Source organism: Paenarthrobacter aurescens (assembly GCF_025421775.1).
GTDB classification, from domain to species: Bacteria; Actinomycetota; Actinomycetes; order Actinomycetales; family Micrococcaceae; genus Arthrobacter; species Arthrobacter aurescens_B.
This window is the reverse complement of the sequence record NZ_JAOEFX010000008.1, coordinates 230,687-277,698: the sequence shown is the minus strand read 5'-3', so window position 1 is coordinate 277,698 and position 47,012 is coordinate 230,687. Positions and strand designations below refer to the sequence as shown.

Annotated in this window: 42 protein-coding genes (1 of these 42 cut by a window edge); 12 read left to right on the top strand and 30 right to left on the bottom strand. The window is 62.9% G+C overall.

Annotated elements, in window-relative coordinates:
- Nucleotides 1–578 precede the first annotated feature (578 nt).
- From tyrS to N7568_RS17835, 3 genes are all read right to left on the bottom strand, one after another.
- On the bottom strand, nt 579–1,901 hold the full coding sequence (gene tyrS, locus N7568_RS17845; RefSeq protein WP_261611113.1) for a tyrosine--tRNA ligase: 1,323 nt from the start codon (nt 1,899–1,901) through the stop codon (nt 579–581).
- A gap of 37 nt (nt 1,902–1,938) precedes the next feature.
- Nucleotides 1,939–4,167, bottom strand: coding sequence for an ATP-binding domain-containing protein (locus tag N7568_RS17840; RefSeq protein WP_261611112.1), 2,229 nt, complete (start codon nt 4,165–4,167; stop codon nt 1,939–1,941).
- Between the two features lie 121 nt (nt 4,168–4,288).
- On the bottom strand, nt 4,289–4,957 hold the full coding sequence (locus N7568_RS17835; protein ID WP_261611111.1) for a DNA-3-methyladenine glycosylase: 669 nt from the start codon (nt 4,955–4,957) through the stop codon (nt 4,289–4,291).
- Between the two features lie 82 nt (nt 4,958–5,039).
- Between N7568_RS17835 and N7568_RS17830 the strand changes: the two genes are divergently transcribed.
- Nucleotides 5,040–6,530: an AlkA N-terminal domain-containing protein gene (locus tag N7568_RS17830; RefSeq protein WP_261611110.1), complete on the top strand. Its 1,491-nt coding sequence runs from the start codon at nt 5,040–5,042 to the stop codon at nt 6,528–6,530.
- A 139-nt stretch (nt 6,531–6,669) separates the two neighbouring features.
- On the opposite strand, the gene N7568_RS17825 is transcribed toward N7568_RS17830, so the two are convergent.
- The 9 genes from N7568_RS17825 to argC form a co-directional block, all read right to left on the bottom strand.
- A complete protein-coding gene (locus tag N7568_RS17825) occupies nt 6,670–7,407 on the bottom strand; it encodes a maleylpyruvate isomerase family mycothiol-dependent enzyme (RefSeq protein WP_261611109.1) in 738 nt (245 codons plus the stop codon).
- 83 nt (nt 7,408–7,490) lie between these two features.
- Entirely contained in the window at nt 7,491–8,966 is a 1,476-nt protein-coding gene (gene argH / locus N7568_RS17820) for an argininosuccinate lyase (protein ID WP_261611108.1), read from the bottom strand.
- On the bottom strand, nt 8,963–10,168 hold the full coding sequence (locus N7568_RS17815; protein ID WP_261611107.1) for an argininosuccinate synthase: 1,206 nt from the start codon (nt 10,166–10,168) through the stop codon (nt 8,963–8,965). The genes argH and N7568_RS17815 overlap by 4 nt, the downstream gene beginning before the upstream one ends.
- Before the next feature lie 70 nt (nt 10,169–10,238).
- On the bottom strand, nt 10,239–10,775 hold the full coding sequence (locus N7568_RS17810) for an arginine repressor (protein ID WP_261611106.1): 537 nt from the start codon (nt 10,773–10,775) through the stop codon (nt 10,239–10,241).
- On the bottom strand, nt 10,775–11,779 hold the full coding sequence (gene argF / locus N7568_RS17805) for an ornithine carbamoyltransferase (RefSeq protein ID WP_261611105.1): 1,005 nt from the start codon (nt 11,777–11,779) through the stop codon (nt 10,775–10,777). Before argF ends, N7568_RS17810 begins: the two co-directional genes overlap by 1 nt.
- Nucleotides 11,776–13,110: an acetylornithine transaminase gene (locus N7568_RS17800; protein ID WP_261611104.1), complete on the bottom strand. Its 1,335-nt coding sequence runs from the start codon at nt 13,108–13,110 to the stop codon at nt 11,776–11,778. Before N7568_RS17800 ends, argF begins: the two co-directional genes overlap by 4 nt.
- Nucleotides 13,107–14,048: an acetylglutamate kinase gene (argB, locus tag N7568_RS17795; protein WP_261611103.1), complete on the bottom strand. Its 942-nt coding sequence runs from the start codon at nt 14,046–14,048 to the stop codon at nt 13,107–13,109. The genes N7568_RS17800 and argB overlap by 4 nt, the downstream gene beginning before the upstream one ends.
- A gap of 11 nt (nt 14,049–14,059) precedes the next feature.
- Nucleotides 14,060–15,226 carry a bifunctional glutamate N-acetyltransferase/amino-acid acetyltransferase ArgJ gene (gene argJ / locus N7568_RS17790; RefSeq protein WP_261611102.1) on the bottom strand — a complete coding sequence of 389 codons (1,167 nt, stop codon included), beginning with the start codon at nt 15,224–15,226 and terminating at the stop codon, nt 14,060–14,062.
- Nucleotides 15,223–16,254: an N-acetyl-gamma-glutamyl-phosphate reductase gene (gene argC / locus N7568_RS17785; RefSeq protein WP_261611101.1), complete on the bottom strand. Its 1,032-nt coding sequence runs from the start codon at nt 16,252–16,254 to the stop codon at nt 15,223–15,225. The genes argJ and argC overlap by 4 nt, the downstream gene beginning before the upstream one ends.
- Before the next feature lie 167 nt (nt 16,255–16,421).
- Here argC and N7568_RS17780 point away from each other — a divergent pair, with 167 nt between their 5' ends.
- From N7568_RS17780 to N7568_RS17765, 4 genes are all read left to right on the top strand, one after another.
- Nucleotides 16,422–17,510, top strand: coding sequence for a fatty acid desaturase family protein (locus N7568_RS17780; protein WP_261611100.1), 1,089 nt, complete (start codon nt 16,422–16,424; stop codon nt 17,508–17,510).
- 84 nt (nt 17,511–17,594) lie between these two features.
- The gene (locus N7568_RS17775) at nt 17,595–18,560 is read left to right on the top strand and encodes a quinone oxidoreductase family protein (protein ID WP_261611099.1); all 966 of its coding nucleotides are present in this window, start codon (nt 17,595–17,597) and stop codon (nt 18,558–18,560) included.
- A 119-nt stretch (nt 18,561–18,679) separates the two neighbouring features.
- Nucleotides 18,680–22,636 carry a Pls/PosA family non-ribosomal peptide synthetase gene (locus N7568_RS17770; RefSeq protein ID WP_261611098.1) on the top strand — a complete coding sequence of 1,319 codons (3,957 nt, stop codon included), beginning with the start codon at nt 18,680–18,682 and terminating at the stop codon, nt 22,634–22,636.
- A 12-nt stretch (nt 22,637–22,648) separates the two neighbouring features.
- Nucleotides 22,649–23,992, top strand: a complete 1,344-nt coding sequence (locus tag N7568_RS17765) for a M1 family metallopeptidase (protein WP_261611097.1) — start codon at nt 22,649–22,651, stop codon at nt 23,990–23,992.
- Here the strand turns inward: N7568_RS17765 and N7568_RS17760 are convergent.
- Nucleotides 23,989–24,642, bottom strand: a complete 654-nt coding sequence (locus tag N7568_RS17760; protein ID WP_261611096.1) for a 4'-phosphopantetheinyl transferase family protein — start codon at nt 24,640–24,642, stop codon at nt 23,989–23,991. The genes N7568_RS17765 and N7568_RS17760 overlap by 4 nt on opposite strands.
- Nucleotides 24,643–25,303: 661 nt before the next feature.
- Between N7568_RS17760 and N7568_RS17755 the strand changes: the two genes are divergently transcribed.
- Both N7568_RS17755 and N7568_RS17750 read left to right on the top strand, forming a co-directional pair.
- Nucleotides 25,304–26,044 carry a matrixin family metalloprotease gene (locus N7568_RS17755; protein ID WP_261611095.1) on the top strand — a complete coding sequence of 247 codons (741 nt, stop codon included), beginning with the start codon at nt 25,304–25,306 and terminating at the stop codon, nt 26,042–26,044.
- A gap of 87 nt (nt 26,045–26,131) precedes the next feature.
- Nucleotides 26,132–26,863 carry a hypothetical protein gene (locus N7568_RS17750; protein ID WP_261611094.1) on the top strand — a complete coding sequence of 244 codons (732 nt, stop codon included), beginning with the start codon at nt 26,132–26,134 and terminating at the stop codon, nt 26,861–26,863.
- Between the two features lie 411 nt (nt 26,864–27,274).
- Here the strand turns inward: N7568_RS17750 and N7568_RS17745 are convergent, their stop codons facing one another.
- The 4 genes from N7568_RS17745 to N7568_RS17730 form a co-directional block, all read right to left on the bottom strand.
- Nucleotides 27,275–28,141, bottom strand: a complete 867-nt coding sequence (locus N7568_RS17745; RefSeq protein WP_261611093.1) for a trypsin-like serine peptidase — start codon at nt 28,139–28,141, stop codon at nt 27,275–27,277.
- 183 nt (nt 28,142–28,324) lie between these two features.
- Entirely contained in the window at nt 28,325–30,868 is a 2,544-nt protein-coding gene (pheT, locus tag N7568_RS17740) for a phenylalanine--tRNA ligase subunit beta (RefSeq protein ID WP_261611092.1), read from the bottom strand.
- A 2-nt stretch (nt 30,869–30,870) separates the two neighbouring features.
- A complete protein-coding gene (pheS, locus tag N7568_RS17735) occupies nt 30,871–31,932 on the bottom strand; it encodes a phenylalanine--tRNA ligase subunit alpha (RefSeq protein ID WP_261611091.1) in 1,062 nt (353 codons plus the stop codon).
- Nucleotides 31,933–32,112: 180 nt separating this feature from the next.
- Nucleotides 32,113–33,057, bottom strand: coding sequence for an LppM family (lipo)protein (locus N7568_RS17730; RefSeq protein ID WP_261611090.1), 945 nt, complete (start codon nt 33,055–33,057; stop codon nt 32,113–32,115).
- 101 nt (nt 33,058–33,158) lie between these two features.
- On the opposite strand from N7568_RS17730, the gene N7568_RS17725 reads away from it, so the two are divergent.
- Both N7568_RS17725 and N7568_RS17720 read left to right on the top strand, forming a co-directional pair.
- Complete coding sequence (locus N7568_RS17725; protein ID WP_261611089.1) at nt 33,159–33,602, top strand: hypothetical protein; 444 nt, start codon at nt 33,159–33,161, stop codon at nt 33,600–33,602.
- A 2-nt stretch (nt 33,603–33,604) separates the two neighbouring features.
- Complete coding sequence (locus N7568_RS17720) at nt 33,605–34,234, top strand: SIMPL domain-containing protein (protein ID WP_261611088.1); 630 nt, start codon at nt 33,605–33,607, stop codon at nt 34,232–34,234.
- On the opposite strand, the gene pcp is transcribed toward N7568_RS17720, so the two are convergent.
- Complete coding sequence (gene pcp, locus N7568_RS17715; RefSeq protein ID WP_261611087.1) at nt 34,231–34,872, bottom strand: pyroglutamyl-peptidase I; 642 nt, start codon at nt 34,870–34,872, stop codon at nt 34,231–34,233. The two genes, N7568_RS17720 and pcp, sit on opposite strands and share 4 nt — an antisense overlap.
- Nucleotides 34,873–34,963: 91 nt before the next feature.
- Between pcp and N7568_RS17710 the strand changes: the two genes are divergently transcribed.
- The gene (locus N7568_RS17710) at nt 34,964–36,058 is read left to right on the top strand and encodes an Rv2578c family radical SAM protein (protein WP_261611086.1); all 1,095 of its coding nucleotides are present in this window, start codon (nt 34,964–34,966) and stop codon (nt 36,056–36,058) included.
- 92 nt (nt 36,059–36,150) lie between these two features.
- Here the strand turns inward: N7568_RS17710 and N7568_RS17705 are convergent, their stop codons facing one another.
- Together N7568_RS17705 and N7568_RS17700 are read right to left on the bottom strand one after the other, a co-directional pair.
- Nucleotides 36,151–36,501 (bottom strand): ATP-binding cassette domain-containing protein, encoded by a 351-nt coding sequence (locus N7568_RS17705; RefSeq protein ID WP_261611085.1) that lies wholly within the window; start codon nt 36,499–36,501, stop codon nt 36,151–36,153.
- A 39-nt stretch (nt 36,502–36,540) separates the two neighbouring features.
- The gene (locus tag N7568_RS17700) at nt 36,541–36,975 is read right to left on the bottom strand and encodes an NUDIX domain-containing protein (RefSeq protein WP_368736525.1); all 435 of its coding nucleotides are present in this window, start codon (nt 36,973–36,975) and stop codon (nt 36,541–36,543) included.
- A 133-nt stretch (nt 36,976–37,108) separates the two neighbouring features.
- Here N7568_RS17700 and N7568_RS17695 point away from each other — a divergent pair, with 133 nt between their 5' ends.
- On the top strand, nt 37,109–38,317 hold the full coding sequence (locus tag N7568_RS17695) for an MFS transporter (RefSeq protein WP_261611084.1): 1,209 nt from the start codon (nt 37,109–37,111) through the stop codon (nt 38,315–38,317).
- A gap of 93 nt (nt 38,318–38,410) precedes the next feature.
- Here the strand turns inward: N7568_RS17695 and N7568_RS17690 are convergent, their stop codons facing one another.
- The 5 genes from N7568_RS17690 to infC form a co-directional block, all read right to left on the bottom strand.
- On the bottom strand, nt 38,411–39,337 hold the full coding sequence (locus N7568_RS17690; protein ID WP_261611083.1) for a cation diffusion facilitator family transporter: 927 nt from the start codon (nt 39,335–39,337) through the stop codon (nt 38,411–38,413).
- A gap of 101 nt (nt 39,338–39,438) precedes the next feature.
- Entirely contained in the window at nt 39,439–40,350 is a 912-nt protein-coding gene (locus N7568_RS17685) for a TrmH family RNA methyltransferase (protein WP_261611082.1), read from the bottom strand.
- Between the two features lie 26 nt (nt 40,351–40,376).
- Nucleotides 40,377–41,048, bottom strand: a complete 672-nt coding sequence (gene rplT / locus N7568_RS25975; RefSeq protein ID WP_261611081.1) for a 50S ribosomal protein L20, sunset domain variant — start codon at nt 41,046–41,048, stop codon at nt 40,377–40,379.
- A gap of 119 nt (nt 41,049–41,167) precedes the next feature.
- Entirely contained in the window at nt 41,168–41,362 is a 195-nt protein-coding gene (gene rpmI, locus N7568_RS17675; protein WP_011774324.1) for a 50S ribosomal protein L35, read from the bottom strand.
- A 117-nt stretch (nt 41,363–41,479) separates the two neighbouring features.
- Nucleotides 41,480–42,538 carry a translation initiation factor IF-3 gene (infC, locus tag N7568_RS17670; RefSeq protein WP_439898994.1) on the bottom strand — a complete coding sequence of 353 codons (1,059 nt, stop codon included), beginning with the start codon at nt 42,536–42,538 and terminating at the stop codon, nt 41,480–41,482.
- A 421-nt stretch (nt 42,539–42,959) separates the two neighbouring features.
- Between infC and N7568_RS17665 the strand changes: the two genes are divergently transcribed.
- Nucleotides 42,960–43,358 (top strand): DUF1844 domain-containing protein, encoded by a 399-nt coding sequence (locus tag N7568_RS17665; RefSeq protein WP_261611080.1) that lies wholly within the window; start codon nt 42,960–42,962, stop codon nt 43,356–43,358.
- A gap of 85 nt (nt 43,359–43,443) precedes the next feature.
- Here the strand turns inward: N7568_RS17665 and N7568_RS17660 are convergent, their stop codons facing one another.
- The 5 genes in view from N7568_RS17660 to hisH are tightly spaced (at most 52 nt apart) and all read right to left on the bottom strand, a layout consistent with a single transcriptional unit that may run on beyond the window.
- Nucleotides 43,444–44,748 (bottom strand): MFS transporter, encoded by a 1,305-nt coding sequence (locus N7568_RS17660; protein ID WP_261611079.1) that lies wholly within the window; start codon nt 44,746–44,748, stop codon nt 43,444–43,446.
- 52 nt (nt 44,749–44,800) lie between these two features.
- On the bottom strand, nt 44,801–45,712 hold the full coding sequence (locus tag N7568_RS17655) for an SseB family protein (protein WP_261611078.1): 912 nt from the start codon (nt 45,710–45,712) through the stop codon (nt 44,801–44,803).
- Nucleotides 45,712–46,455: a bifunctional 1-(5-phosphoribosyl)-5-((5-phosphoribosylamino)methylideneamino)imidazole-4-carboxamide isomerase/phosphoribosylanthranilate isomerase PriA gene (priA, locus tag N7568_RS17650; RefSeq protein ID WP_261611077.1), complete on the bottom strand. Its 744-nt coding sequence runs from the start codon at nt 46,453–46,455 to the stop codon at nt 45,712–45,714. Before priA ends, N7568_RS17655 begins: the two co-directional genes overlap by 1 nt.
- Before the next feature lie 47 nt (nt 46,456–46,502).
- Nucleotides 46,503–46,661 carry a hypothetical protein gene (locus N7568_RS17645; protein ID WP_200846897.1) on the bottom strand — a complete coding sequence of 53 codons (159 nt, stop codon included), beginning with the start codon at nt 46,659–46,661 and terminating at the stop codon, nt 46,503–46,505.
- Nucleotides 46,662–47,012, bottom strand: partial view of an imidazole glycerol phosphate synthase subunit HisH gene (gene hisH, locus N7568_RS17640; protein ID WP_261611076.1) — the final stretch only. 402 nt of this gene lie beyond the right edge of the window; the window shows 351 of its 753 coding nt (coding positions 403–753); its start codon lies beyond the right edge, outside the window; the stop codon is at nt 46,662–46,664.

The window sequence follows — 47,012 nt, the reverse complement described above, 5'->3', positions numbered from 1 at the left end:
CAAAATTCGAAACCAGCTGAAAACCAGCCCACCACACACGGGGGTGCATGACAGAACTGGCATAAATTTCAACCAATTGTAAAACAATCGGTATCAACAAACTTGGCACACTATTGAGTTCTCAAACAACAGACACTAACCGGCACCACCCACACCCCAACAGGGTCCAGGATCGCTCCGGAGCAACTTTTCAAACTTACCCGAACCAGCCGCACAAAGCAAACCAGCCACCAGGCCTCCCACACCCACCAGAAGCACACAAAAGCACTACCGGAACCGGTGATTTGAAGGGAGATTGTCGCTAACTTTCCGCATCAGCGGCGGCGACTCGAATAACTTTACACGCGCCCCACCCCCACACCAAATCCACCCCAACACCACCCAAAAACCCCGCAAACACTGAACAAACAAGCCCACCAACACCCCCCAACCCGCCAAACACACCAACAACAACCCCAGTGAAGCCCATCACACCACCCCACCCAGCCACCCCACCGCCTGCTCTGCCAGGGCACCAACAGGCTTAAACAGAAAAAGGGCCGGCAACCACTGGGGCTGCCGGCCCTTTTAGAGCTGGATTATGAGGAAACCTGGGCCGAAACCTCAATAGTGGCCAAGTTCCTCTTGCCCCGGCGAAGGAGCAAATAGCGGCCGTGCAGAAGCTCGTCCTGTGCAATGACGGCGTCGGGATCGGACACCTTCGTGTTGTTGACGTATGCCCCACCCTCGCCCACGGTCCTGCGAGCAGCTGATTTGCTGTCCGAAAGACCTGAGGCCACCAGGAGGTCGATGATCCCCAAACCGTCGGTGCCGATTTTCGCAGAGGGAAGTTCGGCGGTGGCGGCTTCGAGGGTGCGCTCATCCAGGACGGTGAGGTCGCCGTTTCCGAAAAGCGCGGCCGAAGCGGCGATGACCTTCTCGGTTGCGTCGACGCCGTGTACGAGAGAAGTCACTTCGAACGCGAGCTTTTTCTGGCCTTCACGGGCAAACGGACGTTCCGCCACGGCCTGCCCGAGCTCTTCAATCTCAGCACGGGAAAGGAACGTGAAGACCTTAAGGCGATCCACCACATCCGCGTCCGCCGTGTTGAGCCAGAACTGGTAGAACGTGTACGGGCTGCACATATCCGGATCCAGCCAAATGGCATTGCCCTCGCTCTTGCCGAACTTGGTGCCATCCGAGTTGGTGATGAGCGGGGTGCCCAAGGCATGCACGCTCTTGCCCTCCACCTTGCGGATGAGTTCCGTACCGCTGGTGAGGTTGCCCCACTGATCCGAGCCACCGGTCTGCAGCGCGCAACCGTAGTCGCGGAAGAGCTGGAGGTAATCCATGCCCTGCAGGATCTGGTAGCTGAACTCTGTGTAGCTGATGCCTTCATCCGAGCTCAGGCGGGACGCCACGGCATCCTTGCGGAGCATGGTGCCCACACGGAAGTGCTTGCCGATCTCACGCAGGAAATCGATGGCGCTCAGGGGCGCGGTCCAGTCGAGGTTGTTAACCATGCGGGCTGGGTTTTCGCCCTCGAAGCTGAGGAAACGGCGCACCTGGCCCTGAAGGTAGCCCACCCACTCCGCGACGGTGTCCTTGGTGTTCAAGGTGCGTTCCGCCGTCGGACGCGGGTCACCGATCAGGCCGGTGGAACCGCCCACCAAGCCCAGCGGCTTGTGGCCGGCCAGCTGAAGGCGGCGCATCACCAGCAACTGCACCAGGTTGCCCAAGTGCAGGGACGGCGCAGTGGGATCGAAGCCACAGTAATACGTGATCGGGTCCCCGGCGAGCAGCTTTTCCAGTTCCGTTTCATCAGTGGAAACGTGGACCAGGCCGCGCCATTTGAGCTCCTGCCATACGTTGGCAAAGGCGGGATCGTTGTGTTGGGACTCGAGGTTGTTTACGTGTGACACGAGATCTAAGTTAGCAGGATTGCAGGGTCCGTTTTTCCTAGCGCTCGATGCCGGCAGGAACCGGTGCGGCCGCGATGAGGCGCAGACGCTGCGTGGCTCGTGTCATCGCGACATAAAGGTCGCCCACTTTGCCATGCTCGTGGTTCAGCATGGCAGCCGGTTCAAGGACCACGACGCCGTCGAATTCCAGTCCCTTGGCTTCCTTGGGACTGATGACCACGATGTCTTGCTCGTAGCTGCCGGCGCCCGCTCCGATGCGGCGGCCGTAGACCGCCCGCAGGGCAGCAGTTGCCTGCGGGAGCAAAGGTCCGTCGGCAATGACAGCCAGCAGGCCCCCGTCGATGGCCTCGACTTCCTCCGGCAGGACCTCAACCAAGCGCTTCACAATGCCGTCTGCCTCGACGTGGTCCACGATGGGTGACCATTTGCCTTCGCGGACGGCCTTGGGTGCTGAGACGACGAGGCCTGCGCGGTTGGCCATGCGGACTGCGGCTTCTGCGATCTGCGACGGTGTGCGGTAGTTGACGGTAAGTTCTTCCAACGTCCAGCGATCACCGAACGACGGCGCCAAAGCGCTCTGCCACGAATTGGCGCCGGCCGCGGCACTCGTCTGGGCGATGTCGCCCACGATGGTGAAGGACTTCAACGGGCAGCGACGCACCAGGAGCCGCCACTGCATGGGCGAGAGTTCCTGCGCCTCGTCAACCACGATGTGGCCGAAGGCCCACGACCGGTCGCTTGTGGCGCGTTCGGCCGCGGTCAAGCGCCCTTCGCGTTCCTGGTTCTGTTCAGCCAGCTCTTCAGCCGTCACCAGGACGTCCACGCCCATCGCTTCCATGTTGGCAAGTGTTTGCTTGGCGTTGGCGAGATCGCGCGCGCGGTCAGCTTCCTGTTGGGCCAGTCCCCTGCCCGCAGCCGGATCCAGCTCACCCAGCAATTCCGCAGCCTCGTCCAGCAACGGAACATCTGCTTCCGTCCACGGTGCATCCACTGGACGCTGCAGCAACGAACGCTGCGCGGGCGTCAGGTGCGGCGTGCAGGCTTCAAGGATGGCCGGCTTGCTGAAGAGCTCGGAGATCAGCTTCTCAGGAGTCATCGGCATCCAGCAGAGGTTCAGTGCGATGCGTACGTCCCGGGCAGACCGGACGTCTTCGGCCAGATAGGCGCGGTCGGCGTTATTGCCGATGTTGCCCTCTTCGACGAGGTCCGTCAGCTGTTCCGTGAGTTCGCGCAGGAGGATCTTGACAAACGTGAGCCGGGCTTCGTTGTGGGGCTTTCCCGTGGCGCGCGCCTTTTCCCGGGCACGGCGCACCTGACGGACTGTCAGTGTCAGCTTCCGCGAATCAACTTCGAGGATTCTGTCCTCTGCAGGCGTCCGCTGCCGGTTGGCCACGGCATTTGCCACCACAGTTGCCATGTCCAGCTTGCCCTTGAGCGCAGCAATGTCCGCGTTGTCCTCGGGAATGGCGTTGATGCCTGGCATCAGGCGGCCAAGGCTGGCCATGACCACACCCGTCTCACCGAGGGACGGGAGCACACGTTCGATGTAGTGCATGAAGGACGACGACGGTCCGACCAGCAGGACACCGGCACTCTTGAGCCGATCGCGGTGCGTATAAAGCAAGTACGCCGCGCGGTGCAACGCAACGGCGGTCTTACCCGTTCCGGGACCACCCTGAACGACCAGCGCGCCGGATATGGAGGAACGGATGATCCGGTCCTGTTCGGACTGGATGGTGCCCACGATGTCCGACATGCGGCCCGTGCGCTTGGAGTTCAACGCAGCCAGCAGCGCACCTTCGCCCTGGAGGGAGTCGTTGTCCGCGAGCATCCCAGCGTCCAGGACGTCGTCTTCGATTGCTTTGACGTCCCGCCCCTGCAGGATCAGGTGACGACGACGGCGCACACCTTGGCGGTCGAAGGCGGTCGCCTGGTAGAAGTGGCCGGCCTCGGGCGCACGCCAGTCGACCATCAGCCGCTGGAGATCAGCAGTGGACAGCCCGATACGGCCGATGTACTGGGCCTCCCCCGAATCCAGATCGAGGCGACCGAAGACCAAGCGGTCGTCGACGGCGTCCAGCTGGGCCAGGCGGTCTTCGTACAGTGCGGCGAACGCGTCACGTTCGGAAACGTTCTGCATGGTTCCCACCGCGCCGGCCTTGCGCACCTGCGCCAGCTGGGCGCGCTTTTCTGCGCGCAGCTCATCGAGCCGGGCGTACAGCCCGGCAACGTATTCCTGCTCGTGGACCAAATCAGCGTCGTGCATCGAACCGTAACCCCTATCGCAAAAGACAGACCGTCCATTCTACAGCGATTTTGGTAAACGTGGGGGGTACAGGTCATACAGCGGACTGCGTCACACAAAGTTCACCTTGCGCGGTGGAAAGTCACCCTGCTGTCGACCGGTTTCGGGGCCGGGCAGCCTTGTACCTCGACACCGTGGGATCATCTTCAATCCAGAAGCGCCACGGATATTCGGTGGTTCCGCCCGGGCCTGCCACCCCAACCCGCGGTCCGCTGGCCACGGCCGCTACCGGCGTCCCAGGCAACCACAAGCTGAACGGTTCCGCGAGCGCGTCGCGGCCCGTGTCCGCCGTCGTGAGTCCGAGCGCGGAAGCGAGCCTGGCGGGGCCGCTTGCAAGGTCCTTGTGTGCCTTGGAGGCTGGTCTGCGAACGGCAGCGAGCTCTTCGCCCTCCACGATCTCGCCGGCGCGGAGGAGTAAGGCCGAGGGTGCGCCGTCGGCGCCGCAGACGATGTTGGCGCAGTAGTGCATGCCGTATGTGAAGTAGACGTAAAGAAATCCCGGCGGTCCGAACATGGGCGAGTTCCGGGCTGTGGGCCCGCCAAAGGTGTGCGAGCCAGGATCGGGATGTTCCGAGTCGCGCGGACCCATGTACGCCTCAACTTCCGTGAGCCTGACCGAGACCGGGCCGGCGTCCGAGCGATGGGTCAGCACGGCGCCAAGGATCAACGGAGCGATGGCGCGGGCGTCTCCCCCGAGGAATCCCCGCACTTCACTCGGGTCACTGACGCCGTTCCCGGTGGACTTGTTCATGCCCAGACCCTAGCAAAACCAGTGAAACGGCTATGTCCGATTTCCGCTAGCAATGGCTTCCGAGGGCTGGCAGGATGAAGCAATGGACTTCTGGCAGCGCTACAGGGCGATCGATGCCCGCGACACCCGCTTCGACGGACAATTCTTCACAGCCGTCAGCTCCACCGGAATCTATTGCCGGCCGTCCTGCCCCGCCCGGACACCCAAGGCGCGGAACGTCACGTTCTACGAAACCTCCGCCGCGGCGCACGAAGCCGGGTACCGCGCCTGCAAACGATGCCTCCCCGAGGCGGTTCCGGGTACGCCTGCATGGAACATCCGCTCGGACGTCGCCGGACGGGCGATGCGGTTGATCAACGACGGCATCATCACCCGCGAGGGTGTCGACGGACTTGCGCACCGCCTGGGCTACTCCGCCCGGCAGCTCAACCGGATCCTCAGCCATGAGCTGGGTGCCGGTCCCCTCTCGCTGGCACGGGCCAGCAGGGCGCAAACAGCCAGGACGCTCCTCGTTTCAACCGACATGCTCCTGGCGGACGTTGCATTTGCATCGGGATTCAACAGCGTGCGGCAATTCAACGACACCATCGGTGAGGTTTTCGCGATGACCCCGACGGCGGTGCGCGCCACCGGGGTGAAATCCGGACTTCGCCGTGGTTCTGCGGCTCCATCCGAGGCGGCTCCCGCGGCCCTGACGCTGAACCTGCCCTACAGGGAACCGTTCGATCCGGGGATCTTCGACTTCCTGTCAGTTCGCGCGGTGCCGGGCATCGAGGTGGCGAGCACGTCCGCGGACGGAACCAGAACTTACGCGCGCACCCTGCGCCTTCCGCACGGCAATGCTTCGTTCTCTGTGGCCTACAACCCCTCGGCAAAGGGCAAGCCACTGCGGCTGACGGCAACCGCTGTGGACCTCCACGACCTCCCGGCACTGCTCAGCCGCGTACGGAGGTTGTTCGACCTGGACGCGGACCCCCAGGCGATTGACGACGCGCTGGCAACGGACCCCCGGCTCACGGAGAGCGTCACGTCGATTCCAGGAATCCGTGTGCCGGGCGCTGTCGACCCCCAGGAACTACTGATCAGGGCCATGATCGGCCAGCAGATCACCGTGGCCGCCGCCCGAACGGCCCTCACACAGTTGTCGGCGGCCGGATCCCCCGCCGATGGCGTCTCTTCCGGCTTGGCGCGACACTTTCCGACGTCCGCGGAACTCGCCGAGCACGGGCGGGCACTACTCAGGGGCCCACAACGCCGGATCGATTCCATCGTGGCTGCGGCCGGGGCAATGGCCAACGGATCGCTTGACTTCGGGTACGGCGACGACCTCGAGAGCCTGGGAAGGAAGCTTCTGCCGTTGCCCGGCGTTGGGCCGTGGACTGTGGGGTATGTCGCCATGCGGGTGCTTGGCGCGCCCGACGTCTTCCTGGCCAACGATGCCGCGGTCCGGAACGGCTTGAAGGTGCTGCCCTCCGGGGCTGGTCTCAGCGCGGATTTCCGGGAAGTCAGCCCGTGGCGCTCCTACGCCACCATGCACTTGTGGCGGACAGCGGCACGGCCCAAAATCTCGTAGGGGCCGTCCCTGTCACCGACCGCCCCCTTCCGGCCGTCCCTCTCTCCAAGGGGCCTTGAGAGAGGGCCGCCCCAAAGAGGGAAATCCTTGAGAGAGGGCCGCCCCAAAGAGGGAAATCCTTGAGAGAGCGTCTGGGTGCTTAGCGGTTGGCGGGTTGGGCGGCCGGCCAGGGCAGCAGCTCAGGCAGCTCGATTCCGTCTGCGGCGGCGGTGGCGCGCAGGCTGCCCAAGCTCGGTTCCCGCCCGGCCAGCCATGCCGCGATGTCCGTCAGCATGCCGGTAATGGCGATTGACGTACCGCCAGTGCCGATGGTCCTTTGGGGCAGGCCGGTGGGCTGGAGGACCAGTTTGTAGGAGTCCGGAACGCGAGCGGCGAGGAACCCGATGAGGTGTTCGCAGAACGGGCGGCTCCACGTTTCCGGCCCGAACCCCAGTCCCAAGTCCGACGCATGGATGGTGAGTTCGCGCCAGAGCGCCAGGCCGCCGTCGAGCACTGTCCCGTCCCGGTACGCGATACGCGCCTGCCAGTCCTCCGGGCCCAAGGCATCGAACGCGGTCATCGCCGCATCCACGGCGGTGGTGACGGCCTCCGTGTGCTGCGAGAGGCTGTGCCCCGCCGCTAGTGCGATGGCCTTGTTACGGCCGTCCATGCCGCCGTCGTACAGTTCCACGGTCTGGCCGCGACGCGCGTACTCCAGTTGCCGGGCCATCGCGTTGGAAATTCCGGCAAGGTGGGCAAGCACGTGGCCCCGGGTCCAGCCTGGAAGCTCCGACGGTTCGGCAACGGATGAGTCGTCCAGTTTGGCAAGGAGGCGTGTGACGGTGTCGGCGGCTTTGTGAAGCTCTGCGGGCAACGTCCCAGAGGTGATCTGAGTCATAGCGCCATATTAACGCACAGCGGGACGGCACCTCGCGATCCCTGCCCGAAGGCAGTGCCGCGACGTACCGTCCCGAGTGTGGTCTAGCTGGCGTAGGAACGCACTGCGTCCAGTTCGGCTTCAAGGGCCACCAACTGGCGTTCGACGGCGGCTGGTGCCGTTCCGCCCTGCGAGTTGCGGCTGTTGAGCGAACCCTCGGTGCTCAGAACACTGCGGACCTCGGGCGTGAGATGCTCCGAGATCGCCGAGTACTCTTCGTCCGTCAAGTCCCAAAGCTCAACGCCACGGCTTTCGGCCTGCTTGACAGCAGCACCGGAGAGCTCGTGGGCCTCGCGGAAGGGAACGCCTTGGCGGACAAGCCATTCAGCGATGTCCGTTGCCAGCGCGAAACCTTGCGGGGCCAGCGATTCCATGCGCTCAGTGTTGAATTTCAGCGTGGCGATCATTCCCGAGACAGCTGGAAGCAGCAGCTCCAGGGTGTCTGCGGCGTCGAACACCGGCTCCTTGTCCTCCTGCAGATCGCGGTTGTACGCGAGCGGCAGGCCCTTGAGCGTCGCGAGGAGGCCCGTCAGGTTGCCGATGAGGCGTCCCGCCTTGCCGCGGGCGAGCTCGGCAACGTCCGGGTTCTTCTTCTGCGGCATGATCGAGGACCCCGTGGAGTACGAATCATGCAGCGTCACGAAGGAGAACTCCTTGGTGGCCCAGAAGATGACTTCCTCGGAGATGCGGGACAGGTCCACGCCGATCATGGAGCACACCCACGCGAACTCGGCGAAGACATCGCGGGAGGCGGTGCCATCGATCGAGTTGTGGACGGCCGAGAAGAAGCCAAGGTCTGCAGCGACAGCCTCCGGGTCCAGCCCCAGGGATGATCCCGCCAAGGCACCGGAACCGTACGGCGAAACACCGGCGCGCTTGTCCCAGTCCTGGAGTCGCTGCACATCGCGGAGCAGCGCCCAGGCATGGGCCAGGAGGTGGTGGCTGAGCAACACCGGCTGGGCATGCTGCAGGTGCGTCCGTCCCGGCATGGCAACACCATGGTGGGCCTTGGCCTGCTCGACGAGGGCGTCGATGGTGGCCAGGACACCGCGGGCGATGATCCGGGCGTGGTCACGCAGGAACATGCGGCCGAGAGTAGCCACTTGGTCGTTGCGTGAACGTCCCGCGCGGAGCTTGCCGCCCAATTGGGTTCCGGCGCGCTCGATCAGTCCACGCTCCAGCGAACCATGCACGTCCTCGTCGCTCTCGGCCGGGAGGTAGGCGCCACTGGCGACGTCCTCGTCCAACTGGGTGAGGGCGGCGAGCATGCCTTCAAGTTCAGCGTCGTCCAACAGTCCGGCCTTGGCCAGCACGCGGGCGTGTGCCTTGGAACCGGCAATGTCATAGCGGGCAAGCCGCCAGTCAAAGTGGGTGGACTTGCTCAGTGCGGCCAGCGCATCCGCGGGGCCGCCGGCGAACCGGCCGCCCCACAGTGCACCTTCGTTGGTCCCTGAACGCTCCCCTACCTCGCTACGCTCGGCCGGGGACCCCTGCGTTCCGGGGCCCTGCTGCGGTGTCACTGCCCTGCGACGCGCAGGTCGCGGCCGGAAGCAACCTTGGAGGACATGCCCCACAGCTCGATGAATCCGCGCGCCATGGACTGGTCGAAGGTGTCGCCGGTGTCGTAGGTGGCGAGGTCGAAGTCGTACAGCGAGGTCTCGGAGCGACGACCGTTGACGATCGCCTGGCCGCCGTGGAGGACCATGCGGATGTCACCGGAAACGTACTGCTGCGTGTCCTCGATGAACGCGTCCAACGAGCGCTTCAGCGGGGAGAACCACTGTCCGTCGTACACCAGCTCGGACCAGCGCTGGCCAACGGTGGCCTTGAAGCGGGCCTGCTCGCGCTCGATGGTGATGTCCTCGAGGTGCTTGTGCGCGGTGATCAGCGCCATGGCACCCGGGGCTTCGTAGATTTCGCGGGACTTGATGCCAACAAGCCGGTCCTCAACGACATCGATGCGGCCAACGCCCTGCGCGCCTGCACGGCGGTTCAGTTCCTGGATGGCCTGCAGCGGGGTGACCTTGACGCCGTCGATAGCAACCGGTACGCCAGCCTGGAAGGAGATGATGACCTCATCCGGCGCAGGCGGGAATTCCGGGGTTGCGGTGTAATCGTAGATGTCCTTGGTGGGAGCGTTCCAGATGTCCTCAAGGTAACCGGTTTCGACGGCGCGTCCCCACACGTTCTGGTCGATCGAGTACGGGTTCTTCTTGGTGGTCTCGATCGGCAGACCCTTTTCCTCAGCGAAGGCGATGGCCTTGTCGCGGGTCAGGGCGAGGTCTCGGACGGGAGCGATGCACTTCAAGTCCGGGCCGAGGGTCTGGATGCCCACTTCGAAGCGGACCTGGTCGTTGCCCTTGCCGGTGCAGCCGTGGGCTACGGTGGTGGCGCCGAATTCGCGGGCAGCCTTCACCAGGTGCTTCACGATGACCGGACGCGAGATGGCCGAAACCAGCGGGTAGTGGCCTTGGTAGAGGGCGTTCGCCTTCAGTGTGGGCATGGCGTACTCGTTGGCGAACTCGTCGCGGGCGTCGGCCACGTAGGCTTCGACGGCGCCGCAACCAAGGGCGCGCTGGCGGATGGTCTCCAAGGACTCGCCACCCTGTCCGACGTCGACGGCCACAGCGATGACCTCGGCGCCGGTGGCTTCACCGATCCAGCCGATGGCTACGGACGTATCAAGGCCACCGGAGTAGGCCAGAACAATGCGCTCAGTCACGAGAGTGCTCCTTTGTTGTTGCTTGGTTCATTCGAATCAATGCTGTGTGAATCAATGCTGGAAAAATCAGTCAGTTGCCGGGTCCGGCTTCCTCGGCCATGCGGAGGAAGCGGGCCGCCAGTTCCGCCCCGCCATCGGGATCCCTTGCGACCAAGAGCAGAGTGTCGTCGCCTGCGATCGTACCCAATACTGACGGCATCACCGAGTGGTCGATGGCGAGGGCCAGGAAGTTGGCGGCTCCCGGCGGGGTGCGAAGCACCACGATGTTGCCCGAAGCCTCGGCTGTCACCAAGAGCTCGCCGCAGAGCCTGGTCAGCCGGGCGTCGAGGATTTCCTGGGTGACGCCACTCTTTGCGTTGCGGTCGCCACCCTCCCCCGGAACCGCGTAGACCAGTGCGCCTTCTTTGCCGCGGACCCTGACCGCGCCCAATTCCACGAGGTCGCGGGACAGGGTGGCTTGGGTGACCTGGACGCCGTCGTCCGCCAGCAAGGCCGCAAGCTCCGCCTGGGAACGCACGGACTCTCCCGTCAGGATCGCAGTGATGCGAGCCTGACGGGCAGTCTTGGTAGCCGGGCTGGCGCCCGGCACGGACGGGTTGGCGGACACTAGAACGTGCTCTCCCCGGTACCTTCAACGGGAGAAAGACCGTCAACAAACGCAAGTCCCGACCGGTGCATCAGCCAAGCCATCAGCGCTTTCTGGGCATGGAGGCGGTTCTCGGCTTCGTCCCAGACGATCGACTGCGGGCCATCGATGACACCTGCGGAAATCTCATAGCCGCGGTAGGCCGGGAGGCAGTGAAGCACCACCGCGTCAGGGGCGGCCTGCGCCATGGCAGCCTCATCCACGGAGTGATCGTGGAACAGGTTCATCCGGGCTTCCTTCTCGGCTTCCTGTCCCATGGACACCCAGGTGTCCGTGGCCACGACGTCGGCGCCTTTGAGGGCTTCCGCGGCGTCGCTGGTGATCAGTACTGAACCACCGGTTTCCGCGGCGCGCTCTTCTGCGGCAGCCACGATTTCCGGGGCAGGCAAGTAGCCTTCTGGACCGGAGATGCGGACGTGCATCCCGGCGGTAACGCCCGCCAGGAGGTAGGAATTAGCCATGTTGTTCGCGGCATCGCCCAAGTAGGCCATGCTCAATCCTGCGAGCTCCCCCTTGTGCTCCTTGACGGCCAGGAGGTCAGCCAGGAGCTGGCACGGGTGGTAATCGTCGCACAGGGCGTTGATCACAGGGACCTTGGAGTTTTCCGCCATGGCCACCAGCCCCGAATGGGCACCCGTCCGCCACACAATGGTGGACACCATGCGTTCCAGGACCTTCGCGGTGTCTTCCACGGATTCCTTGTGGCCGATCTGCGCTTCACCGGGGTTGATGATGAGGGCGTTGCCGCCCATGTCCGCGATGCCAGTGGCAAAGGAAACGCGCGTGCGGGTGGAGGTCTTGTCGAAGATCACGGCGACGGTCTTGCGGCCGTTGCCTTCAGCAGCGAAAGGTTGCACGCTGTACGGTGCTGCTTTCATCCGGACGGCGAGTTCCAGGACCTCAGCCTGCTCGGCTGGGCTCAGGTCCGTGTCCTTGAGGAAGTGGCGGGTGGTTGACGTGCTCACTGTGCGTCCTTAGCGGTTTGGGCGGTAGCCGTGGCGATCAAGGCGGGCAGGGCTGACAGGAATCGGTCGGCCTGCTCGGTGGTCAGGATCAGCGGAGGGGCGAGGCGGATGGTCCGCGGGCCCGGACTGTTGATGATGAAGCCTGCATCCAAAGCTGCGGTCACCATGGCGGGTGCGACGTCTGCGTTCACATCGAAGCCAATCAGCAGGCCCTCGCCTCGGACGTCAGTGACAGCATCGATGGCGGCCAGTCCCTCGCGCAGGTGCGCACCGACTGTCAGTACGTTCTGCAGGACACCTTGGCTTTCGATGGCGTGCAGCGTGGCCAGCGCTGCGGCCGTAGCCACCGGGTTTCCGCCGAAAGTGGTGCCGTGCTGCCCTGCGGTGAGGAGGGCCGACGTCGTACTTCCGAAGGTGACCAGTGCGCCTACCGGGAACCCGCCGCCAAGACCCTTGGCGAGCGTGACGGCGTCGGGCACAATTCCTGCGTCTTCGCTGGCAAGCCATTTGCCGGTGCGGCCGATGCCGGTCTGGACCTCGTCCAGGATCAGCAGTGCCCCTGCGGCAGTGGTAGCTTCGCGGGCCGCTTGCAGGTATTCGGCGCTGAGGGGCCGGACGCCTGCTTCGCCCTGGATCGGTTCCAGGAAAACGGCCGCGGTGGAATCGTCGACGGCGGCACGCAGGGCTTCGATGTCGCCGAACGGAATGTGGACCACACCGCCGGGCAGTGGCTCGAAGGGCGCGCGGTACGCCTCTTTGGCCGTGAGCGCGAGGGCGCCCATGGTGCGGCCATGGAAGGCACCCTCCAGGGCGATGATTTTGGTGCGCTTCCCGCCCGGGTTGTTCCGGCGGGCCAGCTTGAAGGCTGCCTCATTCGCTTCCGTGCCGGAGTTCGCGAAGAACACCTTGGAACCAGCCGGGGCCTTGCTGATGGACAGCAGCTTCTCGGCGAGGGCGATCTGAGTGGGGCTGGTAAAGAAGTTGGAGACATGGCCCAAGGTAGCCAACTGGCTGGAAATCACCGAGGTGACGAAGGGGTGGGCGTGGCCCAGGGCGTTCACTGCGATGCCGCCGAGAAGGTCCAAGTACTCCTTGCCATCGGCATCCCACACGAGGCACCCAGCACCACGGACCAGGACACGCTGCGGGGTACCAAAAACACCCATCAGCGAGGAGGAGTAACGGGCCAGCCAGTCAGCGCCATTACTCACTCCAGTAATGACGGAAGCTTTGGCCTCCGATCCGGCGATGGACCCCCGGGTGTGGTCGGGCACCGCGAAGCGGGCGGGGGGTCCATCGCCGGTCGGGCTGAGGCCAACAGTTTCGCTCATGCGTTCACTTCCTCGTCGGGTACTACTTGAGTGCCAATGCCCGCGGTTGTAAAGGTTTCCAGCAGCATCGAGTGCGGCAGGCGGCCGTCCACGATGTGTGCTCGCTCCACGCCTTCATCGATGGCTTTGAGGCACGCAGCCATTTTGGGGATCATGCCCGATTCGAGCTTGGGCAGCATGTCGCGGAGTTCCGAGACTGTCAGCGACGAGATCAGCGACGACTTGTCCGGCCAGTTGGCGTACAGGCCCTCCACGTCGGTCAGGATGACGAGCTTGGTGGCACCAAGAGCCGATGCGACGGCGGCAGCGGCAGTGTCCGCGTTGACGTTCAACACCTGGCCGGTGGTCTGGAAGCCGTTGCCGTCGTCCACGATCTCCGGGGCCACCGTAGAAATTACGGGGATACGACCGGCGTCGAGAATATCCGTGATGCCGGCAGGATCAACACCCACCACTTCGCCCACAAGGCCAAGGTCCACTTCTTCACCATCTACAACAGTGCCCGTGCGGACAGCGCGCAACAGTCCACCATCCTCACCGGACATGCCAACGGCATACGGTCCGTGGGAGTTGATGAGACCTACGAGCTCGCGGCCCACCTGGCCGGTAAGGACCATGCGAACGACGTCCATGGCCTCGGGCGTGGTGACGCGGAGGCCACCCTTGAACTCGGACTCGATGCCGAGCCGGCCGAGCATGGAGTTGATCTGGGGGCCGCCGCCATGAACCACCACGGGGTGGATGCCCACGTGGTGGAGGAACACGATGTCCTCCGCGAAGGCACGGCGAAGGTCATCGTTGACCATGGCGTTGCCGCCGTACTTGATCACCATGGTGGTGCCGGCAAAGCGCTGGATCCACGGCAGAGCCTCGATCAAGGTTCCGGCTTTGTCCTGGGCGTCACTCATCGAGGTGGTTTCACGGGTGTGCGCAGTCATCGTCATTCCGCTCAGCTCGAGTACGCGCTGTTCTCATGCACGTAGTCGTGCGTGAGGTCGTTGGTCCAGATCGTCGCCTCGGCATCGCCGGCCTGCAGGTCAATTTCAACCAGCACTTCCCGCGGCTCGAGGTCCACCAGGTTTCGGTCGTCGCCGATTGAACCGTTGCGGCAGATCTGGACGCCGTTCATGGCGACGTTGAGCTGATCGGCTTCAAAGACCGCGTCAGTTGTTCCCACAGCCGAGAGCACGCGGCCCCAGTTGGGATCCTTACCGAAGATGGCAGCCTTGAAAAGGTTGGACCGGGCAACACTGCGGCTGACGATTTCGGCGTCGCGTTCGCTGGCTGCGTTGAAAGTCCGGATCGCAATGTCGTGACTGGCGCCTTCTGCGTCGCCGATGAGCTTGCGTGCCAGTTCGGCGCAGACGTTGGTGACCGCTTCGCTCAACTGCTCGGCAGACGGCAGGGCCTCAGACGCGCCGGATGCCAGCAGCACCACGGTGTCGTTGGTGGACATGCAGCCGTCCGAGTCCGCACGGTCAAAGGTGACGCGCGTGGCGTCCCGGAGGACAACGTCGAGCTCATTCGCAGGAACCTCGGCGTCGGTGGTCAGGACCACCAGCATCGTCGCCAGGCCCGGCGCCAACATGCCGGCACCCTTGGCAATGCCTCCCACGGTGAACTGCTTGCCCTGGGCATCGGTACCAGTGAAGACGGCTTCCTTGGACACGCTGTCCGTGGTCATGATCGCGGTTGCTGCCGCGGAGCCGCCGTCCTCGGACAGCTCGCGGAAAGCAGCATCGACGCCCGGGAGGATCTTGTCCATGGGAAGTTGCTCGCCGATCAGGCCAGTGGAACACACCACGACATCGGAAGCTGAAACTCCCAGCACATCCGCCACTTTCTCTGCCGTGGCGTGGGTGTTCTGGAAACCTTGAGGGCCGGTGCAGGCGTTGGCCCCGCCCGAATTCAAGACCACGGCGTCCACACGGCCATCGCTGACCACCTGGCGTGACCAGTGAACCGGCGCAGCAGCCACGCGGTTGGAGGTAAAGACGGCGGCTGCAGACTTTTGCGGCCCGTCATTTACTACCAGGGCCAGGTCCGGGTTGCCCGAGGCCTTGATGCCGGCTTTGATGCCGGCGGCGCGGAATCCCTTGGGTGCGGTAATGGTCACGGTGCAACTCCCTGCAGGTTCAGGCCGGCGGTTTCATCCAGGCCGAGGGCAATGTTCATGGACTGCACGGCTCCGCCGGCGGTCCCCTTGGTGAGGTTGTCGATGGCGCACGTGACGATGACGCGGCCCGTGTGGGCATCGAAGGCCAACTGCATCACAGCATGGTTGGAGCCCTGTACCGACTTGGTGGTGGGCCACTGACCTTCCGGAAGGAGGTGCACGAAGGGTTCATCGTCATAGGCATCCGTCCAGGCCTGGCGAAGTTCGGCTTCGGTAACACCGTGGCCAACCTTGGCCGTTGCCGTGGTGAGGATGCCTCGACTCATCGGAACCAACGTGGGTGTGAAGGACACCGTCACCGGCTCCCCCGCCGCGTTGGACAGTCCCTGTTCGATCTCCGGGGTATGCCGGTGTCCGCCGCCCACGCCGTAGGGGCTCATGGAACCCATGACTTCTGCGCCGATGAGGTTGACCTTGGCTGCCTTGCCGGCGCCGGAGGTACCTGAGGCTGACACAATCACGACGTCGTCCGTCAGGAGGAGATTGTTGGCGAACCCAGGCGTCAAGGCGAGCAGGGCCGACGTCGGGTAGCAGCCGGGGACGGCGATGCGGGTGGCACCCTTGAGCGCCTCGCGCTGCCCCGGCAGCTCGGGCAAACCGTAAGGCCACGTACCGGCGTGCGGGGAGCCGTAGAACTTTTCCCAGGCTCCGGCATCCTGCAAGCGGTGGTCCGCACCGGCGTCGATGACTACCGTGCCTTCGGGCAGTTGGGCAGCAATCTCAGCCGAGGCACCGTGCGGCAGTGCCAGGAACACGACATCGTGACCGGACAGGTTTTCCACCGTGGTGTCTTCGAGAATCCTGCTGGCCAAACCGTGGAGATGCGGCTGCAACTCGCCTAGTCTTGAACCGGCGTTGCTGTGTGCGGTGATGGCACCGATGGTGACGTTCGGATGGCCCGCCAACAGGCGCAGCACTTCTCCTCCGGCATAGCCGCTGGCACCGGAGACGGCAACAGAAATAGTCATGACTCCAGTGTACAGCAAGAATATTCATGCTGTCCGATATTTATGCATGCAGTTGTGAGCAGTCTCATTATTTTGGGGATTCGACGTATGCTTAGTGGAGGGTGATCCAGACCGTGCAGTCCGAACGTCGGCTGCAGCGTTGCCCGTTAGCGATACGGGGCACATTTATGTCACCCACGTCCACCGCTGAGCGCCCCAAAGCTCGCGCAATTCAACCGAATCCCGTCGTCCAGAGCTACTCAGAGCTCCTCAAAACCGTCAAGTCGGCTGGACTCCTCGAACGCCGTACCGGCTTCTACATCTGGGTCTTCGTGGCCTTGGTACTGCTCATGGCCGGCACCTGGCTCGGCTTCGCCCTCATTGGCGATTCCTGGTACCAGCTCCTGATCGCCGCTGCCGTAGGCATCCTGTGCACGCAGCTTAGCTTTCTTGCCCACGAGGCAGGTCACAAGCAGATCTTCGCTTCGCGCCGCGCCAACGATTGGTCCGCCCGCCTCCTTGCCACCGGCGTCGCCGGCATCAGCTACTCCTGGTGGGAACAGAAGCACGGAGCCCACCACAACCACCCCAACGTCATCTCCAAGGACCCGGACATCCGGAACAACGCCTTGGTCTTCTACGAAGATGCCGCAGCTGAACGTAAGGGCCGCCTGGCTTTCCTCACCAAGAAGCAGGGCTGGTTCTTCTTCCCGCTCCTGACGCTCCTGGGCTTGAGCCTGCAGTTCGACTCCCTACGCTTTGTTTTCGGCAAGCAAAAAGTACGTCACCGCTGGGTAGAGACACCCATCCTCGTAGCAAGGCTTGCCGCCCTCCCGGTTCTGGCTTTCACCTTCCTACCCATCGGGATGGCGTTCGCCTTCCTGGGCGTGCAGATCATGGTGTACGGCTTCTACATGGGCGCCTCATTCGCCCCGAACCACAAAGGCATGCCTGTCCTTCCCAAAGACAGCCGCGTTGACTTCCTCAACCGCCAGATCCTGACCTCGCGCAACATCTCCGGTGGCCTCTTCATGGACTTCCTCCTGGGTGGACTTAACCGGCAGGTGGAGCACCACTTGTTCCCGGACATGGCCCGCCCCCATTTGTACAAGGCCACAAAAATTGTGCGCGAGTTCTGCGCCAAGCACTCCATTCCCTACACCGAAACCACGTTGATGCAGTCCTACGGCATCGTGGTCCGATACCTGAATGACGTTGGCCTGGCAGCAGGCCGCGGCTTCGACTGCCCGGTCGCTTCGACGCACGGACGCTTCTAGGCGTTCCACAAGGAAAGCCTCAACTCCCTAGGATGGAATCTGAAACCGGGCACCGGAAGGACCGTCCCGGAGTGAGGAGCCACCATGACGCACGCCATCGTTGTACAGCAGCCCGGAGGACCTGAGGTCCTCGAGTTCGCCTCCGTGGAACCACCAAAGCCTGGCCCCGGCCAGCTGCTGATCAAGGTCGCAGCTGCCGGGGTCAACTTCATTGAGACATATCAGCGCAGCGGGATCTACAAAGTGGAGTACCCCTTCACTCCTGGCGCCGAAGCCGCCGGCACCGTGGAGGCCCTGGGCGAGGGGGTCGAGGAGTTTTCCATTGGAGACCGCATTGCCACGGCCGAGGGGTCCGGAACGTACGCAGAGTACGCCGTGGTGGACGCCGGCAAGGCACTTCCGGTTCCAACCGGCGTCGACGATCACACGGCCGCAGCCTTGCCATTGCAGGGAATCACCGCGCATTACCTGATGAACTCATCCTTCCGGGTGGAGCCGGGCCACACTGTCCTGCTTCACGCAGGAGCCGGTGGCGTTGGCCTGCTGCTGACGCAACTGCTGAAAGCCCGCGGTGCCCGAGTGATTACCACGGTCTCCTCGGACGAAAAAGCAGATCTGTCCACTCTGGCCGGAGCAGATGAGGTGCTCCGCTACGAGGGCTTCGCTGACCGGGTCCGGGAACTGACCGACGGCGAAGGCGTCAACGTGGTGTACGACGGCGTCGGCAAGGACACCTTTGACGATTCCCTCAAGAGCCTGCGCATCCGTGGCGCCATGGTGCTCTTCGGCGCTGCGTCCGGGCCTGTGCCGCCCTTTGATCCGCAGCGCCTGAACGCCGCGGGTTCGCTGACGCTGACCAGGCCAACTATGGCGCACTTCGTCCAGAATGCCCAGGAACGCCGGTGGCGTTCAGCGGAGATTTTCGACGCCGCCGCCAACGGAACCTTGTCCGTGCGGGTTGGCGCTACGTACCCCCTGGCCGAGGCAGCCCAGGCGCACAGGGACTTGGAAGGCCGCCGCACCACCGGCAAGGTACTGCTCGTCCCATAATCGCCCACGGGCCGGAGGGGAACACTGGGTGATCGATAGGCGAATAACGGTGCAACACAGTGTGACGTGCAGGAAACATCAGACACCTTTTGTTCATCTTTCTGAGGAAAGCTGACGTCGTGAGCACAGAACATCCCGCTGGGGCCGGTACTACACCTGCCCTTATTACGTACCGTCCCCAGCTGCCGGGAGGCGCCGCGGCCCCTGCCGAGCGCACGCTGGTCGACATCCTTGAACGGACCGCTGCGTCATTTCCCGAGGCTTCAGCCTTGGATGATGGGCACAAATCGCTGAGCTACACCGAACTGCTCAAGGCCGTCCGGCAGTTCGCCGCAACGTTGAACACCGCCGGGCTTGGCCGCGGAGACAAGGTCGGCGTCCGGATTCCCTCCGGCACCAACGAGCTGTACATCGCCATCCTTGGAATTCTCATGGCCGGTGCCGCCTATGTTCCTGTCGACGCCGATGACCCCGAGGAGCGCGCCCGCCTGGTCTTCGGCGAAGCCAAGGTGGGTGCCGTCATCGGTACGGGGCTGGACGTCCAGCTCTTCGGCGACACGCGGGAACCGGTTTCGACGCCAAGCACGCCCGGGCTGGACGACGACTCCTGGATCATCTTCACGTCCGGATCTACCGGAACTCCCAAGGGCGTTGCCGTAAGGCATCGCTCCTCTGCTGCGTTCGTCGATGCTGAAGCCCGGATCTTCCTTCGAGCTGAGCCCATTGGTCCCCAGGACCGGGTGTTGGCCGGCCTATCGGTAGCATTCGACGCGTCCTGTGAGGAAATGTGGCTGGCCTGGCGCCACGGTGCCTGCCTGGTTCCGGCGCCACGGGCCTTGGTTCGAACAGGCATGGACCTTGGTCCTTGGCTCATCAACCACGGCATCACCGTGGTCTCTACCGTCCCCACCCTCGCGGCGCTATGGCCGGCAGAGGCGCTGGAAAACGTCCGCCTGCTGATCTTCGGTGGCGAAGCGTGCCCACCCGAGCTGGCCGAACGCCTCGCGGTAGATGGGCGTGAGGTGTGGAACACCTACGGACCCACCGAAGCCACCGTCGTTGCCTGCGCCGCTCCCCTGGGTGGACCCGGCCCCGTCCGAATCGGTTTGCCGCTGGACGGGTGGGACCTCGCCGTCGTCGATTCTGACGGCGTTCCGGTCGCCGAGGGCGGGATCGGCGAACTGATCATCGGCGGAGTGGGGTTGGCCCGTTACCTTGACCCGGCCAAGGACGCAGAAAAGTATGCTCCAATGCCTACCTTGGGCTGGGACCGCGCCTACCGATCAGGGGACTTGGTCCGCTTCGAAGCCGAGGGCTTGATTTTCATGGGCCGGGCCGATGAACAGGTCAAGCTGGGTGGCCGCAGGATCGAACTGGGCGAAGTGGACGCTGCTCTGCAGTCTTTGCCTGGTGTCGCCGGCGCGGCTGCAGCAGTACAGACCACGGCAGCCGGCAACCAGATCCTTGTTGGCTATCTGGCCCCCGTTGACGGCTACGAGCTGTCCATGGACGAGGCGCGTCGCCTGCTGGGCGAAAGCCTCCCGGCGGCATTGATCCCCCTGCTGACTGTCGTCGATTCATTGCCCACCAAGACCAGCGGCAAGGTGGACCGCCATGCACTCCCCTGGCCTTTGGCAGGAGCAGGTGCCGCCGAGGCCGGAAACGCCCCGCTGAACCTGCCCGATGACGCCCGCTGGGTCGTGGAGCAGTGGGAGGCGGTGCTGGGCAGCCCCGTGACCTCCCTCGACGCCGACTTCTTCGCCTACGGTGGCGGGTCCTTGGCTGCGGCACAGCTTGTCTCTGCTCTCCGCGTCAGATACCCGACCGTCACCGTCGCGGACATCTATGCCACGCCGCGCGTAGGCGCGTTGATCGATGCTGCCCGGCAGTCACTGCCCGACGGCGGTGCGCCGGGTCCCGCTGCCGAGCGCACCGTCCGCCCTACCGCCTTGAAGTCGCAAATCTTCCAGGTCCTGATGGGCGTGCCCTTGCACATTCTGGTGGGCATGCGCTGGCTCACCTACCTCATGGCCGCCAACAGGCTACTGGCAGACTTCGCCGGCTTTGCCGCCGCGCCCGTGGCGTCGTGGTGGTGGATCGCGGCGTCATGGCTGATCTTTGTCAGCCCCTTGGGCCGGATGGCGATCTCAGTGGTTGCAGCCAAGGTGCTGCTTGGCAGGATCCAACCCGGCACCTATCCGCGTTCAGGCAAGACCCACCTGCGATTGTGGCTGGCCGAGCAAATACAGGACCTGTCGGGGGCTATCGGTCTGGCCAGCGCCCCGTTCGTGCCTTACTACGCACGGGCCCTCGGAGCCAAGATCGGCAAGGACGTCCACCTGCACTCGCTGCCCCCGGTCACCGGTCTTCTGTCCTTGGGCAGCGGAGCCAACATCGAGCCCGAAGTGGACCTTTCGGGCTGGTGGGTTGACGGTGACTCCGTCCACATCGGACAGATCCATGTGGGAGCCGGAGCAGTAGTCGGCGCCCGCAGCACCCTGATGCCCGGGGCCACCATCGGCGCGGGTGCCCACGTCGACGCTGGATCCGCGGTGCTGGGCAAAGTGAAAGCCGGACACCTTGTGGCCGGCTCCCCTGCGGAGCGCCGTGGAAAAGCCAAGCACGAATGGCCGGAAACAATCACCAGGCGGCCAGTGGTTGACCGGCTCTGGTTCTCCGCCTTTGCCAGCGCGTCGGCTTTGCTGGCCCTGATCCCCTACATCTCCGCATTCGCGGGTGTCCTGGTGGTCCTGGCGTTCATCCAGGGACACGAATCCCTGGAAACTGCGCTTCCGCAGATTGCGCTGGCCGTCCCGCTTGCCGCCCTGGTGTGGTTCTTCGGCAACCTCGTGCTGATTCTGATTGTCGCCCGGCTTCTCGGTTTGGGCCTCAAAGAGGGCTACTACCGGGTCCGCAGCCGCATAGGCTGGCAGGTCTGGGCCACGGAACGCCTCCTGGACATGGCACGGGACCTCCTTTTCCCGGTCTATGCGAGCCTCTTCACGCCCCTCTGGTTGCGACTCCTCGGGGCCAAGGTGGGCAAGAACGTGGAAGCCTCAACGGTGCTTCTTGTTCCTAAAATGACCACCATCGGCGACGGTGCTTTCCTGGCCGACGACACCATGGTGGCCTCCTATGAGCTTGGCGGCGGATGGATGAAGATCGCGCCGGCCAAGATCGGGAAGCGCTCCTTCCTGGGCAACTCAGGCATGACCGCCGCCGGACGGAATGTGCCCAAGAACTCCCTCGTAGCGGTGCTGTCTGCCACGCCTGCCAAAGCAAAGTCAGGCACCTCATGGCTGGGCAGTCCGCCTGTCAGGTTGCGCCGCACCACCGTCGATGCTGACCAGACCAGAACCTTCCGCCCGGCCCCTAAGCTGAAAATTGCAAGGGCGCTCTGGGAACTATGCCGCCTGATACCGGTCATCCTCACGGTGGCGATCGCCGTCAGCGTGATGCTGGTTCTGAATTGGATCGCGAGCGGGTGGGGCTACTGGATTGCGGCGGTCCTTGGTGGCGTGGTGATGCTGGCAGCAGGAGCGGTGGCAGCGCTCAGCTCCATCGTGGCCAAATGGGTCCTGGTGGGGACCATCCGTTCAGGCGAACACCCCCTATGGAGCTCGTTCATTTGGCGCAACGAGGTGGTGGACACCTTTATCGAAATGGTGAGTGCACCATGGTTTGCCCGCTCCGCGGCGGGAACTCCCGCTTTGGTGTGGTGGTTGCGCGGCCTCGGCGCGAAGATCGGCCGTGGAACCTGGTGTGAAAGCTATTGGCTTCCCGAAGCCGACCTCGTGACCCTTGGAGAGAACTCCACCGTCAACCGTGGTTGTGTTGTCCAGACGCACCTGTTCCACGACCGTGTGATGAGCCTGGACACCGTGACGCTGGGTAACGGAGCCACGATGGGTCCGCACGGCGTCATCCTCCCCGCGGCCAGCATCGGCGACGGCGGAACTGTTGGTCCGGCGTCGTTGGTTATGCGTGGTGAGACAGTGCCGGCCGGAACGTACTGGATGGGCAACCCGGTGAGCCCGTGGGTGGGCCCGTCAGCACAAGCGCCGCGCCTCAAGTAGATTGGACGGATCATGACCGTACCAATCCCCACCCCCATGACCGAAGCCGACCCCTACACTTTGGACCACGGCAGCACCAGCTACCGCGTGGACAGGTACGAGTTGGACCTCGACGTCAGGCTGGGCAGCAACAAGCTGATCGGCAAGGCGGTCCTGCGATGCACGGCCTTGGAACCTCTGGCCCAGATTGTCCTTGACTTGGTGGGCCTGCGGGCAAGCAAAGTTCAACTGGACGGCAAGAAGCTCCAGAAGTTCAGCCACAGGGCAGAACACCTGGTACTCACTCCGGCGTCCCAGTTGAAGCCTGGCCAGCAGTTCTCGCTTGAGATCCGCTACGACGGCAACCCCCAGCCCCGCCGCGGCCTCTGGGGCGATGTCGGGTGGGAAGAATTGAACGACGGCGTATTGGTCGCCGGCCAGCCCAACGGCGCGGCCTCATGGTTCCCCTGCAATGACCATCCCCGCTACAAGTCCAGCTTCCTCATCTCCGTCACCACAGACGACAATTACCGCCCTGTGTGCAACGGCACGTTGGTGTCCCACTCCCGCAAGTCGAGCCGGGAGACGTGGGTTTACGAGCAATCTGAACCCATGGCCACCTACCTCGCTACAGTGCAGATCGGCCGCTACGCCAAGGTTCCCCTGCATGTGGACGATACCCATCACCGGGTGCCGCAGTTTGTCGCAGTCACCCCCGAAATGGCGGTGGATGCTCTTCACGGCCTGCGACGCCAGCCGGATATGATGCGGACCTTCGAGGACTGCTTCGGGCCCTACCCGTTCACCGACTACACCTCGGTTGTCACGGAGGACGAGTTGGAAATCCCCTTGGAAGCCCAGACCGTCTCGATTTTTGGCCGAAACCATATGCGCGACTCCTGGGATTCCCAGCGACTGATCGCCCACGAGCTGTCCCACCAGTGGTTTGGGAACTCGCTGACCGTGAGCAGCTGGAAAGACATCTGGCTCCATGAAGGTTTCGCCTGCTACGCGGAGTGGCTGTGGTCCGAAGAATCCCGGACCATGACTGTTGCTGCGCGGGCAACAGCTGCATGGAAGAGGCTCGACGCCGGCCCTCAGGACTTGTTGGTGGGCGACCCCGGTCCCGAGTTGATGTTCGATGACCGCGTCTACAAGCGCGGCGCCCTTGCCGTTCATGCGGTACGGATGGCAGCCGGCAACGAGGCGTTCTTCGGTTTCCTGCAGCACTGGACTGCCACCAACCGGCACAGCTCGGTGTCCACGAAGGCGTTCATTGACGCCGCAGACTCGTTCATTCCGGGCTTTGATGCTGCGTCGATTCTCCGGCCATGGCTCTACGAGGCTGCGCTTCCGCCGCTGCCTTCAGCGCGCTAGCCAACGGCCAGAGCGGCGACTAATCCTTCAGGCAGTTTCCCGTTTTCGTGGATGCCGGTGACATCCCGCAGGCCGGGCAGGTCCAACACGTCCAGCTCAGCCGGGTTACGCCGCAGGCCCTCGCCGGTCATCTTCAGCCATGCTTCCTTACGCGCCCAGAGCCGGGCGCGCTGCATGGCTCGATCCTGCACCGGGATGGAGACCAGAAATTCCTTCTCGGCTGCGGTCAAGGCGACGTCGTCGAAGCCGTCGAAGCCAACCCGGCTGACCACTTCAAGGTCCACACCCAGCCGCAGACCCTCCGCTGGACGTACGACGCCGGCCAGCAGCAGCCAGCCCGAAGCCCGGGACGCGCTGAGCGCCAGTGGCGCGGGACCGCCGTCGAGCAGGAAACCGGGGCGGCCGTGGTTCTGGCCGGGTCCGCACTGCGGGCAGTGATAGTCAGGGACGAGCCGGGCAGGATCCACGTCGAGCAGCGAGGCGGCGAAGTGCTGCAAGGCCACGCGGCCAGCGACGAATTCTTCACGGTCCTTGGCACTGGTGAAACGGAGTGCGCGTTCCTGGGCAGGTTCCCCGAGCCTTTTGAGGCCGATGCCCGCACCAGGCACATCATCGAGCCTGCGCAGATCAATCACTGGGCTTTGCATCATGCCCCCTCTCACGGCTATGTTCCCAGCGACATGTTGCAACAGCTATGGGTGGATTTTCCCCGTCAGCCAGGCTTCAAACGACTCTGCCATCTCCCCGTGTCTATGCCCAAATCGGGCTCCCTCACGAAACGTTGCAGGGCATTCTGCGACGAGGAATTCGAAATGCCGAACACGTGCGATGCCCAGCCCTTCGGAACCAGCGACCCGACGACCTGCTGAACAGTCAGCAGCCTTCCGTGCCAGTCACCTCCCCTGAGCGATCGCTCATGCAGGCGCCGTCATAAATTCCCGGACATGCTCGATCGTGAGCCCTAAAGCCAGCCCTGGTCATACTCATCGCGATTTTGCTTAAGTGACATCGAACCTAAAATCGTGACGCGAGAATAAGAATGTTTCTGCACTATCTATTTTGAGTCTTAAAACACCCCTTGATTTATATACCTTTTTGAAGTTTCCGCTTGAATCTGGACTTTATTCCTGACAAGGAGGTTCGCCTCCTGTACTCTGCATCTAAACGACACTAAATGGGCTGGTTGGCTCTACATTCTCAGCCTAAAAGAGGAAGCGACTATCTTCCGGAGCTTGTAGCATCGGATTGCATAAGGGATGACCCTTGTGCGCAACATGGAACAATGATGTTCTAAATGTCAAGGGGGACCCGATGATGAAAAACCGCCCAACCGTTGCCAATAAAGATTCCCAATACGATCTTGGCCTAATCCATCAAATCCCGCAGAATGTCAATCAAAAGTCACGCTTAGCCCTGAATGAACTTTTCTACTTAGGCAAATTGGAATTCACCCGAAGATTTGTAAGAGCTGGAAATTCCTTGCTGGCAATTTTGGTCGTAATGATCATGATCATGCTGCCGGCCACCAGCGCCCACGCAGCAACACCAACATTCGGCCACCGCTATCAAAACGGTGTTGGCAACGTCACGGCGTGGCTCAACTACTCCTCCGGAGTCGGCAATTGGGAACACCTCATCAAAGGTGCAGCAAATAACTGGATGTATCCCGGGTGGAGTAATCCCATCTACATCAGCTTCGTCGGTAGCAATATTGGCTCCACCATGGACTTTCATCAACACAATGATGCCTACTTTGGTGGAGGTATGAACGTCTTGGCCTGGACCTCCTTTTTCTCCGCCACCGGCGGCACAATCTACCCCGAGTCGTCCAATTGGACGTATGCAGAGGTACACACAAACAACTCCGTGTATAGCTTGGCCAGCACCAGCAACGAATCAGCTCTCGGGACTACCATCCACGAAATGGGTCACGCTTTCGGACTTGCCCACTACAACAACATTCCTTTCAGCATCATGTGCCAGACAGCCTATGGACGCGTCGCCCAACGAGTGACAGGGGTAGATAACGATGCCATCAACATCCTGTACTGATTCCACTCCAGGACCAACGCTTCGCCCCTGGCGGGCCAGCAGCTCACGCCTCTCCAGCTACAGAATGCAAGGGGGAACACCTACACCATGAACAAACTAAAAGCACCCATCATGATCTTGGCAGTGCTGCTGCTAGGTAACCTGCCGGCATGCGCAGCGGGCATGCCCAACTCCACAAACACGGAGTCCGGTCAGCTCGGTCAGCAGTCGGTTCCACGAAGCTCCAACGACGCCTATGCCAATATTCCAGCCGACCAGATTCGACGTGCCGGGACCGATGTTGATTTTATTTGGGAACCAACGGACCCCCTCTACGGGTTCAACAAGTATCCTATCGTCGCGCGAATTCACGTCGAGTCAATCAGCGGTGGACGTACATTCAGCCCCATCACCAATCAGTATGTGTTTCCTCAGACCGTGGGGAAAATGACTGTCCGAGAGGCCTACAAGGGCGACATTGTCCCGGGCGTGCAGGTGAACTATTCGCGGGTTGGCGGAACTGTAACTTACGACGAATACTGGAACAGTCTCAACAAGGCCCAGCAGGAAAAGATCTTGAGACTCAACGGCGGCACGAAGCCTACCGATGCAAAGTTCATCAGGGCAAAGATCACCGACGACGTCGACGTCGAGGCCGGTAAAGAGTATGTCGCCCTACTCATGCCACAAACGGGCCAGGACGGCCAATTGTCAGAATATTCAGTGCAGGGTTACCAGTACGGGCTCAGGGAGGTTAGAGGCAACGGCGCCCAAACCACCGTACTGAACAACGAAACCCATGAATGGGAGCGCCTCGACAGTTTCGTGAAACTTCCGTAGGTGAGGAGGCTGTCGAAGGCCGTTCTTCCATAAAGAGATACCCTCAGACACACAAAGGCTGGGGGTATCTCCATTGCCGTAGCCCCAACGAGCAGTCAATCCTGTCCGTGGCTACGCTGACGAATGCAGTGCCAGCGCCGCCGGCCTTGTATGCTTCACTCCGTCGTTCTCTGTTGCGGGCCAACCTTTATGGATTCCCTGTCTGGGCTTTATGCAGGGCCCTCAGGAACGGCTCCCCCAGTAACTTCCAATCCTCCTCGGACGCTTTCTCGTCGGCGATGCACTCCAGGCATTCATCCACCTCGTAACTTTCGCCCCAGCAAGCTGCAGCCTTGGCAAACATTGACAAGTGTTCCCCGCAGCCATGAAGAGGCTGCGGGAAACACTGCTGGCTGGATTAACCCAAGCGGGCTACTTCACCGACGTCAGGTAGTTCGCCAGCGTGGGTGTGATGCGGGTGCCCGAGTTGGAGCTGCCGCCGTTGGTGTGGATGGCCATGATGGTGTTGGAGCTGTTGTAGACGGGGGCACCACTCTGGCCACCATAGGTATCCATCTTGTAGTAGACCTTCTCGGTGGTGGTGCTCTCGATGGGTCCGGTCATGGACCACATGGTGCCGAATGCTTTGTCACCTGGGTAGCCGCGGACCGTGGTGTTGGTCCCGTTCAGGCTGGCGGTAGTACCGGTGTAGTTGAGCCACCCGGTGGTGTTGCCGATGGTGCAGTCGAGTTTGATGACGCCCCAGTCGGCGTTGGTGTTCGCCGAGTCGATCCAGCGCTGGTCCGTCAGGAGTTGCGTGGCGCCGCACGTACCGTAGGGATCGGTTGAGCCATTGCGCCCCGGAGCCACTTTGACGCCCCAGGAGTAGTCAGCTGTCGATCCCGTGCCGCCCTCATGCACGCAGTGCCCAGCAGTCAGCACGGTGTCATCGGAAATCAGGGCACCGGAGCAGATGTAGCCGCCGTTGAATTCAATCTGCACGATGGAGCGGTTGGGTGCAGCTGTGGTGTTGGTGATGCGGACGCGACCATCCGCACCGATGACTGAGTCCGTGGAGGCGCCGCCGTTCTTGGACGGTGCGGCAATCGTGTATCTGTCTGCCAATGGTGACGCGGCGGAACCGGATGTCAGCGACGGGTCCACTGTGTGCGATACAGGCTGGACCTCGGCGGCGGCCACTTGCGGCGTCGACTCTGACGCTGTTGCGGCTCCACCAAGCGAGGACGTCAAAGCCATCACTGCAGCTCCGACAAGCAAAGCAACGTTCTGCTTCTTCATGGGTACCTTTCGAGGGACGGCTCTTGTGAAACCGTGCGAGGGATGTGATACACATGCTTCACATGTGCATGACAAAACTGTCATACACATGTGAATAGTCTGTCAAGATGCTGGGAGCTCAATCTCAATAAAAAGAAAATCCCCGGAACCGTCAGGTCCCGGGGATTTACTAGAACAGGGCGCTTAGCGCTGGACTGCTCCGAAGCGCTCGGCCGCAACAGCAACAGCCGCGGCACGGGCTTCAGAAGCCTCATCCGCCGTCAGCGTGCGGTCGTCAGCACGGAAGCGGAGGCCGAACGCCAATGACTTCTTGCCCTCCTCGATGCCGGGACCCGCGTAGACATCGAACAATGCGACGTCTTCGAGAAGTTCGCCGGCACCTTCACGCAGCGCGGAGAGGACCTGGTCTGCCGGAACGTCCTCCGGGACAACCAAGGCAACGTCCTGCGTAGCGACGGGGAACCCGGAAATGTGCTTGGCCACAATGACGTCAGGGGCAGCATCGAACAGTGCCTCCACATTGACCTCAACAGCCACTGACCGGGCAGGCATGTCGTGGGCGGCAAGGAGCTTAGGGTGCAGCTCTCCTGCGTAGCCGACGACATCGCCGTTGCGCAGCGCTAGCTGGGCGGCACGGCCAGGGTGGAACGCTTGGTGGCTGCCCTGGCTGACAACCAGCTCCACGCCCAGGACGTCGGCCATGAGGCGGGCAACGTCAAGTGCATCAGCCCAGTCCCACGCACGCGGGGCGTGGGTGGCAGCTGCCGGGGAATCATGGCCGGTCAGAACGGCGCCGATGTGCAGCGGCTGGTGCGGAACGCCGTCGTACAGTGCATCCAGAACCTCATCGGAGGGCTTGACGCCCAACGGTGGGATGGAATCCGTACCCAGCTTCTCGCCGGGAAGGAAGACTGAACCAACTTCATAAAGAGCCAGATCGCGGAAGCCACGCGAGTGGTTGCAGCGGGCAACCTCAATCAGGCCCGGCAGCATGGACGTGCGGAGGAAACCTTGCTCCTCGCTGATCGGGTTCGCCAGCTTCAACGCCGGACGCGCCGCGCCTTCAGCAGCAACACCGAACGTGTCGTTGGCTGCCTTGGAGACGAACGGGTAGGACAGCACCTCGGTAAGCCCCGCATCCGCCAAGGCTTGGACAACCCGGCGCTTCTGCTGCTGGCTGCGGCTCAGGCCACGGCCTGGAGGGGCCACCGGAAGAGTCGAGGGGATGTTGTCATAGCCGACAAGGCGCGCGATTTCCTCGGAGAGGTCTTCCTTGGTTTCGAGGTCATTGCGCCAGCTGGGAGCCGTGACCCTGTAACCGGCGGCAGTCTTTTCAACCACAGCGCCAAGGTCTTCAAGGGACGTGGTGATCTGCTCTTCGGTGAAATCGATGCCGATACGGGCTGCGGCGAACTCTGCCGGCAGGTCAATGACGACGGCGTCAGGAGCGGTTCCGACGTCGGTCCCGGCCTCATCTGCAGTGCCACCGGCGAGTTCCACCAAGAGATCCACTACGCGCTGGGCAGCAATGTTGGCTACGTGCCAGTCCACCCCGCGCTCGAAGCGCTTGGAAGCCTCGGATGGCAGCTTGTGACGACGGCGCGAGCGGGCAATCGACACTTCATCGAAGTGCGCGGCTTCCACCAGGATGTTCGTGGTGGAGTCGGACACCTCAGTGTGCGCACCGCCCATCACGCCGGCGATGCCGATAGCGCCGGAGTCATCGGTGATCAGCAGGTCCTCGACGTCGAGCGTGCGCTCCTTGTCATCAAGGGTGGTGATCTTCTCCCCCGCCACGGCACGACGCACCACGATGTCGCCCGCGAGCTTATCGAGGTCGTAGCAATGGTTCGGCTGGCCGAGCTCAAGCATGACGTAGTTGGAGATATCTACCGGGAGCGAGATGGAACGGACGCCGGCCAGACGCAGGCGCGCAGTCATCCACGGCGGAGTGGGACGCGAGGCATCTACACCACGGACAGTGCGGGCCACGAAGCGGTCGCAGCCCGGCTTGCCGTAGATCGGTGCGTCGTCGTTGAGCTTGACGCCGTAGCCACCCTGAAGCGTGGCCGGCGCGTTGACCTTCGACGCCGGATCCACGAACGAGGTTCCGGTGGCGTGGGCGTACTCGCGCGCAACGCCACGGATGGAGAAGGCGTAGCCGCGGTCCGGGGTGACGTTGATCTCCGCTGCTTGGTCGTACAAGCCCAGCAGCTCCATCGCGTCAGTGCCGATTTCCGGGTCCAGACCGATGCGGGAGAGGACCAGGATGCCGTCGTGGTCATCGCCGATGCCCAGTTCGCGGACGGAAGCGATCATGCCGGCAGACAGGTGACCGTAGGTCTTACGTGCGGAGATCCGGAAGTTTCCGGGCAGCACGGCGCCGGGGAGGGTGACAACTACCTTGTCGCCTTCAACAAAGTTGTGGGCGCCGCAAATGATGCCCTGCACGCCGGAAGGATCGATGCCCTCGCCGGTGAGTTTCTGCTCCTGCCCTTCCGGGACGACGCGGACCTGGCACCAGTTGATGGTCTTGCCATTGGTCTGCGGCTCCTTGACCAGGCTCAGAACCTGGCCCACCACAACAGGACCAGTCAATTCGTCCGTGGGACGGTGGACTTCTTCTTCTTCAAAACCAACCTTGACCAGGTCAGCCATGACGTCTTCGGCCGTTGCATCGGCCGGTACCTGCGCGAATTCACGCAGCCAGGAAAGTGGGATACGCACTGTTAGATCTCCATCCCGAAGTGCTCGCTGAAACGTACGTCGCCTTCGATCATGTCGCGCATATCGCCGACTTCGTTGCGGAACATGAGCGTGCGCTCAATACCCATACCGAAGGCAAAACCTGAATAGATGTCCGGATCGATGCCGGCCGCCCGGAGGACGTTGGGGTTGACCATGCCGCAGCCGCCCCACTCGATCCAGCGCGGACCGCCCTTGGCACCGGGGTGCCAGATGTCCAGTTCGGCGGAAGGCTCCGTGAACGGGAAGTAGTTGGGGCGCAGGCGGATGGAGGCTTCATCGCCGAACATCTGCCGGGCGAAGTGCTCCAGCGTGCCGCGGAGATCCGCCATACTCAGGTCCTTGTCGATCGCCAGTCCCTCGAACTGGTGGAAGACAGGCGTGTGCGTGGCATCGAGTTCATCGGTGCGGAACACCTTGCCCGGGCACAGCACGTAGATGGGCACTTCGCGTTCCAGCATGGAACGTACCTGGACAGGAGAGGTGTGCGTGCGCATGAGCAGGTGCGCCTCGGGCGGCTCCACGAAGAACGTGTCCTGCATTTCGCGTGCCGGGTGGTCCGGCTTGAAGTTCAGGGCGTCGAAGTTGAACCACTCGGACTCAACTTCGGGGCCTTCGGCAATTTCCCACCCCATGCCAACAAAGATGTCCGAAACGCGGTCCTGCAGCGTGGACAGCGGGTGGCGCGCACCTGCACGGCGACGACGCGGAGCGGCAGTCACATCGACGGTTTCTTCCACCAGGATGCGGGCGTCATTCTCAGCCTCGAGAACTTGGGTCCGGGCTGCGAGCGCCTGGTTAACGCGGCCACGGGAGGACCCCATGAGCTTACCGGCCGCAGCCTTGTGCTCCTTGGCGAGCCCACCGATTTCACGGTTGGCAAGGCTGAGCGGCGACTTCTCACCGGTGTGGGCGAGGCGGACAGCCTTGAGTTCTTCGAGGGAGGAAGCGGCCGCTATTGCAGCAATGGCGTCCTCGACGGCAGCGGTGATGGCGGCTTCATCCAGCGGGTTCGGGATGGCAGCGCCTGGCAAAGTGTCAGTCATCTACTGTTCTTAGCTACGAGTAGGGAGCGGCCGGCAAGGCAGGCCTGCAAAACGAAAGGGCAGTGCTCGCCGCGGACGGCAGGCACTACCCTTCAGTCTAGTTGAACCTCACCGGCGGGATTTAACCCACCTGGCCCCGTCCCGCTATGTGAAATGACGACGTCGGCCCTCGCCTTTCGCTTAGGCGCCCGACGACGGCGGTGCAGTGGGCGGCGGCGGCGACTGGCCGTCGTCGTGCTTCTGGCCGGGCTGCTGCGCAGGCGGCTGTGGTGCCGCTTCCGGGGGTGCACCCGGCGTGTATCCCTGCCCTGCCCAGTTCTGTTGAGGCTGTGCAGGTTGCTGTGGGTAGGCACCCTGCTGTACCGGGGCCTGATAGCCCTCCGGCCCCGGCTGCGGCACCTGGCCCGGCTGCCAATAAGGGGAGGCGCCTGCGAGCGCGGGCGCCTGCTGGGCCGACCTCCTGCGGAGCAGCACAAACAGGAGTACTAGTGCCGCGGCAATGACCAGCAAAGCCACCAGTGTCCAGATGATCCACATCGGAACACCAGCGTTGGCTTCGGCCTTGGCCTGGACCACGGTCTCGTTGATGGACAACATGTCGAACGTGGCTGTGTTGCCATCGACGGTGGCGCCCTTTGCCTCCACCACCTTGCCCGGGAACGTGAACTTGACGGAGGCTTCGTCAAACATGGACTTGGCCATGCTGGAAGCCTGGGGGTCGCTGCTGTCGGCGCCGGTCACTCCACCCATGGAGAGGACATAGAAGTCCCCCTCCTTCTTCAGCTCGAAGGGGTTCTCCGAGCTGGACGACTCTGCAAGCTTCGCGGGGTCAAGGTTGGCAGCTGTGATCCGCTTGCCCTTGTATTTTTCGTCCTCGTAGTCAACCACGGTGGCACCGTCCGGGATGTCCATCTCCTGGCTGCCACTGCCACCGCCGTTCGACTCCATGAATTCGTCAAAGGACTTATCGCCCAGTACCGACTTCTGGATCGCGTAGACAACCTCGTAGTCCACACTTTTCTCATTGTTGACCTTGACTGACATGTTCAGCTTGACGCAGCCGGTCAAAGCCACCATGACAGCAAGCAGGACACCCACTACGCCCATGGCACGTTTAACGTTCATCGTGTTTCTTCCCCCATTCATTCCCCTGCACCGATGAGTGCTCGAACAGCGTATCCCTGCCGCTCATGCCGTGCCATACACGACGGGTCTAGCATGGCTTCATGACTCCCGCGCAGCGCCTACGGCAGATCGCCAACGTCGTGAACCTGTCTACCCCGCTGGGACTCGCGGTAGCCGCTGCGTCCAGAACCACCCTGGCCCGCGGGCCACGCGGCCTCCTGATAGCAGCCGGGTATGGCTGGAAACTCCCCCATGCTGGAGCATTCACTCTGGGGAACGTGATCCTGTACCGGGCGCCCCAGGGCGTTGCCGGAACGAACTCCGTGCTGCTGGGGCATGAGGAGCGGCACAGCACCCAGTACGCGTACTGCCTGGGACTTCCGTTTCTTGGCCTCTACGGCATAGCCGCCGGGTGGTCCATGCTGCGCAGCGGGAATCCAGGTTCGAGGAACTTCTTCGAGCGCCAGGCCGGCCTCGCGGCGGGCGGCTACATCGACAACCACAACCTGCCGGACGGACCGGCCGGCCATCGAATCGAGGCTTAAGCATGAAGCGAACCATCACCGTCACAGGGACCGCCACCGCCAACGCTGTTCCGGACCTGGTCACCATAACCCTTGGCGTGGAGACGCGCCGGGACACTGCCGCGAAAGCATATGACGACGCCGGCAAGGCGGCTGGTGCTGTGGCCGCCAGCCTGCGGGAGGCAGGCGTACCAGCCGTGGACCTGCGAACGAGTGGCCTGAACCTGCGCGCTGATCTTGTGTGGGTTGAAGGCCAGGGCCAGAAAGTCACCGCATACGTAGCCTCCACGAATCTGCAGGTTGGCATCCGGTCACACGCGGATGCTCCAGCTGCTATTGCCGCCGCCGTGGCGGCCGGTGGGGACGACATCAGGATCAATGGGATCGAGCAAGGCTTCGCGGATTCAACATCGGTCACTGCGCAGGCGCAGGAAGCAGCATGGCAGGATGCTTTGGCACGCGCCGAACAGTACGCATCCCTGGCCTCCGCCCGGTTGGGACAGGTAAGGTCTATTTCCCAGCAACCGGTTCATGGAGCCCCCATTCCTTTGGGAGGGATGGTCAGGGCGTCGTTCTCTGCTGAGGCGCTGACCATCGAAGCGGGCGAGTCGTCTGTTTCGGCCAGCGTCACGGTCGAATGGGAACTCCTCTAGTGAATGGCACCCGCGGAGAGCTTTGCATCTGACTGCGTAAGCAGGGCAGTCCGGACCACCACGGAGATACCCTCCGCCATCGATTCCAGGGACATCGATGGGGTGACGCCTTCCGGTGACACCTGCTCCGGAAGGTACGGGACATGCACGAATCCGCCGCGGACGTCTGGCTCGGATGCGAGCAGATGCATCAGCGCGTAGAAGACGTGGTTGCACACGTAGGTACCGGCAGACTGAGACACCTCTCCTTTGATTCCGGCGATCTGGAGGTTTCTGAGTGCCGCTTTGATGGGCAGGCTTGAGAAGTAGGCGGCCGGACCGCCAGGAACGACCTCTTCATCAATGGGTCGCTGCCCTTTGTTGTCCGGGATCCGGGCGTCGTCGCAGTTTATGGCCACACGCTCCAGGGATACGCGGTCCCGGCCACCTGCCAAGCCGACACAGACAACAATGTCCGGGCTGAGGCACTTCATGGCGTCTCCGAGGACGACCGCCGACTCACCAAAGACGCACGGCAACTCCATGGCTTCGACGTCGAGACCTTCGGCCCTGAGGATCTCCCGCGCCCGGTTCACGGCGAGCCATGACGGATTCAGGTCATCCTTGCCAAAGGGTTCGAAGCCAGTCAGCAGAATCATGGGCCAACCTTAGCAACGCCCGCACACCGACCGTCCCGAACACGCCTACGGGGCCTTGACATTCGTTCGAACATACATTCGAATGGAGTTCATGAGATGGGACGCACAAGCACTTTCACCAACGCGTGGACCGGCGTCAGAAGAAGGCGGTACCGGTGCTCCGGGCCCTGCCCCGGCCTTGGATGCCCTGTTGCCGCTTTCCGGGCTTGTGCGTTCCATCTCGACACCCGAATTCTCCGGAGTCACCTTCCATGAGGTCACCGCAAAGTCAGTGCTCAACAAGGTGCCTTCCGGTTCCAACATGCCATTCGAGTGGACGGTAAATCCATATCGCGGCTGCAGCCATGCTTGCGTTTACTGCTTCGCCCGCAAGAGCCACACATACCTGGAATTCGACGCCGGCCGGGACTTCGATTCGCAGGTGGTGGTCAAGATCAACGCCGCCGAGGTTCTCCGCAACGAACTTGCCAAGCCATCATGGAAGCGGCCCCAGGTTGCCCTTGGCACCAACACTGACCCTTATCAGCGCGCAGAAGGCCGTTATGCCCTCATGCCCGGAATCATCCGGGCACTTGCGGATTCCGGCACTCCGTTCTCCATCCTGACCAAAGGCACCCTGTTGGCACGGGACATCCCCCTGCTTAAGCATGCTGCCACCCAGGTTCCCGTGGACTTGGGCATCTCGCTGGCCATGACCAATGAGGACCTGGCAGAACTCATCGAGCCGGGCACGCCCTCCCCCAGGGCCCGCTTGAAGCTCATAGCCCGACTCCGTGACGCAGGCCTGGGGTGTGGCGTCATGGCGATGCCCATCCTGCCGTGGCTTACAGATTCGGATGAAGCCCTCGACTCCTTGTTCACCGAACTGACCACTGCAGGTGCCACGGGAGTCACAGCCGGTGCCCTTTATCTCAAGCCCGGGACGCGTGAGTGGTACATGACGTGGCTGGCCACCCAGCATCCTGAGCTGGTTGGCAAATACCGCCGTCTCTACGGCCAGGGCAGCTACGCATCCAAGGAGTACCGCACCTGGCTGACCGGCAGGATCAGCTACTTCAAGGCGAAATACGGTTTCACCGGGACATCGGGATTCAGCCACCGGAATGCACGGCCCGCCTCCGCGCCTGCGGCGGCACCCGCTGCGGGAGCTTCCGCCGCCCTCCCGGGACAGCAGCCGCTTTTCTGAGCGAAACACACGTGCGGAACAAAGGTGAACAGCACAGAAAAGGTGAACAGCACAGAAAAGGAGGGACCGCCGTCGGGCAGCCCCTCCTTCCTTCAATACTTGCCAAGCAATCGCAGCCGCCAGGAAGCCGGAACCACGTTGGCCTGGACAGTGCGGCTGCTCAGCAGGTTGAAGTGCTGGAAGATCATGCCGATGTTGTGGCGGGCAGCGCGTAATGTGGCTCCCTGCAACTGGCTGATGTTTCGTCCGTCGACAGTAACCGTGCCGGAATCCGCCCCTACAAGGGAGTTGATGGTCCTGATCAAGGTGCTCTTGCCCGCACCGCTCCGGCCGACCACCCCGTAGATTTCGCCACGCGCAATCGACAATGAGACGTCGTCCAAAGCGACGACCGGATTCTCCCCTGAGCCGTAGCGCTTGCTGATCCGGTCAACCGAAATCATGCAAGATGCCGCCACTTGGTTCATCGAAGTGTCCGGTTCCTAAGCGCGAGCGGCTACGCGATCCAGCAAAGCCCGGACAATCGGGAGGTCCGCCGGAATCCACGGGAGGTTGAGAGCTTCGTCACACTCAACCAGCGACAGCCACCGCAGTTCGTCGTGGTCCTCCAGCGGCATGGGCTCTCCCGCCGTCAACTCAGCGAACCAAACCCGCATGGACGCGCGCTCATTGAGCGTCCACCCGGATGTAGCGCCAGACTCAAGTTCCGGCCCGAGGCGCACTTCAACGCCGAGTTCTTCCGCGAGTTCCCGGTGCAGGGCGGCCTCGGCCGCTTCCCCGGCCTCCACCTTGCCACCAGGGAACTCCCACATCCCCGCAAACTGGGGAGGGGCTGTACGCCGCGCGGCAAGAAGGCGGGTGGGGGCGTTCAATGAGTCGACGACGGCGGCGCCCACGACGTTAATGAGAGCAGTCACCGCAACAGTCTATGGCCGTTCCAACAATGGGCATGGTCACATAGCGACCCCAAGTCGCGACGGCGGGACTAAACTTGTTATCGGATTTTCTCCGCACTCCCAGCCCATCAGGCGCCCCTCAAGAAGCAGGCTTATGACTACCACCGTGTCCCCACCCGCCACCGCCACAACAGGAAGGCGCCACCTTGGCCTGGCCATCCTGGCCTTGGCCATGGGTGGGTTTGCCATTGGTACCACCGAGTTCGCCATGATGGGGCTGCTGAAGGAAATCGAGGACGGGCTCGGCATCAGCACCCCCGAGGCCGGAAACCTCATCTCGGCCTACGCCCTCGGCGTGGTCATCGGCGCGCCGATCTTCGCCGCTTTTGGGGCGAAGCTCCCCAAGAAGCACCTTGCGTTGGGTCTCATGCTGTTCCTCTCGCTGGCCAACCTGACATCATTCATCGCCCCCGACTACGGCTTCATGCTGCTCTCCCGCTTCGCATCGGGCCTTCCGCACGGAGCCTTCTTCGGGGTAGCAGCCGTGATCGCGGCCGGCCTTGTCGCCCCAACCAAGCGGGGTTGGGCGATCTCCATGGTGATGGCAGGACTGACCGTCTCCAACGTCATTGGCGTGCCCTTGGCCACCTGGGTTGGGCAGACATTCGGGTGGCGGCTGCTCTTCATCATTGTCGGGGCAATCGGGCTGCTGACCGTTGCCATGGTGTGGAAGTTTGTTCCCTTCCAAGCAGCCCACCCGGATGCCAGCATCCGGCGCGAACTCGGAGCGCTTAAGCGTCTTCAGGTATGGCTTGCCTTGCTGATCGGCATCATCGGATTCGGCGGGTTCTTTGCCGTCTACACCTACATCGCCCACACCATGACGTCCGTGGCGGGTATTCCCGAAAGCCTCATCCCTGCAGTGGTGGCCCTCTACGGACTCGGTATGGTGGTGGGCAACATCATCGGCGGGCGCATCGCCGACAAATCCGTCATGGGCACCATCTACTGGGTCATGCCGGGAATCGCCGTCGCCCTGGTGGTCTACGCCATAGCTGCGCATTGGGCCTGGGCGGCTTTCATCATGGCCTTCGTTGTTGGAGGAGTCGGATCGATGCTGACCCCTGCGTTGCAAACCCGCCTCTTGGACGCTGCCCCGGGTGCCGCCTCCCTGGCGTCGTCACTGAACCACTCAGCCCTGAACATCGCCAACGCCCTCGGTGCCTTCCTGGGTGGCACTGTCATCGCCTGGGGCTGGGGATACGTGGCTCCTGCCCTCGTGGGCGCGGTACTGGCCATCCTGGGCCTTGGAGTGGCCCTGTTGAGCGGCCTGCTCGAACGCAAACGACCACTTGCCACCTGATGAGGACATCAGCAGCGACTCGAACCAATCGTTAACGCAGATGGGCTCCGCAAAAGCGGAGCCCATCTGCGTTAACTCTGTAAAGCTGCCGACCTAAACCTGCGAGGCCTGAACCCGCTCGATGTCGGGTTCGAGGTAAATGACCCGTGCAATCGGAACGGCTGCGCGGATGCGCAGCTCGGCGTCGTCGATTCCCTGGGCGATCTCCTCGCCTGTTTCAGATGCCCCCATGGAGATTTTGGCGGCTACCAGCAGTTCTTCCGGACCGAGGTGAAGGGTCTTGAGGTGGATGATGCGGGTGCCGTCGGCTTCCAAGGCGGTGGTGATGCTCTGGACGTCCTCCTTGGTGGCGGACTCTCCCAGCAGCAACGACTTGGTTTCCAGGGCAAGAACCACAGCGATGGCAACCAGCAGGAGGCCGATCATGGCGGTACCGAGGGCATCCCACACGCCGTCGCCGGTGATAAGAGTCATGCTGACGCCGAAGAGGGCGAACACCAGGCCGAGGAGCGCACCGAAGTCTTCCAGGAGGATCACCGGCAGTTCGGGCTGCTTGGCGTTGCGGACGAACTTGACCCACGACTGCTTGCCGCGGACGTGGTTCGACTCGATGATCGCCGTACGGAACGAGAACGATTCAGCAATGATGGCACCCACCAGGACGGCCAGCGGGACCCACCAGAAGGCCCCCTCAATGCCGTGCGGGTGCTGGAACTTCTCCCAGGCTTCGTACAGGGCGAACAGGCCACCGACGCTGAACAGCACAATGGACACGATGAACGCGTAGATGTATCGCTCACGGCCATAGCCAAACGGATGCTCAGGGCTGGCGGCGCGCTTGGCACGCTTTCCTCCCACAAGCAGCAGGATCTGGTTGCCGGAGTCGGCCACTGAGTGGATGGCTTCAGCAAGCATGGACGAAGACGCCGTCAGGAAGAAGGCAATGAACTTCAATACAGCGATGGTCAAGTTGGCGGCGAGAGCCGCCACGATCGCTTTGGTACCGCCACCTGCAGCCACGAAAGCTTCACCTCTTCGGGTTAGGGAAAGTTTGGAAATTGGCCAAGAAGAGTCTTCATCGTCTGATCTTGCAAGCAATACCGTACCCGGCGATGCGCCGTTTACACATTCTCCACTCGGGCGCCTTGCTGGGAACGTGCGCTGGCGTAAAGGCACACAGTGGCTGCCGTGCCCAGGTTCAAGCTCTCAGCAGCCCCGTACACGGGCACAGCGACCCGGTGATCAGCAAGGGCCAGCTCCGCGTCTGACAAGCCCTGCGCCTCGTTGCCGAACAGCCATGCCGTAGGGGCCTCAAGGGCGTAGTCCGAGGCTACAGACCCATTCCCCAGCCTCCGTGCCGCATTCTCATCCTGAAGCTTATCCAGATTGACGGTTCCGTATCCGTCGGCAGCCAGGACTCCGATACCCCGCTCCCGGCAGCGTGCTGTCAACTCCTCAACATCGGCGCCCAGTACCACGGGCAGGTGGAAGAGGGACCCGGCTGTTGAGCGGACCGCCTTGGGGTTGTAAATGTCCACGCTCGAGCCCGTCAACACCACGGCGTCGGCTCCGGCAGCATCTGCAGCACGCAGGACTGTGCCGGCGTTGCCGGGGTCGCGGACCTGGCACATGACGGCGATCAGGCGAGGACCGGCGTCGAGTACTGAGTCCAGGCTGACGTCCACAAAACTGCAGACGGCCACAATCCCCTGCGGGTTGACGGTGTCCGCCATAGCGGCGAGCACCTCGTCATTTGCCAGGCGAAGCAGCGTTCCCTGCGCGAGGTCGGCAAGTTCGGGGAGGCGGTCAAGACACGCCTCGCTGGCAAATACTTCATGCACGACGGCGGAGCCACCAGCCGCTGTGCGCTCACGGTGCAGGGTCAAAGCCTCGCGCACCGCCTGCGGGCCTTCTGCCAGGAAGCGTCCGCGCTTTAAACGCGCCGGGCGCCCGGCAAGCTTGGCGACGTCCCTCACCCGATCTGCTCGGGGGTTGGTCATCGGAAAGTCTTGCGGGCGCCCGGTTTCGTTCATATAAAGAACTTTAGTGGCAGTTGCGACTAGTTCTTGATCTGCTGGCGGGCTTCGCCACCTGCAGGCTCAAAGCCGGCAGCCTTTGCAGCCTCAACTGTGGAGAACCAGTATTCAGCAGCGGTGGTGTTGTACCAGGTGGAACCCGGTACGTGGTACTTCTTGGACTCAGCGTTGCCCTTGATGGCATAGCCTTCCGGAGCCTCGTCACCGTCGGCAGCAACTGCGCCGTCGATGGCCGGCTTCTCGGAAACAACAGCCTTGACAGCCGTCGCCGTGGCAGCTGCGGGAGCAACCTTTGCCTTGGGAGCAGCCTCAGCCTTGGCGGCCGGAGCGGACGTGTCAGCCGGGAGTGCAGCCTTGGCAACGTTCACCAGAGCGGCGAAAGCGTTGGCGTCGGAAACAGCCAGTTCGGCCAGCATGCGGCGGTCAACCTCAACCTCAGCGGCCTTGAGGCCCTGGATGAGACGGTTGTAGGTGAGGCCGTTGGCGCGGGATGCAGCGTTGATGCGCTGGATCCAGAGGCGACGGAAGTCACCCTTCTTCTTGCGGCGGTCGCCGTAGCTGTACACAAACGAGTGCAGCAGCTGCTCTTTGGCCTTGCGGTACAGGCGCGAACGCTGACCGCGGTAACCCTTGGCGCGTTCGAGGACAACCCGGCGCTTCTTGTGGGCGTTTACCGCCCGCTTCACACGTGCCACGTGCGTACTCCTTCAGAAATCTTTATCCCAAGCTGCTACTGCCGGTAAACCGGCCGGCCTGAGAAGGCTTTTGGTGTAGTCGGCCACTGCCGGATGGCAGCAACCAAAGAACTTGGAACTTAGACGCCGAGCATCTTCTTGATGACCTTGGCATCGCCCTTGAAGACGAGCTTGTCGCCGGCGAGGCGACGGGTCAGCCTGGAGGACTTGTGCTCCAGGTAGTGACGGCGGTTGGCCTGCTGACGCTTCAGCTTGCCGGTACCGGTCAGCTTGAAGCGCTTCTTAGCACCGCTGTGGGTCTTCATCTTCGGCATGGGAACCGATCTCCTTACGTATCCACGGACAAGTCCGCGATTCTTTCGCGCAGCCGGCCTACGAGGGCCGGCGTGCTGGTTGCTTGCCGGTGGAGGCCAGGCCTCCGCGGCGTTGAACTAGTTGGTCTTGCGTGATGCAGGCTTCGGCGCAGCCTTGGGGGCTGCGGGCCGGGCTGCCGGCTTCGGAGCTGCCGGCTTGGCGACAGGCTTCGGAGCCGAAGGAACGGCAGGCTTCGGGGCAGCGGCCGGAACCACAGGCTTCGGAGTTTCGGCCGGTGCGGCCTTGGCAACCGGAGCCTTTTCGGCCGGGGCAGCCTTGGCAGGTGCAGCCTTCGGAGCCGGGGTTTCCTTGACTACGGGAGCTTCTTCAACTACCGGAGCCTCTTCGACGACCGGTGCTTCTTCAACTACCGGAGCCTCTTCAGCAACCGGCGCTTCTTCAGCAACCGGAGCCTCTTCAACTACCGGGGCTTCTTCAACTACCGGAGCCTCTTCGGCGACGGGAGCTTCAGCCTCGGGAGCCTCCACAGTTTCCTGCTTGGACTCTTCCTCACCAGTCAGGAAACCGGCGGGGAGAAGGTCGCCCAGTGACTGCGTCAAGGGAGCTTGCTCGCCCGTTGTGTCCACTCGCCCCGACGCCTTGGCCTCATTCTGGGCCTTGGCTTCGGCACGCTGGGCCGCGCGGCGGGCTTCAGCTTTCGCTTCGGCCTTGTTCTTCAGCGGACCGATCACCATAACCATGTTGCGGCCATCGATGCGCGGGCTGGACTCTACGATGCCTACCTCGGCAACATCCTCAGCGAACTTCTGGAGCAGGCGGATGCCCATCTCGGGACGCTGCTGCTCACGGCCGCGGAACTGGATCATGGCCTTGACCTTGTCACCGGCACCGAGGAAGCGAAGGGCGTGTCCGCGCTTGGTTTCGTAGTCGTGCTTATCGATCTTGAGGCGGAAGCGAATTTCCTTGAGAACCGTGTTGGTCTGGTTCTTGCGGGCTTCACGGGCCTTGACTGCAGCTTCGTACTTGTACTTGCCGAAGTCCATCAACTTGCAAACGGGAGGCTTAGCCTGCGGGGCAACTTCAACGAGATCGAGATCGGATTCGGCAGCAAGACGCAGGGCGTCCTCGATGCGGACAATTCCTACCTGTTCGCCGGCAGGGCCGACCAACCGCACCTCGGGGACGCGGATACGCTCATTGATTCTTGGCTCGCTAATGTTAAAGCTCCTGTGGTTGTGGTGATTTCACCGGCAAATAGAGAAGGCCCCCAATTGCTGGTGCAATCGAAGGCCTCGAAGATCGGCTGTACCCCCCGAGAGGGAGGCACACACTTTCGGAGGCTGCGCCACCTTAAGTGTCCGACCAGATACCCGGCAACCTCTTGTCCCCAAAGGGATCCTGTCCCTGAAAGGGAAACGGCTGACGCGGGTGGGAGAGAACTCCGCTTGCAAACTGAAAGTCAATTCTACAGAAACAACCCGCCAAGCGCACATTGCACGCGGCGGGAGCATTGCCTGCGGATGTTCACTGTGAACAACACCGTGAATGACACCCGTGAATAACGACTTCCAGTCGGTCTGTGACAAGCTTACCAGTATGAGCACTGAAGACAGCAATCCCCGCAACTCCTACAGCGAAGACGCCGTCCCCGCCGCCGATGCCGGGGTTTCACAGCAGATCCGCGACATCGCTGAAGTCCCGGCCGTGGAAGTCATCACCACTGGAGCCGTTCACCTTATGAGCGCAGCGGCCGTAAAGGTGGGCCTGGCAGATGACCCCAACGCAGAAGACCTCAAAGATCTCGACGAAGCCCGCAAGCTGATCACAGCCCTCGCCGGCCTGGTGTCTGCAGCCGCCCCTGAAATCGGCTCACAGCACGCCGGCCCGTTGCGTGACGGCCTCCGCTCGCTTCAGCTGGCCTTCCGTGAAGCATCGCTCATTCCCGACGCCCCGGGCAAGGGCCCGGGGGAAAAGTTCACCGGACCGGTGAACTAGCCGGCAACTGCCTCAAGAACCGCCGACGGCGGGTCGACCCTCTGTGGTCGGCCCGCCGTCGTCGTCTGTTTGGTTCCCGGGCTTCTCAGACGCGCGCGGCCCTGCGGCGCATGGACGTGAGGATGAGTCCCGTAGCGCAGAGCGCAACGCCGGCGATGCCGACTGCCGCAAAGCCACCAGACGGCCCCACGGTATCGATGAAGACCCCGGCCAGAGGCGCACCCAGGGCGACGCCTGCGGTCAGCGCAGAGCCGTACCAACCCATCGCTTCACCCCGGCGCTCCTCGTCCACCAGGTCAGCCACCTTCTCGGACGACGCCGACAAAACCGGCGCGCACAGCAGGCCGGGCAGGAGCGACAGGAACGCGAGGGTCCAGGTGTCTTGGGCGAAGCCCATCGGAATGGTGAGGGCCGCCATTCCCAGCAGCAGGAGCATTGGCGAAATGGACCGCTTCATGGATCCGTAGATGAGTCCACCGACGACCGACGCTGCACACCAGAAGAAGAAGACGATTCCGATTTCATTCTCGTGACCACCGCGTTCCAACAACCCGACGATGCTGACATCGGACCCGCTCAAGACCATTCCCGATCCTGCAGCAACCACGAAAAGCGCCGCAACAGAGACCGTGAACCAGGTGAAGTTCCTGGCAACGCGACTTCGGAGGGCGGCCGTGCGCGAGGTGGCAGACGCCATCTCCGAGGCTGCCTCCTGGACGTGGGCCGGCGCCGAAGCCACCATGGCGGCCTCGGCAGCAGCGAGGTCAGCGGCTGCCCGGTCCGCGGATTCCTGTGGAGTGCAGGCCACGTCGCTCCGGGTGGGCGGGTTGAACCACATGAGGAACAGCCCTGCCACGGAAACGGAGATTCCTACGGCCGTGAGTCCGATCGCCGAGAACCCGCTCGTGGCAACGATCGCGCCAACAGCTGGACCAATCATGAAAACAAGCTCTGTGGCGATGGAATCGAGGGCGAATGCCGAACGGCGCTGTTCGCCATCCACCATGACTCCCAGGGACTGGCGGACAACGCTGAAAATCGGCAACGTGAAGAGGCCACCGACAAACACCAGCGGAAGCAACCACTCGTACGAAACGTGCGGGACGATCGTCCAGATGACAGTTTCGGAGACAACCGAAGGTATGAGGGCCTTCCTGAGGCCAACCATGTCCACACGGCGGCCACGCCACGGGGCGCCCAGCGCAATGCCAATGGTCATCACCGCGGCGGCTGCACCGGCGGCAGCGTAGCCCTGGCCCAGGGTCAGCACTATGTGCAGGGTGAGAAGCACCCCCGCTGCCGAGTGCGGAATGCGGGCAATCATGCCCACAACCAGAAGGCGCCGAACAGGGCGGATGGACAGCATCTCTTTGTAGAGAGCGAAGTTCACTGGCTAAATCCTCTTGTTCCCCCGGGGCAGCCCGGGGGAACCCGTACTGCCGTTAGTGCAGCCCGGGCTCCTGCGCCGCACGCTGCAATTTCACTTCGATGGAGTCGACGCCCTCGGCAAACGAATCCATCCTCGCCCACGCCTCGTTGAGTTGGCCAACCAGCGATTGCACAGCTACAGCGTCCAGTCCGTCTTCAAGGAAGAGCACCACCCGCAGCTCCGGGCCCGCTCCACCACCTGATACGTGACGACCGTCGGCAGTGAGGGATGCAACACCGCCACCAGGTTGCGTCTCGAGGCGGCGGACCGTCCGAAATGCCGAGACCGTTGAAGCGAGAGCAGACTCCAGTTGATCATCAAGGTAGGACGGCGTCCAGTCCTTCTGCTGGGCAAGGGCCCACATGGCCGGGCGCCGCACGACGAAGGTGAAGTCGGAGCCCGGATCCAGGACCAACAGCTGGGCACCCTCGGATACCGCAGAAAGTGCGGCGCGTGCTGCGTAAACAGCAACAGGGCGCGCTTCGGAATGCCAGGCTTCAAGGGCCGCTGCCGAGGTGAATACGGGCATTGCCGTACGGCCATCGGGGGCCTTCAGTGTGACCAATGCCATATCAGCTTGCTTGTCAGCGTGGAGGCCGTCGACGCCTTCCGCTTCTTCAGCGAGTTGGGCAACAACAGGCACGAAGACCCGCGCCGTCGCCAGGGAGGCAACGACGTCGGCCTCGCTGCCGGTTCCACCGATCAGCGACTCGAGAGCGGCGGTATAGCCGGCGTCTGCCGTGCCTTTGTCATCCTCGAAGTTGTGGATCTTGGCATCGTCTCCGCTGAGGCTCCGGCCTGCCCAAGGCTGGCCGGCAGAGTCAGCCGCTCCCCCGGCACCCGCCAACGCGGCAGCAATATGGCCGGGAAGCTCACGCCTGCCGTGGCCGTGATCCTCGTGCCCGTGGCTTGCGTCGTGGGGCATCAGCGGCGACCGGCGACGTCCAGGGCTTCAGGCAGCGTGAAAGCACCCGCGTAGAGAGCCTTGCCCACAATCGCGCCCTCGACGCCCAACGGCACCAGTTCACGCAACACCCGAAGGTCCTCAAGGCTGGAAATGCCACCCGAAGCCACGACGGGCTTACCTGTCTTCTCCACCATCTGACGCAGCAGCTCCACGTTCGGTCCCTGCAACGTTCCATCCTTGGTGACGTCGGTGACCACATAGCGGGCGCAGCCGGCATCCTCAAGGCGGGCCAGGACTTCCCAAAGGTCGCCGCCCTCCTTGGTCCAGCCGCGTCCAGCGAGCGTCGTACCGCGGACATCAAGCCCGACGGCGATCTTGTCACCAAAGCGGTCAATGGCCCTGCGGGTCCATTCCGGGTCCTCCAACGCTGCTGTGCCGAGGTTCACGCGGGCTACGCCCAATTCGAGGGCGCGCTCAAGCGATTCGTCATCGCGCAGGCCGCCCGACAGCTCCACCTTGACGTCGAGCTGCGACACCACCTCGCTGATGAGGTCCGCATTGTTGCCACGACCGAAGGCGGCATCGAGGTCAACCATATGCACCCATTCGGCACCGGCGTTCTGCCAGTTCAAGGCCGCTTCCAGCGGTGTTCCATAACTCGTTTCCGAGCCGGCTTCACCTTGCAGGAGGCGGACTGCCTGGCCGTCGACGATATCGACGGCAGGCAGGAGTTCCAGTACGGACTGGGTGGAGGTGGTCATGTGTGTCCTTGGAGTTCGAAGGTGACGCGGGTTTTCGAGTGACCGGTTCAGTTACCGGGCAGCGTCAGGAGATAGGCGGCCAGCAGGGACATCCCGGCCAGCACATAGAAAGAAATGGAAACCCAACGAGGCTTCTTCTGCTGGTGGAAGGAAATACCGCCGCCAACCAGTACGCCAGCTAGCCCCATGAGTACTACCGACCACATCTAGGCGGCACCGCTTCCTGCTTCGTCAGCTGCGGGGACGCCAGGCTTCCGCAAGCTGTCTACCCAGTTCCGCAGGAGCCGCGCCCCGGCGTCGCCCGACTTCTCGGGGTGGAACTGGGTAGCACAGAGAGGACCATTCTCAACGGCAGCAATGAAGCGCGCACCGTGCTCGGACCAGGTGACCATGGGCGGGGCCATACGTGGCTGCACTACATCGAAGTTCCACTCCTGCACACCATAGGAGTGCACGAAGTAGAAGCGCTCCTGCTCGACGCCGGCAAAGAGTTTGGAACCCTCCGGCACGTCCACCGTGTTCCATCCCATGTGCGGGACGACGGGGGCGGGAAGCAA

Coding starts and splice junctions, on each gene's coding strand:
- N7568_RS17840 (WP_261611112.1), bottom strand. CDS start 4,167: ATGCACGACGCTGATTTGGTCCACGAGCAGGAATACGTTGCCGGGCTG.
- N7568_RS17835 (WP_261611111.1), bottom strand. CDS start 4,957: ATGAACAAGTCCACCGGGAACGGCGTCAGTGACCCGAGTGAAGTGCGG.
- N7568_RS17830 (WP_261611110.1), top strand. CDS start 5,040: ATGGACTTCTGGCAGCGCTACAGGGCGATCGATGCCCGCGACACCCGC.
- N7568_RS17825 (WP_261611109.1), bottom strand. CDS start 7,407: ATGACTCAGATCACCTCTGGGACGTTGCCCGCAGAGCTTCACAAAGCC.
- N7568_RS17800 (WP_261611104.1), bottom strand. CDS start 13,110: ATGAGCGAAACTGTTGGCCTCAGCCCGACCGGCGATGGACCCCCCGCC.
- argB (WP_261611103.1), bottom strand. CDS start 14,048: ATGACTGCGCACACCCGTGAAACCACCTCGATGAGTGACGCCCAGGAC.
- argC (WP_261611101.1), bottom strand. CDS start 16,254: ATGACTATTTCTGTTGCCGTCTCCGGTGCCAGCGGCTATGCCGGAGGA.
- N7568_RS17780 (WP_261611100.1), top strand. CDS start 16,422: ATGTCACCCACGTCCACCGCTGAGCGCCCCAAAGCTCGCGCAATTCAA.
- N7568_RS17775 (WP_261611099.1), top strand. CDS start 17,595: ATGACGCACGCCATCGTTGTACAGCAGCCCGGAGGACCTGAGGTCCTC.
- N7568_RS17765 (WP_261611097.1), top strand. CDS start 22,649: ATGACCGTACCAATCCCCACCCCCATGACCGAAGCCGACCCCTACACT.
- N7568_RS17760 (WP_261611096.1), bottom strand. CDS start 24,642: ATGATGCAAAGCCCAGTGATTGATCTGCGCAGGCTCGATGATGTGCCT.
- N7568_RS17755 (WP_261611095.1), top strand. CDS start 25,304: ATGATGAAAAACCGCCCAACCGTTGCCAATAAAGATTCCCAATACGAT.
- N7568_RS17750 (WP_261611094.1), top strand. CDS start 26,132: ATGAACAAACTAAAAGCACCCATCATGATCTTGGCAGTGCTGCTGCTA.
- N7568_RS17745 (WP_261611093.1), bottom strand. CDS start 28,141: ATGAAGAAGCAGAACGTTGCTTTGCTTGTCGGAGCTGCAGTGATGGCT.
- pheS (WP_261611091.1), bottom strand. CDS start 31,932: ATGACTGACACTTTGCCAGGCGCTGCCATCCCGAACCCGCTGGATGAA.
- N7568_RS17730 (WP_261611090.1), bottom strand. CDS start 33,057: ATGAACGTTAAACGTGCCATGGGCGTAGTGGGTGTCCTGCTTGCTGTC.
- N7568_RS17725 (WP_261611089.1), top strand. CDS start 33,159: ATGACTCCCGCGCAGCGCCTACGGCAGATCGCCAACGTCGTGAACCTG.
- N7568_RS17720 (WP_261611088.1), top strand. CDS start 33,605: ATGAAGCGAACCATCACCGTCACAGGGACCGCCACCGCCAACGCTGTT.
- pcp (WP_261611087.1), bottom strand. CDS start 34,872: ATGATTCTGCTGACTGGCTTCGAACCCTTTGGCAAGGATGACCTGAAT.
- N7568_RS17710 (WP_261611086.1), top strand. CDS start 34,964: ATGAGATGGGACGCACAAGCACTTTCACCAACGCGTGGACCGGCGTCA.
- N7568_RS17705 (WP_261611085.1), bottom strand. CDS start 36,501: ATGATTTCGGTTGACCGGATCAGCAAGCGCTACGGCTCAGGGGAGAAT.
- N7568_RS17695 (WP_261611084.1), top strand. CDS start 37,109: ATGACTACCACCGTGTCCCCACCCGCCACCGCCACAACAGGAAGGCGC.
- N7568_RS17685 (WP_261611082.1), bottom strand. CDS start 40,350: ATGAACGAAACCGGGCGCCCGCAAGACTTTCCGATGACCAACCCCCGA.
- rpmI (WP_011774324.1), bottom strand. CDS start 41,362: ATGCCGAAGATGAAGACCCACAGCGGTGCTAAGAAGCGCTTCAAGCTG.
- N7568_RS17665 (WP_261611080.1), top strand. CDS start 42,960: ATGAGCACTGAAGACAGCAATCCCCGCAACTCCTACAGCGAAGACGCC.
- N7568_RS17655 (WP_261611078.1), bottom strand. CDS start 45,712: ATGCCCCACGACGCAAGCCACGGGCACGAGGATCACGGCCACGGCAGG.
- priA (WP_261611077.1), bottom strand. CDS start 46,455: ATGACCACCTCCACCCAGTCCGTACTGGAACTCCTGCCTGCCGTCGAT.
- N7568_RS17645 (WP_200846897.1), bottom strand. CDS start 46,661: ATGTGGTCGGTAGTACTCATGGGGCTAGCTGGCGTACTGGTTGGCGGC.